The 56285-nt window shown below is 62.8% G+C and carries 54 protein-coding genes (2 of these 54 running past the window's edge); 6 read left to right on the top strand and 48 right to left on the bottom strand.

The window, feature by feature from the left end; translation table 11 throughout:
• The 13 genes from AC0GNR_RS03180 to AC0GNR_RS03120 form a co-directional block, all read right to left on the bottom strand.
• On the bottom strand, positions 1 to 474 hold the 5' end (the start) of the coding sequence (locus AC0GNR_RS03180) for a response regulator (protein WP_472899554.1). It extends 1227 nt beyond the left edge of the window; only the first 474 of its 1701 coding nucleotides appear in the window; it begins with the start codon at positions 472 to 474; the stop codon falls past the left edge of the window.
• 137 nt (positions 475 to 611) lie between these two features.
• Positions 612 to 1442 carry an urease accessory protein UreD gene (locus AC0GNR_RS03175; RefSeq protein ID WP_472899553.1) on the bottom strand — a complete coding sequence of 277 codons (831 nt, stop codon included), beginning with the start codon at positions 1440 to 1442 and terminating at the stop codon, positions 612 to 614.
• A 49-nt stretch (positions 1443 to 1491) separates the two neighbouring features.
• Positions 1492 to 3066, bottom strand: coding sequence for an HDOD domain-containing protein (locus tag AC0GNR_RS03170; protein ID WP_472899552.1), 1575 nt, complete (start codon positions 3064 to 3066; stop codon positions 1492 to 1494).
• Between the two features lie 121 nt (positions 3067 to 3187).
• Positions 3188 to 3664 (bottom strand): nucleoside deaminase, encoded by a 477-nt coding sequence (locus AC0GNR_RS03165; RefSeq protein ID WP_472899551.1) that lies wholly within the window; start codon positions 3662 to 3664, stop codon positions 3188 to 3190.
• Complete coding sequence (locus tag AC0GNR_RS03160) at positions 3661 to 4422, bottom strand: ABC transporter permease (protein ID WP_472899550.1); 762 nt, start codon at positions 4420 to 4422, stop codon at positions 3661 to 3663. Before AC0GNR_RS03160 ends, AC0GNR_RS03165 begins: the two co-directional genes overlap by 4 nt.
• Before the next feature lie 108 nt (positions 4423 to 4530).
• Positions 4531 to 5376, bottom strand: coding sequence for an ABC transporter ATP-binding protein (locus AC0GNR_RS03155; RefSeq protein WP_472899549.1), 846 nt, complete (start codon positions 5374 to 5376; stop codon positions 4531 to 4533).
• Positions 5377 to 5452: 76 nt separating this feature from the next.
• Positions 5453 to 6484 carry an ABC transporter substrate-binding protein gene (locus tag AC0GNR_RS03150; protein ID WP_472899548.1) on the bottom strand — a complete coding sequence of 344 codons (1032 nt, stop codon included), beginning with the start codon at positions 6482 to 6484 and terminating at the stop codon, positions 5453 to 5455.
• A 336-nt stretch (positions 6485 to 6820) separates the two neighbouring features.
• Positions 6821 to 8302, bottom strand: a complete 1482-nt coding sequence (locus AC0GNR_RS03145; RefSeq protein WP_472899547.1) for a nucleobase:cation symporter-2 family protein — start codon at positions 8300 to 8302, stop codon at positions 6821 to 6823.
• A gap of 227 nt (positions 8303 to 8529) precedes the next feature.
• Entirely contained in the window at positions 8530 to 10815 is a 2286-nt protein-coding gene (locus AC0GNR_RS03140; RefSeq protein ID WP_472899546.1) for an NADP-dependent malic enzyme, read from the bottom strand.
• Positions 10816 to 10919: 104 nt separating this feature from the next.
• Positions 10920 to 12170: a M20 family metallopeptidase gene (locus AC0GNR_RS03135; RefSeq protein ID WP_472899626.1), complete on the bottom strand. Its 1251-nt coding sequence runs from the start codon at positions 12168 to 12170 to the stop codon at positions 10920 to 10922.
• A gap of 87 nt (positions 12171 to 12257) precedes the next feature.
• Positions 12258 to 14126, bottom strand: coding sequence for a 2-oxo-4-hydroxy-4-carboxy-5-ureidoimidazoline decarboxylase (gene uraD, locus AC0GNR_RS03130; RefSeq protein ID WP_472899545.1), 1869 nt, complete (start codon positions 14124 to 14126; stop codon positions 12258 to 12260).
• Between the two features lie 10 nt (positions 14127 to 14136).
• Positions 14137 to 15087 carry an allantoinase PuuE gene (gene puuE / locus AC0GNR_RS03125; RefSeq protein ID WP_472899544.1) on the bottom strand — a complete coding sequence of 317 codons (951 nt, stop codon included), beginning with the start codon at positions 15085 to 15087 and terminating at the stop codon, positions 14137 to 14139.
• Positions 15088 to 15298: 211 nt separating this feature from the next.
• On the bottom strand, positions 15299 to 15988 hold the full coding sequence (locus AC0GNR_RS03120) for a GntR family transcriptional regulator (RefSeq protein ID WP_472899543.1): 690 nt from the start codon (positions 15986 to 15988) through the stop codon (positions 15299 to 15301).
• A gap of 71 nt (positions 15989 to 16059) precedes the next feature.
• On the opposite strand from AC0GNR_RS03120, the gene uraH reads away from it, so the two are divergent.
• Positions 16060 to 16413, top strand: coding sequence for a hydroxyisourate hydrolase (gene uraH / locus AC0GNR_RS03115; protein WP_472899542.1), 354 nt, complete (start codon positions 16060 to 16062; stop codon positions 16411 to 16413).
• A gap of 222 nt (positions 16414 to 16635) precedes the next feature.
• Here uraH and AC0GNR_RS03110 read toward each other — a convergent pair whose 3' ends face one another.
• A complete protein-coding gene (locus tag AC0GNR_RS03110) occupies positions 16636 to 17196 on the bottom strand; it encodes a hypothetical protein (protein WP_472899541.1) in 561 nt (186 codons plus the stop codon).
• A 212-nt stretch (positions 17197 to 17408) separates the two neighbouring features.
• Here AC0GNR_RS03110 and xdhC point away from each other — a divergent pair, with 212 nt between their 5' ends.
• The 3 genes from xdhC (at position 17409) to AC0GNR_RS03095 (ending at position 19930) form a co-directional block, all read left to right on the top strand.
• Positions 17409 to 18233: a xanthine dehydrogenase accessory protein XdhC gene (gene xdhC, locus AC0GNR_RS03105; protein WP_472899540.1), complete on the top strand. Its 825-nt coding sequence runs from the start codon at positions 17409 to 17411 to the stop codon at positions 18231 to 18233.
• Positions 18234 to 18419: 186 nt separating this feature from the next.
• Positions 18420 to 19616, top strand: coding sequence for a urate hydroxylase PuuD (locus AC0GNR_RS03100; RefSeq protein ID WP_472899539.1), 1197 nt, complete (start codon positions 18420 to 18422; stop codon positions 19614 to 19616).
• Positions 19617 to 19705: 89 nt separating this feature from the next.
• Complete coding sequence (locus AC0GNR_RS03095) at positions 19706 to 19930, top strand: antitoxin MazE family protein (RefSeq protein WP_472899538.1); 225 nt, start codon at positions 19706 to 19708, stop codon at positions 19928 to 19930.
• 527 nt (positions 19931 to 20457) lie between these two features.
• Here AC0GNR_RS03095 and AC0GNR_RS03090 read toward each other — a convergent pair.
• The 30 genes from AC0GNR_RS03090 to uppS form a co-directional block, all read right to left on the bottom strand.
• A complete protein-coding gene (locus AC0GNR_RS03090) occupies positions 20458 to 21159 on the bottom strand; it encodes an RES family NAD+ phosphorylase (protein WP_472899537.1) in 702 nt (233 codons plus the stop codon).
• Positions 21156 to 21527: an antitoxin Xre/MbcA/ParS toxin-binding domain-containing protein gene (locus AC0GNR_RS03085; RefSeq protein ID WP_472899536.1), complete on the bottom strand. Its 372-nt coding sequence runs from the start codon at positions 21525 to 21527 to the stop codon at positions 21156 to 21158. Before AC0GNR_RS03085 ends, AC0GNR_RS03090 begins: the two co-directional genes overlap by 4 nt.
• 103 nt (positions 21528 to 21630) lie before the next feature.
• Positions 21631 to 22665: a UDP-glucose 4-epimerase GalE gene (gene galE / locus AC0GNR_RS03080; RefSeq protein ID WP_472899535.1), complete on the bottom strand. Its 1035-nt coding sequence runs from the start codon at positions 22663 to 22665 to the stop codon at positions 21631 to 21633.
• Positions 22662 to 23150 (bottom strand): hypothetical protein, encoded by a 489-nt coding sequence (locus tag AC0GNR_RS03075; protein ID WP_472899534.1) that lies wholly within the window; start codon positions 23148 to 23150, stop codon positions 22662 to 22664. The genes galE and AC0GNR_RS03075 overlap by 4 nt, the downstream gene beginning before the upstream one ends.
• Positions 23147 to 23452 carry a hypothetical protein gene (locus tag AC0GNR_RS03070; protein ID WP_472899533.1) on the bottom strand — a complete coding sequence of 102 codons (306 nt, stop codon included), beginning with the start codon at positions 23450 to 23452 and terminating at the stop codon, positions 23147 to 23149. The genes AC0GNR_RS03075 and AC0GNR_RS03070 overlap by 4 nt, the downstream gene beginning before the upstream one ends.
• 235 nt (positions 23453 to 23687) lie before the next feature.
• Complete coding sequence (locus tag AC0GNR_RS03065; RefSeq protein WP_472899532.1) at positions 23688 to 24479, bottom strand: YdcF family protein; 792 nt, start codon at positions 24477 to 24479, stop codon at positions 23688 to 23690.
• A gap of 79 nt (positions 24480 to 24558) precedes the next feature.
• Complete coding sequence (locus AC0GNR_RS03060) at positions 24559 to 25731, bottom strand: glycosyltransferase family 4 protein (RefSeq protein ID WP_472899531.1); 1173 nt, start codon at positions 25729 to 25731, stop codon at positions 24559 to 24561.
• Positions 25728 to 26792 (bottom strand): EpsG family protein, encoded by a 1065-nt coding sequence (locus AC0GNR_RS03055; RefSeq protein ID WP_472899530.1) that lies wholly within the window; start codon positions 26790 to 26792, stop codon positions 25728 to 25730. The genes AC0GNR_RS03060 and AC0GNR_RS03055 overlap by 4 nt, the downstream gene beginning before the upstream one ends.
• 90 nt (positions 26793 to 26882) lie before the next feature.
• On the bottom strand, positions 26883 to 27575 hold the full coding sequence (locus AC0GNR_RS03050) for a hypothetical protein (protein ID WP_472899529.1): 693 nt from the start codon (positions 27573 to 27575) through the stop codon (positions 26883 to 26885).
• 4 nt (positions 27576 to 27579) lie between these two features.
• Positions 27580 to 29688 (bottom strand): asparagine synthase (glutamine-hydrolyzing), encoded by a 2109-nt coding sequence (gene asnB / locus AC0GNR_RS03045; protein WP_472899528.1) that lies wholly within the window; start codon positions 29686 to 29688, stop codon positions 27580 to 27582.
• Positions 29689 to 30771, bottom strand: coding sequence for a glycosyltransferase family 4 protein (locus AC0GNR_RS03040; protein ID WP_472899527.1), 1083 nt, complete (start codon positions 30769 to 30771; stop codon positions 29689 to 29691).
• Positions 30768 to 31979: a glycosyltransferase gene (locus tag AC0GNR_RS03035; protein ID WP_472899526.1), complete on the bottom strand. Its 1212-nt coding sequence runs from the start codon at positions 31977 to 31979 to the stop codon at positions 30768 to 30770. Before AC0GNR_RS03035 ends, AC0GNR_RS03040 begins: the two co-directional genes overlap by 4 nt.
• Positions 31976 to 33325, bottom strand: a complete 1350-nt coding sequence (locus tag AC0GNR_RS03030) for a UDP-glucose dehydrogenase family protein (protein ID WP_472899525.1) — start codon at positions 33323 to 33325, stop codon at positions 31976 to 31978. Before AC0GNR_RS03030 ends, AC0GNR_RS03035 begins: the two co-directional genes overlap by 4 nt.
• Before the next feature lie 10 nt (positions 33326 to 33335).
• Positions 33336 to 34391: an NAD-dependent epimerase gene (locus tag AC0GNR_RS03025; RefSeq protein ID WP_472899524.1), complete on the bottom strand. Its 1056-nt coding sequence runs from the start codon at positions 34389 to 34391 to the stop codon at positions 33336 to 33338.
• A 38-nt stretch (positions 34392 to 34429) separates the two neighbouring features.
• Entirely contained in the window at positions 34430 to 35125 is a 696-nt protein-coding gene (locus AC0GNR_RS03020; RefSeq protein WP_472899523.1) for a glycosyltransferase, read from the bottom strand.
• Positions 35020 to 35517 (bottom strand): glycosyltransferase, encoded by a 498-nt coding sequence (locus AC0GNR_RS03015; protein ID WP_472899522.1) that lies wholly within the window; start codon positions 35515 to 35517, stop codon positions 35020 to 35022. Before AC0GNR_RS03015 ends, AC0GNR_RS03020 begins: the two co-directional genes overlap by 106 nt.
• Positions 35514 to 36560, bottom strand: a complete 1047-nt coding sequence (locus AC0GNR_RS03010) for a glycosyltransferase (protein ID WP_472899521.1) — start codon at positions 36558 to 36560, stop codon at positions 35514 to 35516. The genes AC0GNR_RS03015 and AC0GNR_RS03010 overlap by 4 nt, the downstream gene beginning before the upstream one ends.
• On the bottom strand, positions 36560 to 37633 hold the full coding sequence (locus AC0GNR_RS03005; RefSeq protein ID WP_472899520.1) for a methyltransferase domain-containing protein: 1074 nt from the start codon (positions 37631 to 37633) through the stop codon (positions 36560 to 36562). Before AC0GNR_RS03005 ends, AC0GNR_RS03010 begins: the two co-directional genes overlap by 1 nt.
• Before the next feature lie 11 nt (positions 37634 to 37644).
• The gene (locus AC0GNR_RS03000) at positions 37645 to 39114 is read right to left on the bottom strand and encodes a flippase (protein WP_472899519.1); all 1470 of its coding nucleotides are present in this window, start codon (positions 39112 to 39114) and stop codon (positions 37645 to 37647) included.
• A gap of 115 nt (positions 39115 to 39229) precedes the next feature.
• Entirely contained in the window at positions 39230 to 39760 is a 531-nt protein-coding gene (locus AC0GNR_RS02995) for a hypothetical protein (protein ID WP_472899518.1), read from the bottom strand.
• 10 nt (positions 39761 to 39770) lie between these two features.
• Complete coding sequence (locus tag AC0GNR_RS02990) at positions 39771 to 40574, bottom strand: BRO-N domain-containing protein (protein WP_304839226.1); 804 nt, start codon at positions 40572 to 40574, stop codon at positions 39771 to 39773.
• Between the two features lie 14 nt (positions 40575 to 40588).
• The gene (locus AC0GNR_RS02985) at positions 40589 to 40822 is read right to left on the bottom strand and encodes an AlbA family DNA-binding domain-containing protein (protein ID WP_304839229.1); all 234 of its coding nucleotides are present in this window, start codon (positions 40820 to 40822) and stop codon (positions 40589 to 40591) included.
• A 124-nt stretch (positions 40823 to 40946) separates the two neighbouring features.
• The gene (locus AC0GNR_RS02980) at positions 40947 to 42290 is read right to left on the bottom strand and encodes an ATP-binding protein (protein WP_472899517.1); all 1344 of its coding nucleotides are present in this window, start codon (positions 42288 to 42290) and stop codon (positions 40947 to 40949) included.
• Between the two features lie 6 nt (positions 42291 to 42296).
• Positions 42297 to 42620: a hypothetical protein gene (locus AC0GNR_RS02975; RefSeq protein ID WP_472899516.1), complete on the bottom strand. Its 324-nt coding sequence runs from the start codon at positions 42618 to 42620 to the stop codon at positions 42297 to 42299.
• 48 nt (positions 42621 to 42668) lie between these two features.
• On the bottom strand, positions 42669 to 43745 hold the full coding sequence (locus tag AC0GNR_RS02970; protein WP_472899625.1) for an NAD-dependent epimerase/dehydratase family protein: 1077 nt from the start codon (positions 43743 to 43745) through the stop codon (positions 42669 to 42671).
• A gap of 39 nt (positions 43746 to 43784) precedes the next feature.
• A complete protein-coding gene (gene tviB / locus AC0GNR_RS02965; protein WP_472899515.1) occupies positions 43785 to 45065 on the bottom strand; it encodes a Vi polysaccharide biosynthesis UDP-N-acetylglucosamine C-6 dehydrogenase TviB in 1281 nt (426 codons plus the stop codon).
• A 16-nt stretch (positions 45066 to 45081) separates the two neighbouring features.
• Positions 45082 to 46197, bottom strand: a complete 1116-nt coding sequence (locus tag AC0GNR_RS02960; RefSeq protein ID WP_472899514.1) for an MraY family glycosyltransferase — start codon at positions 46195 to 46197, stop codon at positions 45082 to 45084.
• A gap of 77 nt (positions 46198 to 46274) precedes the next feature.
• Entirely contained in the window at positions 46275 to 47483 is a 1209-nt protein-coding gene (locus AC0GNR_RS02955) for a Wzz/FepE/Etk N-terminal domain-containing protein (RefSeq protein ID WP_472899513.1), read from the bottom strand.
• Between the two features lie 2 nt (positions 47484 to 47485).
• On the bottom strand, positions 47486 to 49810 hold the full coding sequence (locus AC0GNR_RS02950; protein WP_472899512.1) for a polysaccharide biosynthesis/export family protein: 2325 nt from the start codon (positions 49808 to 49810) through the stop codon (positions 47486 to 47488).
• Between the two features lie 90 nt (positions 49811 to 49900).
• On the bottom strand, positions 49901 to 50638 hold the full coding sequence (uppS, locus tag AC0GNR_RS02945) for a polyprenyl diphosphate synthase (protein ID WP_472899511.1): 738 nt from the start codon (positions 50636 to 50638) through the stop codon (positions 49901 to 49903).
• 246 nt (positions 50639 to 50884) lie between these two features.
• Here uppS and galU point away from each other — a divergent pair, with 246 nt between their 5' ends.
• Positions 50885 to 51769 carry a UTP--glucose-1-phosphate uridylyltransferase GalU gene (gene galU / locus AC0GNR_RS02940; protein WP_472899510.1) on the top strand — a complete coding sequence of 295 codons (885 nt, stop codon included), beginning with the start codon at positions 50885 to 50887 and terminating at the stop codon, positions 51767 to 51769.
• Between the two features lie 141 nt (positions 51770 to 51910).
• Here galU and AC0GNR_RS02935 read toward each other — a convergent pair whose 3' ends face one another.
• Complete coding sequence (locus AC0GNR_RS02935) at positions 51911 to 52570, bottom strand: HAD family hydrolase (RefSeq protein WP_472899509.1); 660 nt, start codon at positions 52568 to 52570, stop codon at positions 51911 to 51913.
• A gap of 274 nt (positions 52571 to 52844) precedes the next feature.
• Between AC0GNR_RS02935 and AC0GNR_RS02930 the strand changes: the two genes are divergently transcribed.
• Positions 52845 to 53411, top strand: a complete 567-nt coding sequence (locus AC0GNR_RS02930) for a PEP-CTERM sorting domain-containing protein (RefSeq protein ID WP_472899508.1) — start codon at positions 52845 to 52847, stop codon at positions 53409 to 53411.
• A 115-nt stretch (positions 53412 to 53526) separates the two neighbouring features.
• On the opposite strand, the gene fghA is transcribed toward AC0GNR_RS02930, so the two are convergent.
• The 3 genes from fghA to AC0GNR_RS02915 all read right to left on the bottom strand — a co-directional run.
• Positions 53527 to 54396 carry an S-formylglutathione hydrolase gene (gene fghA / locus AC0GNR_RS02925; protein ID WP_472899507.1) on the bottom strand — a complete coding sequence of 290 codons (870 nt, stop codon included), beginning with the start codon at positions 54394 to 54396 and terminating at the stop codon, positions 53527 to 53529.
• 126 nt (positions 54397 to 54522) lie between these two features.
• Positions 54523 to 55629, bottom strand: coding sequence for an S-(hydroxymethyl)glutathione dehydrogenase/class III alcohol dehydrogenase (locus AC0GNR_RS02920; protein WP_472899506.1), 1107 nt, complete (start codon positions 55627 to 55629; stop codon positions 54523 to 54525).
• 80 nt (positions 55630 to 55709) lie between these two features.
• Positions 55710 to 56285: the 3' portion of an SAM-dependent methyltransferase gene (locus AC0GNR_RS02915; RefSeq protein ID WP_472899505.1), read on the bottom strand. 225 nt of this gene lie beyond the right edge of the window; 576 of the gene's 801 nt are visible here — the last part of the coding sequence; its start codon lies beyond the right edge, outside the window; its stop codon occupies positions 55710 to 55712.

Raw genomic sequence — 56285 nt, 5'->3', positions numbered from 1 at the left:
CTGGCACAGCCGGGTGGCGAGTTCGTAGTCTTGCGCGTCGATGGCGGTGAAGATGTTTTCCAGCGTGCGTTTGCGCAAGCGGGCCAAAAAAATGCGCTCTGCCAGTGCCGATGCTTTGAAGGGTCGGATCACGTAGGCGTCCAGCGCCGACTCTGCCGCTTCGGCCACCATGCCGTAGGTGGCTTCGGACGAAATGAGGATGAACACCGTGTAGAACGGCAGCAGGTGGTTGCGGCGCAGGTCGTCCAGCAGGTCCTGGCCCGTGATCAGCTCGCGTTCAAAGTAGTGCTCGCACACCACCACGTCAAAAGTGCCGATTTCCAGCTTGCGCCGGGCGTCCACCAGGCGGGGGCACTGCGCCACCGTGCCCATGCCGAACTGGCGCAGTTGGGCCACCAGGGTCGAACGCGACTGTGGGCTGCCGTCAATCACCAGCGCGCGGGCGTCACTGAGGTCGGTGGTGGAATCGATCATGCGCGGGCGTGCGAGGGGCTGTGTTGGGTGGGTTCCGTTAGGTTATCCCCATTTTGCGCACCCCAGGCCACCGCCAAACCCGCAAACAACGGGGCAAAGCACCGGCTATTTCGCCCCGGCGTGGCCACCGCGAGGCGTCACACGCGCCAGATGCGCGGCGGTGTGTTGGTCAGGCCCCAGGCGGCGGGCCTGAGTTCGGCCCAGACCTGTTGAAATAGCGCCATCAGCGGCTCGACCAAGGGCGCCACGGCGCGCAACACCAGCATGTTGGGGTTGGGGCAGGTGGCGCCAGCCTGCACCTGGGCGGGTGCGGTGGCGAGCACGCTGCGCACCGTGTCCAGCAGGTGCTCGCGGCGCTCGCGGGTGAGCGCGGTGCCGCAGGCCAGCCACATCGTGCCCAGGCAGCGCTGGCCGTCCAGGCCCAAGGGGGAATTGAGCAACCGGGTGTCGCTCGCGTCCAGCTGGGCTTGTTCCAGCCACAGGCCGGGAACTTCCAGGCGCTGGCTGAAGTGGCCGGTGTCAAAGGGCTGGCCGGCGCTGGGCAGGCCCAGCGCGGTGACGTCCCAGCCCAGCCATTCGGCACCCTCGCCCAGGGTGGCCTGCACGGTGTTGCGGGCCTGGCAGCCGGGGTAGGCAATGGCCTCCAGCGGCAGCCATTCCAGGCGCGCGCCAGTGCCCAGCTGTATGTGCACCTGCTGCGTGGCCACGGCGTTGTCGGTGGCATAAAACCGGGTGGCACCGGGGGTGCTCACCAGCGCGTGGGCGCCGGCTTCGACCCGCAGCGACACGTCCAGCACATCCCCGCCCACCAGCCCACCCGGCGGGTGGATGATCACGTTGTGGCAGATGGCGTCGCCTTCGGGGTAGAGGCTTTTCAAGATGCTCAGCGGCCCGTTGTGCTGGTGGTGCAGCACGGTGCGCTGGGCTTCAAGGCGGTAGTGGAGTTGGAGTTGGGCGTGCCAGGGCATGGCTGGAGTTTACGGGGCCAGGCGGCCCTGCCGCAGCGCTGGGTGGCCCTTATCGCGCTGGCTTGCGGGCTTTGGCCAGCCGGGTGAAGGCCGTGCCAAAGCCGCGCACCAGTTGTTGAAACGCTGCGTAGCGGGCGCCGTCCAGCGCGTGTTCGGCCTCTCCCGTGTCGGCCCACCAGATGCCCATGGGCTGCTGTTCCATGTCGACCGTGCCCAGCGCCACGCCCGAAGCCAGCAACAGCGGCGCCAGCGCGGGGGGCAGTTGCTGGCGGGCAGCAGGTACCTGAGCGGCTGTGACGCACAAGGACGCCGAGCGCTGTTTCAACAGCCTGGCCAGCAGATGGGTGTTGCCCGCGGGCAGGGTCAGACCGCGCGCGGTGAGCGCTGCGCCAAAGCCCTGGGCCACAGGGCAGTTCAGCTGGTCGCTGCCCGCCGCTTTCAGAAACAGGGCGCAGCGCTGCAGCCCCAGCTGCTTTTCCAGCGTGTCCACCGTGTCTTTCATGAGTACGCGAAGGTCGCTGTGTTGCCCTTGTTGGCAGCGCTGTTGGTAGGCGGCTGTGCTTTGCTGTGGTGCCAAGCTTGTGGCGACCTGTGCTTGGGCCTGAACCGCGCGCTGCGCCTTGGGCCAGACTGAACGCGGTGCGGGTGGCGCCCACAGCAGGCGCGCCGCCGGTGCCACCAGCCCCTGGTTGAAGCTGGTTTCATGGCTGGCGTGAAGGGCCAGTTGCACCAGCTCGGCCCGCAAGCGGTCCAGCGGTTGTTGGGTGTGCACGGCTGCCGCTGCCATCAGCGAGCGGGTGTGCCGGCTGTACCAGCTGTCCTGTATCGACTGTGCCAGCCCCAGCGCCAGGCTGCAGGTCACCTCGGGCTGGCGCAATGGGCGTTGCAGGTGGCTGGGCAGCTCGGGTGCCACCGGCCCGCTCCAGTCGAGCCGGGCTGCGTGGGCCAGCAGCTTGGGCGGCACGGCGCGGTGTGCGTGTGGCGCAGCGCCGTCGTCCATACCCAGTGCGCCCAGGTGGGCGCTGCTGAGCGCATCCAGCGTGCAGCCCAATAAGGCCCGTTCGGCCGTGGCGCGGCGTTGCCCGCTGGCCACCCAGCGCTCCAGCTCGGTGGCCACATCGGGTGCGGCCAAGGGCAGCTTCCAGCGCACCACACCGAGCAAGGCGGTGGACCATATCAAGGCTTCGGGATCGCTGCCCGCATGCCATGCCGCCCAGTGGTTGGTGAACAGACAGGCCAGGCGGCTGGTGGCCATGGCTTGGCGAGCCAGCCGGTGTCCGGGTTGTGCAAGGTCGAGGCGGTCGTTTTGCAGTGTGCGCACCCGGCTTTGCACCCGTTCAACCCCCAGCAGATTCACCGCGTGTTGCAAGCCCTGTAGCGGTTTGCCGCTGCGGCGCAGCGAGGTGCTGGCCGCCAGCATCAGGTCCACGGCCAGCGGCAGGTCGGCCTCAACCAGCTCCACCAGATCGCGAACGCTCAGCCGACTGCCGAGCATGCGCTGAATGGCCGGCGGCGAACTGAGCAGCGGCAGGCGCACGTTGGCCAGGCGCTGTTGCCAGGCTTGCAAGGGCTCTGCCGGGGCGGGTGGCGCGGGTTTTGTGAAGAGGCGGTCGGGTGCGTTCATGGGCAAATACCATGCTCTGGGCGCCTGCGCGGCACAGGCGCACCGTGCCAGTGGTTGCCCAATTTTTCGACCCTTGCGCCGCGAACTTGAGCGGGGGCGCGGGTTCCCGCGGCTCACCCCGTCAGCGCGAAACCCAGAAACCCCGGTGCGGCTCCAGCATCTCGCCTTCCAGTTCGGGCACCGGGCCAATCACCTCCACGGCCTTTTGTCCGCGCGCCAGCACCTCGCGGCAGGGCAGAGACAGCGTGGGGTTCTCTTCGTGGCTGCCCGTGAGCGCCAAGAGCGCTTCTTCACTCGCCCCGTAAACGATGCGCCCGATGTTGGCCCAATACACCGTGCCGGTGCACATGGCACAAGGCTCGAAGGTGGTCACCAGCGTGCACTGCGCCAGGTACGCGCCTGGCCAGTTGTCCGCGGCCGTGCGCGCCAGGGTGGACTCGGCGTGGTTCACCGTGTTGATGTTGCCCTGCTCGGCCAGCACCGTCTCGCCGTCGGGCGCCACCAGCAAAGCACCAAACGGGTGCCGGCCCATGCCCGCAGCACGCACCGCCACCTCGTTGGCGCGCCGCAGATGCCGAAAAACCTGATCGGCGTTCATTCGGCTCTTCTGTGTGCCCAGCCCGTGGTGTGCTTTTCAACGAAGCTGAACAGCTCGTACATGGCCATGGCCATGGCACCCACCACCAGCAAGCCGCTGAAGGCCAGGCCCATCTGCATGGAGCTGCCGGCCGAAATCAGCAGGTAGCCAATGCCTTCGTTGGATGCCGTCATTTCCGACACCGTGGTGCCCACAAATGCCAGCGTGATGGCGACCTTGAGCGAGCCGAAGAAGTAGGGCATGGAGCGTGGAAGGCCCACTTTGGTGAGCACGTCCCAGCGCTTGGCGCCCAGCACCCGCAACACGTCTTCCAGCTCCGGTTCCAGCGTGGCCAGGCCGGTGGCAATGTTGACCATGATGGGGAAGAAGCTGATGAGGAAGGCCGTCAAGATGGCCGGGCCCACGCCAATGCCAAACCACACCACCAAAATGGGCACAAACGCGGCCTTGGGCAAGGCGTTGAAGGCCGTCATGAGCGGGTACACGGCGGCATAAGCCAGGCGCGAGCTACCAATCAAAAAGCCCAGCAGCACACCCACCACGATGGCAATGCCAAAGCCTGCCATCGTCACCCAGTAGGTGCGCCAGGCGTGGCCCAGGATGGTGGTCTTGTGCTCCAGCGTCTGTTCCCAGATGCGCGACGGGCTGGGGAAGATGAATTCCGAGACACCAAAGCCGCGGGTGATAACTTCCCAGATCACGATGATCGCGACCAGCAGCAGAAAGGGCGACCAGCGCTCGACTTGTTTTTTGTTCATGGCGAGAGTTCCTTGAGGTATTCAACCGGGAACACCGCGGAACCGGCTTTGCCGGGCCGCTGGTGTTGCCCCCTGGGGGGGGTGACGGCCAAAGGCCGGCGCGGGGGGTCATTGGCTCATTGGCGTGCCGGCTTTTCGCATGGCACCAATATGGCCGCGCAGCTCATGCACGATGTCGGTGAAGTGCGGCGTGTAGGTCACTTCCAGATCGCGCGTGCGTGGAATGTCGATCTCTCGCTTCACCACAAACCGCCCTGGGCTGCGGCTCATGCAATACACCGTGTCGGCCAGAAACACGCTCTCGCGCAGGTCGTGCGTCACCAGAATCACGTTGAATTTTTGCGCTTCCCACAGGTCGCGCAGCGTGCACCACAGCTCTTCGCGCGTGAACGCATCGAGCGCGCCAAACGGCTCGTCCAGCAGCAGCATCTTGGGCTCGTGGATCAGCGCGCGGCAGATGCTGGCGCGCTGCTGCATGCCGCCCGAGAGTTCCCAGGGAAACTTTTTTTCCATGCCGCCCAGGCCCACGCTGGCCAGGAGGCGGCTGGCACGCTCTTCAAACTCCTTGCGGCGGTCTTTGAACTGGCTGCGAAACGGCTCCACAATTTCCAGTGGCAGCAGCACGTTGTCCAGCGTGGTGCGCCAGGGCAGCAGCGAAGGCGCCTGAAAAGCCATGCCCGAAATCTTGAGCGGGCCGGTGACCGGCTGGCCGTCGATGGTGATTTTGCCCATGCTGGGCATCTTCAGGCCGGTGGTGAGCTTCATGAAGGTGGACTTGCCACAGCCCGACGGGCCGACGATGGCGATGAATTCGCCCTGCCGCACCTTGAGGTTGATGTCTTCCACCGCGAAGGTGTTTTTGGCCAGCAGCTCGTCGTTGTAAGCCAGCCAGACCTGGTCGAATTCAACAAAGGGCTTGTCGCTGGCCGCGGCTGCGGTGGGGGTTTCTCGCATGGGAAAAGTCCTGAAAAAAAGACCAGCGCCCGACGAAGGGCCGCTGGCCCAGGCCAGAAAAAAAGCGTTGTGCGTGTTACTTCTTCGCAGCCGGCAAGACGTTGAGCGCAGCGGCCGGCGGCAGCATGGAGCCGTCCCAGATGGCGGCCGGGTTGATGCGGGTCTTGGTGGCGTAGGCGTCAGACACCTGCGAGGCCATCAGCGAAAGGCGGCCCGGGTTGACCTGGCCGAAACCTTCCTTGCGCGCATCGGGGCTGGCCACCACGGAGTCAATGGCCAGTTGCAGGCGGCGGGTTTCCAGCGCCACGTTGATGATGCCGTCGCGCGCTTTCACGGTGGCAATGCTGCCGGCCGGGTCTGCCATCACTTCTTTGGCGCCTTTGGCGAAAGCCGCGAGGAACGCTTTCACCGCCGCCGGGTTTTCCTTGATCAGCTTGGGGCTGGCGATGATGGCGTTGCCGTAGAGCTTCACGCCGTTGTCGGCGTACGGCATCATCACCACATCCTCGGCCTTGACGCCGCGCGCCTCCAGGTTCAGCAGCGAGGTGAAGCCGAAACCGGTGATGGCGTCGATGTCACCGCGCACCAACATGGTTTCGCGCAGCGGTGGGTCCATCGAAGTCCAGGCCACGTTGCTCACGTTGTTGGCCTTCTGGAAGATGGGGAACGCCTTGCGGCCCGCGTCAAACACGGGCGCGCCCAGCTTCTTGCCGCTCAGGTCGGCGGGCTTGGTGATACCGCTTTTCTTCAAGGCCAGCACCGCCGCAGGCGTGTTGTTGTAGACCATCATCACGGCCACGGGTTTGTTGGGCGCGTCCGGGTTGTTGGCGTGGAATTCCATCAGCGCGGCCATGTCGGCAAAACCCAGGTCGTAGGTGCCCGAGGCCACGCGCGTCACCGTGCCGCCCGAGCCGTTGCCGGAATCAATGGTCACGTCCAGCCCGGCGGCCTTGAAATAGCCCTTGGCTGCGGGCTGCAGAAACAAAGCGGCGGGGCCTTCAAAGCGCCAGTCGAGCTGAAACTTCAAGGCGGTTTGGGCATGGGCACCACCAAAAGCGGCAGCGGCGGCCAGTGCGGCGGTGGTTTGCAAGAAGTGGCGCTTGTTCATGGGGTCTCCAGTGGGCTGACGGGGTGGGGTGTGGCAATGCGGCGGTTCCGCGGGTACAAAAACCACAGCAATATCGGTGCCAGCTTTTGGTTCAAGCCAGCGTTTGCTGCGGTGCGCTCCCGCAGTTTGAGCACAGAATGTGTATACACATTGTTCTTCGGCGCCAACCGGTCGTCATCATGGCTAACCCTAGATGGTGCGTTTTTGCACCATGCCGCACCAAACATGTGCGTTTTTTGTCCGTTGCTGTGTGTGCATGCACCATGCAAAAAGGCCCACGAGGGGCCTTTTTAAAAGAGGCAGACCCCGCTGGGGTCTGCGCGCAGGGGCTGGCGCTCAGTGCGCGTCGGCTTGCTTGGCGGCTTCAACCGCAGCCGAGGCATCGCCCTTGCCGCCGTTGAAATACAGGTTGAGCAGCACGGCGCTGAGCGACGCCAGCAAGATGCCCGACTCGATCAGCGGGTGAATGGCGTGTGGCATCCACTGCAGGTACTTGGGTGCAATCAGCGGAATCATGCCCATGCCGATGGAGATGGCGACGATGAACAGGTTGTTGCGGTTGCTCTTGTAGTCCACGGCTGCCAAGATGCGGATGCCGGTGGCGGCCACCATGCCGAACATCACCAGACCCGCGCCGCCCAGCACAAAGGTGGGCAGCGACTCAACCAGCGCCGCCATTTTGGGCAGCAGACCCAGCACGATCAGGATCACGCCACCGGCCACGCACACCCACCGGCTCTTCACACTGGTCACGCCAACCAGACCCACGTTTTGCGAGAAGCTGGTGTAGGGGAAGGTGTTGAAGATGCCGCCGATCAGCGTGCCCAGGCCGTCGGTGCGCAGGCCGGCGGTCAGCATTTTCTGGTCGATCTTTTTGCCGGTCAGGTCGCCCAGCGCGAGGAACATGCCGGTGGACTCGATCATCACCACGATCATGACCAGCGTCATGGTCAAGATCAGGATGGGGTCAAAGATGGGGGCTGCAATCTCGAAGGGCAACACCAGATCGAACCAGCCGGCCTTGGCCACTTTGTCGAAGTTCATCAGGCCGGCGGCCGTGGCCACCACACCGCCCACGATGATGCCGAGCAACACCGAGATGTTGGCAATGAAGCCCTTGGCGTACTTGGCGATCAGCAGGATGGAAGCGAGCACGATGGCGGCGATGCCGATGTGCGACAGCTGGGCGTATTTCGGGTTGGGCACCGTGCCCACGATGTTCATGCCCTGGGGCACCGGTGGCACGGCACCGCTGGCGGAAGCCTGCTTGGCAGCTTCCAGCCAGGCCAGGTGTTCCGGGCTGGGAATGCTGGGGGCGGTGGGGCCGAAGGGGTTGCCAAAGATCCAGTTGATACCGACCCGCATGAGGCTGATACCAATGACCGCAATGATGGTGCCGGTGACCACCGGCGGGAAGAACCGCAGCATGCGGCTGACGATGGGTGCGATGAGTATCGAGATGGCACCCGCACCGATGATGGCGCCAAAGATCAGGCCCGCGCCCTGCGTGCCGGGGTTGTTGTTGGCCATGGCCACCATGGGGGCGACCGACGCAAACGTCACGCCCATCATCACCGGCAGCTTGATGCCGAACCACTGCGTGGCGCCGAGCGACTGGATCAGCGTGACGATGCCGCAGCAAAACAGATCGGCCGAAATCAGCATGGCCACTTGCTCGGGACTGAGCTTGAGCGCGCGGCCCACGATCAGCGGCACCGCAACGGCGCCCGCATACATCACCAGCACATGCTGAAGGCCCAGGGCCGTGAGCTTGCCGGTGGGCAAAACCTCGTCCACAGGATGAACGGTTGTTGTCATGGGAAGTCTCCTCAAGCGACGAAGCGAATGGATGGGCAGTGTTTGCGGTTAACCGTGCAGGATGCAGCGGCTTCGTGTGCAAAACTGTATACAGATGATGTGTACGATTGAATGCGGGGCGCATAGGGAGAAACCCGGCAATCGCACCCTTTTATCGCGACAAGAGGTCAGCAAAAAGTAAAAAAAGGGACGCCGAAGCGTCCCTTGTGGTGCGAGGCTGAAACGACTCAGCGCAGCGCGTTGGCAGCGGCCAGCGCCGTCATGTTCAGCACCCGGCGCACCGTGGCCGCCGGCGTGAGGATGTAAGCCGTGGCGGCCGCACCCATCAGCACCGGGCCCACCGTCACGCCACCGCTGGTGGTGGTTTTCAACACGTTGTACAAAATGTTGGCCGAGTCCAGGTTGGGGCAGATCAGCAGGTTGGCCGAGCCGCTGAGCGTGGTTTCGGCCAGGTAGCTGGTGCGAATTTCTTCTTGCAGCGCGGCGTCGCCATGCAGCTCGCCGTCGCACTCAATTTCAGGGTGCTGGGCGGCAAAAATGTCGCGCGCGGCCCGCATTTTTTTGGCCGACGCCCGCTTGCTCGACCCATAGCTGGAGTGCGACAAAAATGCCACCTTGGGCGGCAGGCCAAAGCGCTGCACTTCCTGCGCGGCCATCCAGGCAATCTCGGCCAGCTGCTCGGCGTTCGGGTCTTCGTTCACATACGTGTCGGCAATGAACAGGGCGCCACGGTCGGTCATGAGCGCATTCACCGCAGCGTAGTTGCTCACGCCCGCCTTCTTGCCCAAGATGCTGTCAATGCGCTCCAGGTGCGTCATGTAGCTGCCCACCAGGCCACAAATAAGCGCGTCAGCTTCACCCAACGACACCATGAGCGAGCCGATGATGGTGTTGGAGCGGCGCACCGCGGCCTTGGCCACTTCGGGCGTGGCGCCGTTGCGGCCCATGAGCTTGTGGTAGTGCTCCCAGTACTGCCGAAAGCGCGGGTCGTCTTCGGGGTTCACGTTCTCCACGTCCACACCCAGGCGCATGCGCAAGCCCGCCTTTTCAATGCGCGCGGCAATCACCGAGGGGCGGCCGATCAAGATCGGGCGGGCCACTTGCTCGTCAATCGCCATTTGCGCGGCGCGCAGCGCGCGCTCGTCTTCACCGTCGGCATAGGCCACGCGCTTGGCTTGGGGCGGCACGGCCTTGGCGGCGTTGAAGATCGGCTGCATCAAGATGCCGGTCTGGTACACAAAACGCGACAGCGTTTGCTTGTACGCGTCCATGTCGGTGATGGGCCGCGTGGCCACACCCGAGTCGGCCGCGGCCTGCGCCACGGCGGGCGCGATGCGCAAAATCAGGCGCGAGTCAAACGGCTTGGGAATCAAATAGTCCGGGCCAAACACCAGGTCTTGCCCGGCGTAGGCGCTGGCCACTTCGTCGCTGGTTTCGCTTTTGGCCAGGTCGGCAATCTGGCGCACGCAGGCCAGCTTCATTTCTTCGGTGATCTTGGTGGCGCCGCAGTCCAGGGCGCCCCGGAAGATGTACGGGAAACACAAGACGTTGTTGACCTGGTTCGGGTAGTCGCTTCGGCCGGTGGCGATGATGCAGTCGGGCCGCACCGCCTTCGCCAGCTCGGGCCGAATCTCGGGCTCGGGGTTGGCCAGCGCCAAAATAATGGGCCTGGGCGCCATGGTTTTCACCATCTCCGCCGTCATCACGCCCGGGGCCGAGCAGCCCAGGAACACGTCGGCGCCGTTCACCGCGTCGGCCAGCGTGCGCTTGTCGGTCTTTTGGGCGTAACGGGCCTTGGACTCGTCGTACCCACCGGGGCGGCCCTCGTAAATCACGCCCTTGGAGTCACACACAAAAATGTTGGCCGGGGCCATGCCCAGGCCCACCATCACGTCCAGGCAAGCCAGCGCCGCCGCGCCTGCGCCAGACACCGCCAGCTTCACCTCGCCAATCGGCTTGTTCACCAGCTCCAGGCCGTTGAGCAGCGCAGCGGCCGAAATGATGGCCGTACCGTGCTGGTCGTCGTGAAACACCGGAATGCCCATGCGCTCGCGCAGCTTCTTCTCAATGTAGAAGCACTCCGGCGCCTTGATGTCTTCCAGATTGATACCGCCCAGCGTGGGTTCCAGCGCGGCAATGATCTCCACCAGTTTGTCCGGATCGCGCTCGTCCAGCTCAATGTCGAACACGTCAATGCCGGCGAACTTCTTGAACAGGCAGCCCTTGCCCTCCATCACCGGCTTGCTTGCCAGCGGGCCAATGTCGCCCAGGCCCAGCACCGCCGTGCCGTTGGTGATCACACCCACCAGGTTGCCCCGGCTGGTGTACTCGGCCGCCAGCGTCGGGTCTTTTTCAATCGCCAGGCAGGGGTAAGCCACCCCCGGCGAATAGGCCAGCGACAGGTCGCGCTGGTTGGACAGCGGCTTGGTCGGGTTGACAGAAATCTTGCCCTTGTTGGGCGAGCGGTGGTAGTCGAGCGCGGCGTCGCGCAAAGCTTGTTCGGCGGGTGTCATGTCGGGTCTCCTTCGGGGAAATCATTTTGACATGGCACCTGCACCCTCAGGCCTGAACAAGGCCAAGCCGGGCTGCCAGCGCCATGAAGGTTTCAGTCTGCCGTTCAGGCGGGCGTCAACAAGTCCAGCAGCGTGCGCGCCACCACCTTGGTCGCCCGGCGCAGGTCTTGCAGGTCCAGGTTTTCGTCGGCGCGTTTGGCGTTGGATTCGCGCACCGTGCGCGGGCCGGCGCCGTAGATCACGCCCGGGATGCCGTGTTCGCCGTAGATGCGCACGTCGGTGTAGAGCGGCGTGCCCACGGCCGGAATGGTTTCGCCGAACACGGCCTGACCGTGCTTCTGGATCGCTTCGACCAGCGGCCGGTTGCCGGGCAGGGGCTTGAGCGCGCGTGCCAGCAGGATGCGCTTCACGTCCACGCTGATCGCGTTGCCACCTCGCGGCGGCTGGAAGCTCGCGGCGGCTTCGGCGATGGTGCGGCGCAGGGCCGCTTCCACCTCGGCCGGGTCTTCCTCGGGGATCATGCGGCGGTCCACCTTGAGCACCACCTTGCCGGGGATCACGTTGGTGTTGGTGCCGCCGCTGATCTGGCCCACGTTGAGGTAGGGGTGGGTGATGCCTTCGACGCTCGACGTGATCTTCAGGTAGTCGGCATTGAGTGCGTACAGCGCGTTGAGGATGTGCACCGCGCCCTGCAGCGCGTCGGTGCCGCTGTCGGGAATGGCGGCGTGCGCCATGTCACCGTGCACGGTCACTTCCAGCTGCAGGCAGCCGTTGTGGGCCACCACCACCTGGTAGCTGAAGCCGGCGGCAATCATCAGGTCGGGCTTGGTCAGGCCTTTTTTCAGCAGCCAGTCGGGGCCCACTTCGCCGCCGTATTCCTCGTCGTAGGTCACGTGCAGTTCCACGCCGCCGTTGAGCGGGGCGCCCAGCGATTCAAGCGCGCGAATAGCGAAGGTGAAGTTGGCGATGTCGCACTTGCTCACCGCCGTGGCGCGGCCGTAGATCTTGCCGTCCACAATCTCGCCGCCGTAGGGGTCGTGCGTCCAGCCTTCGCCGGGCGGCACCACGTCGCCGTGTGCGTTCAGGGCAATGGTTTTGCCGGTGCCGTAGGGGCGGCGCACGATCAGGTTGGTGATGGTTTCCAGCCCGGCGGCTTTCACCTCGGCTTCGGGCACCGCGTGTTTTTCGGCTTGCAGCCCCATGCCCGCCAGCAGCTCGGCCGTACGCTCGGCGTGCGGTGCGTTGTTGCCGGGCGGCGTGTCGGTGGGCACGCGCACCAGTTCCTGCAAAAACGCCACTTCTTCGTCAAAGTGCGCGTCAATCCATTGGTCGAGTTGTTCGTAGTGGGTGGTCATGGTGGTCATGGTGGTGTGGTGGTGAGGGCTTCGACAGGCTCAGCCCGAACGGTGAAAAATGGCTTAGCCCGAACGGTGAAAAGGGGCTCAGTGGCCGGCGGCAAGTTGTTCCAGCAGGTGCGAGAAAGCCCGCACGCACAGGTCCATGTCTTCGCTGGTGGTGGCTTCCAGCGGGTTGTGGCTGATGCCGCTGTTGAGGCCGCGCACAAACAGCATGGCTTGCGGCATCACCTCGTGCAGCTTCATGGCGTCGTGGCCGGCGCCGCTGGGCATGCGGTGCAGTGGCACGCCCAGGGCACTCACAGCGGCTTCCCAGCGGGCTTGCCACGCAGGGGCGCTGGGCGCTGCGGCGGCGCGCATGGTTTCTTCGGTCGCAAAGCGCACGCCGCGGCGCTCGCAAATGATGCGCAGCTGCGCCAGGATGTCGCGCTCCAGCGCGTCGCGCTGCGCGTTGCTGGGCGCCCGCAGGTCCAGCGAAAACAGGCAGCGTCCGGGCACCACATTGATGGAGCCACCGGGCACCTGCAGCATGCCCACGGTGGCCACCGTGTCGCCATCGGCCCCGGCGCGCTGCTCGGCGTACAAGGCCAGCTCGGCCACGGCGCAGGCCGCGTCGCGGCGGCGGTCCATGGGCGTGGTGCCGGCGTGGCAGGCCATGCCCACCACCTCGCACTGGTAGCGCACGCTGGCGTTGATGGAGGTCACCACACCCAGCGGCAGGTCCAGTTCGTTCAGCACCGGGCCTTGCTCAATGTGCACCTCAACAAAGCCGAGGTACTGGGCCGGGTCGCGTTGCAGCGCTGCAATGGCTTCCAGCGTGCCCGGCAGGCCGGCGTGTTGCATGGCGGCGCGCATGGTGACGCCGTCGGCGTCTTGCTGGTCGAGCCAGGCCGGGTTGAAGTGGCCGGTGAGCGCGCCCGAGCCCAAAAAGGTGGCCTTGTAGCGCTGGCCTTCTTCTTCGGCAAAGCCCACCACTTCAATGGCAAACGGCAGGCGCCGCTGTTGCTGGTGCAGTTGCTGCACGCAGGCCATGGGCACAAAAATGCCCAGGCGCCCGTCGTACTTGCCGCCGTTGCGCACGGTGTCAAAGTGGCTGCCGGTGAGCAGTGTCTTGGCTGGCTCGTGTGCGCTGGCCGAGCCCGTGCGCTCCGTTCGGGCTGAGCCTGTCGAAGCCCTTGCGAGCCCTTCGTCAGGCTCAGGGCGAACGGCATTTTGGTCGGCGTGATAAACACCCACCACGTTGCCCACGGCGTCGATGTGCACCTCGTCAAACCCGCAAGCCAGCATGCCGCGCTGCAGGTCGGCCGCGCAGGCGCGGTGTGCGTCGGTCAGGTAGGTCACGGTCAGCTGGCCGTTTTCTGCAAACCCCGGATCGCTGTGGCGGGCCAGGTCTTCGTGCCAGTCCCACACGGTGTTGCCCAGCGCGGGCTCCAGGCCCAGCTTGTCGTTCAGCCGAATCTCGGCAATGCGGTGGATGTTGCGCAGGCACTCGGCGCGCTCAAAGTCCACCGGGTTGTGCAGGCGGCGTTCAAAGGTGCTGATGATCTCGCGCTTGCTCAAGCCCGTGCCGCGCGGCCCGCGCACCGCCAGGATGAACGGGAAACCGAAGCGGGCGTTGTAGTCGGCGTTGAGCAGCTGAATGTGCGCAAACTCTTCGGGCGTGCAGTGCGTCAGGCCTGCCTTGGTTTGCTCGTTGGTGGACTCGGCGGTGAGCGTGTTGCTCACCATCGCCTTGCCCGCCAGCTCCGGGTGGGCGCGAATCAGTGCCAGCTGCGGCTCGGTGCCGGCATCGTTGAGCACGCGCACCATGGCGTGTTTCAGCGCGGCGGGCGAGGCAAAGGGCCGCTGCAGCAGCGCCTGTTCGGCAATCCAGGGCGAGTGCTCGTACAAGCCGTCCAGCATGTGCGCGGCGTCTGCCGGTGCAGCGGTGTTGATGTGGTCCAGGGTGATGGGCATGGCAGATCTTTTAAAGAGAAACAGGGTGGGTGGCTTTCCAGTGGCGCGCAATGTCCAGGCGGCGCGCCACCCATACGTGGTCAAACGACTGCACATGGTCCAGAAAACGCTGCAGCGCAGTGATGCGACCGGGGCGCCCCAGCAGCCGGCAGTGCATGCCCACGCTCATCATCTTGGGCCGGTCCAGCCCGTTCGGGTCGCCCTCGGCATACAGCGCGTCAAACGTGTCTTTCAGGTATTGGAAGAACGGGTCGGCGTGCGAATAACCCTGGGGCAGGGCAAAGCGCATGTCGTTGCAGTCCAGCGTGTAGGGCACGATCAACTGGTGTGCGTCGCTGCCGTCGGTCTTCTTCACTTTCATCCAGAACGGCAGGTCGTCGCCGTAGTAGTCGCTGTCGTATTCAAACCCACCAAAGTCCGCCACCAGCCGGCGCGTGTTGGGGCTGTCGCGGCCGGTGTACCAGCCCAGGGCGCGCTCTCCGGTGATGCGCTCGATGATCGCCATGGCCTCGGCCATGTGCGCGCGCTCGGTGGCCTCATCGATGTTTTGGTAGTGGATCCATTTCAGGCCGTGGCAGGCCATGTCGTGCCCCAGCTCCTGGAAAGCGGCCGTCACGTCAGCGTGCTTTTCCAGCGCCGTGGCCACGCCAAACACCGTGAGCGGCAGGCCGCGTTTTTCAAACTCACGCAAGATGCGCCACACCCCCGCCCGCGAGCCGTATTCGTAAATGCCTTCCATGCTGATGTGGCGGTCGGCAAAGGCGGGTGGGTTGAACATTTCAGACAAAAACTGCTCCGACCCCGCGTCGCCGTGCAGCACCGAGTTTTCGCCGCCTTCTTCGTAGTTCAGCACAAACTGCACCGCCACCCGGGCGCCGCCCGGCCAGCGCGCATGCGGCGCGTCGCGGCCATAGCCGATCAGGTCGCGGGGGTAGGGGGCGGTGGTGTCGTAAATCGTCATGGGTCAACGGCCAGGAGGCGGGCAGCGGGTTGAATGGCAGGGGCTTCGACAGGCTCAGCCTGAACGGTGGGTGTGTCGGGCGAATGGCCGAGCGGGCTCCAGCGCGAAGTGCCCCACCCAGAACGCCGCGCAACCGGCTCTGCCGGGGCGCTGGTGTTGCCCCCTTGAGGGGGGAGGCGGCCACACGCAGTGGGCAAGCAACGGGGGTGGGTCATGACAACGCCATCGAGATATCGTTTGTGGGCACCTTGCGGTCAAAGGTCAGGTTTTCTTCCACATGCATCAGGTGCTCGTTCATCAATTGCACCGCCAGCGCTTCGTCTTTGGCGGCCAGCGCTTTCACAATTTCGGCGTGCTCTTCGTTCGAATGCTCGGCCGCGTGCGCGCTCTGGTACATGAGCGTGATGAGGGCGCAGCGCGAAATCAGCTCGCGCAGCAACTCGGCCAGCACCTGGTTGCCCATCAGCTCGGCCATGCGCACATGAAAGTCACCCAGCAGCTCGGTGCGGCCCGGCACGTCCTGGTTGCTCACGGCCAGTTTTTCTTGCGCCACATGCTCGCGCAGCGCCTTGATCTTGCCGGGCGTCACGACCTGCACAAAGGCGCGCGTCATTTCGGCTTCCAGCATGCGGCGCACCGCAAACACCTGCTTGGCCTCTTCCACCGAAGGCGCCGCCACAAAAGCCCCCCGCGCGGGTTCCAGCCGGATCAACCGGTTTTGCGACAGCTGAAACAGCGCCTGGCGCACCAGCGTGCGCGACACGCCGAAGTGGTCGGCGAGTTTTTGCTCGGCCAGCTTGGTGCCCGGGTGCAAGCGGTGTTCCACGATGGCGCGGGTCAGCGACTCGACAATGTGGTTGGTGCTGGATGTGGTGCTGGTTGCAGTGCTTGAGGTTTCCATGGATTCATCATATCCAGAAAAACAAAAAGTGTATACACTTTCGGTCGACCATTCATTTTTGAAAGAACCCCATGGGACTGAGTACACACGTTCTGGACACCATGCACGGCTGCCCCGCTGCGGGCATGGCGGTCGAGCTTTACACCACCGAGGGCGATGCCGCCACGTTGGTCAAGCGCTTCACGCTCAACAGCGACGGCCGCAACCCCGACGGCCCGCTCTACGACAACGCCAGCCTGAAAGCCGGCACCTACCGCCTGGTGTTTGACGTGAAAGGCTATTTCGCCAGCCGCGGCGTGGCCCTGCCCGAGCCCAATTTCTTGAACCGCGTGGCGCTCGACTTTGGCGTGGCGCACACCCACGAGCACTACCACGTGCCGCTGCTGGTGAGCCCCTGGAGCTATTCCACCTACCGGGGGAGTTGAGCTGGCATCCCCCCGCGCCGCCTGCGGCGTCACACCCCTGGGGGCGATGCGTGTGGCCCGCCGGTTCCACCGCATCCTGGGTGGATGCACGTGGTGCCATCGGCGTTGAAAGAGCCCTCACCCCAACCCACGCAGGCGGGAGAGGGGGTAAGAAATAGATGGCGCTGGCCCATGAAAAAAGCCCGCTGCAAGCGGGCTTTTTTCATGGGCTGGCTCGCATGTTCAGCGCAAGCGTTGGCCTTCGGTGAGCGTGTCCAGCTGGAAGTTACCGCTCTTGTCCCACAGCCACACCTCGGTGTAGGTCACTGCGCCCAAGCGCACCGGCGCTGGAAACGGGGCCGCGGCGTGCACCGTGCGCTCAATCTCGCGCATCACGTCGGGCGCGTGCGAGGGCGCACGCATCCAGTTCAGTTTGCGCACATTGCCGCGGCCGTCCAGGTCCACCTGCAACACGCCCACCGCGTGCATCAGCGGAGGCAGTTGGCCTTTGTGGATGCGGTGGCCGTTGTGTTTGTAGATGTGCCTGGCGCCGTCCTGGCGGTAGTCGCGAGGCGTGGAGGCGTGTGAAATCAGCGAGGGGGCGGGCGCCACTGCGGCGGGCGGTGGCGCGGGCGCGGGTGCTGGCGGGGGTGGTGGCGCGGGCGCAGGTGCGGGTGGCAGCGGTGTGGCGCAGGCGGCCAGCAAGGCGGCGGTGGCCACACCCAGCCAGGCCCAGCGCTGGCTGCGGGGCTCGGTCTGGTTGGTGGGGGCGCTGGCCAAAGCCGGTTGAGGAGCGGGGGTCATGTCTCTCATGGTGTTTGCCTGTGTTGCGCTGCAAGGGCCGTTTGGCCTTGCGTGGGGCGGCCATACGGACGAACGGATCGAGTGTATTGTGATTCGGGAAGCCCGATTTGCACAGCTGCCCCGATACTGGTGGCTCTTTACCGCGTTTACGTTTTTACACACATTTCTTGGTGTGTTAGCCACAACCCAACGCCCTTTTTCTCATCATTTTCATGGCGCACCCCTTGAACGCGTTTTTGGCCCAGCTGAGCCGCGAGCCTGCCGTGCTGGTGACGGTACTGCACACCCAGGGCTCGGTGCCGCGCGAGGTTGGCGCGTGGATGGCGGTGTTTGCCGCCGGTCAGTTTGGCACCATTGGCGGCGGCCACCTGGAATGGGACGCGCTGCGCCAGGCCCGCGAGCACCTGGCTGGCGCCACCAGCGCCCCCAATCCGTGGACGCAGCGCACCGTGCTCGGCCCCCGGCTGGGCCAGTGTTGTGGTGGTGCGCTCGAGCTGCGGTTTGAACCCGTCAGCGCTGAACACATCGAACCGCTGGCCCAGCGCCTGCAACCGCGCCTGACCCCGCTGGCCCTGTTTGGTGGCGGGCATGTGGGTCACGCCATCGTGCAGGCGCTGGCACCGCTGCCCTTTGCTGTGCACTGGGTCGACAGCCGCGACGACGTGTTTGCCCCCGACACGCCGTTTCAGGTAAGCACCGAGCATTCCGACCCGGTACACGCCGCCGTGCGCCACCTGGTGCCCGGCTCGCGCGTGCTGGTCATGAGCTTTTCGCATGCCGAAGATCTGGACGTGGTGGCCGCCTGCCTGCAGCGCCAGCGCGAGCGCGGCGACCTGCCGTTTGTGGGGCTCATTGGCAGCCGCACCAAATGGGCCACCTTTGGGCACCGCTTGCTGGCGCGCGGGTTCAGCCCGCAAGAGCTGGCCCACGTCACCTGTCCCATCGGCCTGCCCGGCATCACCGACAAAGCGCCCGCCGTCATTGCCGCATCGGTTGTGGCGCAGTTGTTGCTTCATACCGCAGCAGGGCCTGATTGACCGGTGCCGGCGGCATACGGGTTTGCCCGGTGTCAAGTGTTTGCAGAAACTGTATACACTTTGTTTGTACCGGTCGCAGCGGAGCGGGTGTGAAGCCTCACACTCAATCGCGGCCCTCAGCCGACTCAGAGCGCCCGCGGTGGTGAGTCGAAAACCCTGACGGGCTTCCCGTTGTGTTGAGGTGCCATGGAAACCTATTTGCTGGATTGGGCTAACCTGCTGTTGCGCTGGTTGCACGTCATCGTCGCCATCGCCTGGATCGGCTCTTCGTTCTACTTCGTCTTTCTCGACAGCAGCCTCACGCCGCCTGAAGACGAGCAACTCAAAAAAGACGGCGTCAGCGGCGAGCTCTGGGCCGTGCACGGCGGCGGCTTTTACCACCCCGTCAAATTTGCCGGCGCTCCGCCCAAGCTGCCCGGCCACCTGCACTGGTTTTACTGGGAAAGCTATTCCACCTGGCTCTCCGGCTTTGCGCTGTTCTTCATCTCCTACCTCTGGAGCCCCAGCGTCTATTTGATCGCCCCCAACGTGATGGCCTGGAGCCCCGCCGGCGCCATTGCCGCCGCGCTCGCCTTTTTGGTGGTGTTCTGGTTGCTGTACGACGCCATTTGCCGCACCCTGGGCCAAAGCAAAAATGGCGACGCCAAGGTGGGCGCGCTGGTGCTCGTGCTGGTGTGCATAGCCGCCTACGCCGCCACACAAATGTTTGCCGGCCGCGCCGCTTTTCTCATTGTGGGCGCCATGATCGCCACCGCCATGAGCGCCAACGTGTTCTTCTGGATCATCCCCGGCCAGCGCACCGTGGTGGCCGACATCAAGGCCGGTCGCCCGGTGGACCCCATCCACGGCAAGCGCGGCAAACAGCGCAGCGTGCACAACACCTACTTCACGCTGCCGGTGCTGTTTTCCATGCTGAGCAACCACTACAGCTTCACCTACAGCCACGAACACAACTGGGCCATCCTCATCGGCATGATGTTCGCCGGCGCCGCCATCCGCCAGTTTTTCGTGCTGCGCCACGGCTTCAAGCTCGGCCGCAACAGCCACCCCTGGCCCTACGCCGCGGTCGGCGTGTTCGTGCTGCTGGCCCTCATCGTCTGGCTGCGGCCAGCGCCCGTGCAAGCCGTGGCCGTGCCCGACACCGTGAGCTACGCCCAGCTCAAACCCGTCATCGAACAGCGCTGCGTCATGTGCCACGGCGAAGCGCTGGCGTCCAAAAACGTGCGGCTCGACTCACCCGAGGCTGTGAAGCAACACGCCCAGACCGTCTACCAGCAAGTCGTGGTCACCAAGCTCATGCCCATGAACAACGCCACCGGCCTCACCGAAGAGGAGCGCGCCCTGTTTGCGCAGTGGTTCAAGGGCGGCGCCAAGGTGGACTGAAACAGCCTTCAGGCATGAACTTCCGCACACGTTGCATGTAACGCTGTCGATGCGTATGGTGTTGCATGTCACCCAACAGGAAGATTCAGATGGCAACCACACACGTCAATGCGCGGGTGCAAAAGTACCGCGACACCACGCGCATGGCGGGCCTGCGCCCGGTGCAAATCTGGGTGCCCGATACCCGGCGCCCAGACTTCGCTGAAGAATGCCGCCGCCAGTGCCGCATAGCCGCCCAGGCCGACATGGCCGACACCGACATGCAGCGCTTCATGGACGAGGCGCTGGCTGATGTGGACGGCTGGAACGCCTGATGCAAGGCGATTTTGTGACCGTTGCCATGCAAGGTGGCTTTGGAAGACCCCGGCCCGCCTTGGTTATCCAGGCCGATCCGTTGCAGCCGATGCGCTTCTGCCGCGCAGGCTCCTATAGATCCAGCCCGGTTTTGTCTTCACTCCCTCTCCCGCATGCGGGAGAGGGTTGGGGTGAGGGGCATTCAAACTTCACCGGGCCGGATCAATAGGTCCCGCTTTTGGTCGCATCGACCCCAATGCCATGGTGGAGGTTGAGCGCTGCTTGGTCGTCTTCTTGGGCATTGCCAAATATTGATACGATCCCATGAAGTAGAAACCGTTCGGGCTGAGCCTGTCTTTCGACAAGCTCAGGATGATCGGAATTCAGGGCTTCGACAGGCTCAGCCCGAACGGAAAAAAATGGCTCAGCCCGAACGGAAATGAAGACTTCACCGGGCCGGATCAATAAGCACCTGTAGCGACACAAAAGCCAGCAGCGGCATCTTGTTCGGCCAACGCAGTGGCCTTGCCCGTTGATCGGGTTCCGTTCAAAAATCCCAAGCCCATCGGTGTGGCCCGCTGGTGAACATGACGCGTGTGCGGGTTGCCTTGCAGTGCCAGGTTTGCTTGGTGCACTCCAGACCCACTGCGGGTTCCGAGAGGCTGTCCGGGTCGAACACCACGGCACACTTCTGGCCAGGTGCCCGCACCGACTCGTACGCCAGCCACTGAACGCCGTAGTTTTGCGCCTCAGCCGCAACCGCATGTGTGTCCGTGTAGTTGGCGCCATCCGTCCACGCGGCGCGAGCCGTAGCCCACGGGGGTGCCATCAAGTCGATGGCGCGCCCCGATAGGGCACCCTGGAAAAACGTGTGTTCGGTCAACAGTTCCTGTGCGACCAGGCCAGCGCTTTCCAAAATGAACCGGTGGCGCCAATAAGCCACCTCAGCGCACGCCGCTTCCAGCTCTTGGGCGCCATACCACTGGCCCCTGGCATGGGCTGGCCTGAAACGGCTGGCGTGTGCTGGGCGGTATCTGAACGGTGTTGCCAGCAAATAGTGCTTGGGTTGTTGTGTGAACGGCAGTTCAGGCTTGCTGCCCTCAAGCAGCTGTTCGAGCAACGCCTGTTCATCTGGTGTGTCCACCAAGCGCATGGTGGACACCACGTGCTGGGCTTCCACACCGCGCCAAGCCAGCTGTTGGCTGTGTTGGATCGAGCCCTTAAACCATGCCTTGGTCCACCCATTCATGACGGTGCGCGCATGCCGTCCAGGTAGTTGAGCGTGGCCACCAGACCCGCTGCGGTTTGCACCAGGCGCTGCGGCACACCGCCCAGCGCTCTGTTGTGCGTGGTCATCCAGGCCATGCGCTTCTGGTCATCGGTGCCCACCAGCGCGTCCAAAGAGCGAAACACGCGCACCAGCAGCATGGCCAGTTCACCTTCCTTGCTGTCGGGTGCCAGTGGCTTGTCGCCATGCACCAGCCGCGAGATGGTGGGCTCGCTCAGACCGAGCGTGCGAGCCAGAGACGCACCAGAAAGGCCAAGCATCTTGCTGGCCCGCGTGGTGGCCTTGGCCAGCACCATGCCTGTATCGGGTTTGACGACCACTTGCCCCATTTGCGTTCTCCCATTGAAAAGCGGTTTCCTAGGCTTTTTAGGTTTCTTAGGAAAGAATATAGCCTTAAAAGTAAAAAATGCAATGTGGGTTGATGGGGCAGCCTCACCCCCGGTAGCCGTTCGGGTTCCCGCTCTGCCAGCGCCAGGCGTCGGCACACATTTCATTCAGCGTGTGCCGTGCTTCCCAGCCCAGCAGCTTTTTCGCCAGCGTCGCGTCCGCGTAGCACTGCGCCACGTCGCCCGAGCGCCGGGGGGCAAACGCATACGGCACCGGCCGCTCGCTGGCCGCTTCAAACGCTTTCACTACCTCCAGCACGCTGTTGCCCCGGCCCGTGCCCAGGTTCACCGTGAAGCTTTCGCCCTGGCCCCGCAGCGCCTGCAGCGCTGCCACATGGCCCGCGGCCAGGTCTTGCACGTGTATGTAGTCGCGCACCCCCGTGCCGTCGGGCGTGGGGTAGTCGTTGCCGTACACATTCAGGCACGGCCGCTGGCCCACCGCCACCTGCGCCACATAGGGCATGAGGTTGTTGGGTATGCCGGCCGGGTTTTCGCCGATGAGCCCGCTGGGGTGCGCGCCCACCGGGTTGAAATAGCGCAACACCCCCACCCGCCACACCGGGCTGGCTGTGCGCAGCGCCGCCAGCATGTCTTCAATCACCAGCTTGCTGTGGCCATATGGGTTGGTGTGGCTGCGCGGAAAGTCTTCGGTGATGGGCACCGAAGCCGGGTCGCCATACACCGTGGCACTGCTGGAAAACACCAGCGTGGGCGCCGCCGGGGCCGTGCCGTCGGCATGCACCGCCGCCATGGCGCGCAGCAGGCTCACCGCGCCGCCTATGTTGTTGTGAAAGTACTTCAGCGGCTGCGCCACGCTTTCGCCCACCGCCTTGTCGCCCGCAAAGTGCACCACGCCCACCGGCTGGTGGCGGCGCAGCACCGTTTCCACCCAAGGCGTGTCCAGCACATCGCCGCGCTCCAGCAGCACCGGCTGGCCGGTTATGCGCTCCAGCCGCTCCAACACCGCCGGGTGGCTGTTGGCAAAGTTGTCCAAAATGACAGGCTCAAACCCCGCCGCGCGCAGCGCCACAAACGTGTGGCTGCCGATGTAACCGGCACCGCCGGTGAGCAAAATTTTCATGTTGATCTGGTGGGGTTGAGCTGCGCTGAAACCAGGGGTTCAAAGCGTTGCAGAAGGGTGCTTAGCAGTGCAACAGCGCCAGCTGCTTCATTCAAATACGCAGCCTTCAGGGCGTCGTCTTCCGGGTAGTCATGGGCGAAACGGTTGCGAATAACGCGCAAACCATGCCACTGCTCAACGTCATCTAGGTAGCCCAGCTTTTCCAAACGGTGCAGCTTGTCGATCATGGGGCGGTCTTCAAACGGCTCTTGCAACACATCAAGGGCTGCGGGGAACAGCCGTGTGCCCATGGCGTCTTGAAGTTTGGTGAAACGCAGAATCAATTGATCCCAGTCCTGTACAGACTCATCGTCCATTGCCTTCAAGCTGTGTGCCGTCATTGGCAGCAACGGTTCAATGGCACCCAGCGCGTGCCGCAAGTGGTGAACATGACGCTCGCATTGTTGCCATGCGTCGCGCAGGCGCAAAGCGGGTAAATCGCTCACAAAAGCACTCCTTCGCGTTTGGCCACCTCAAAAATCGCGGGTCGCTGTTGACGACTGGGGTAGTCCATCAAGACGTCCACCTTTTGCTCGCCCAGTCGCGCGTAGACCATCGCCAAGAAACGCGTGTGCGCTGCGGCAATTCGAGCGGGATCGCTCCATTGGGTTTCTATCAGCAAGTCAATGTCCCCACCCCTGCGGCTGTCGTCTACCCGCGAGCCAAACAAGCGCACCAGTACACCCGGCTCAAAGCTGGACTGGGCTGCTTGCTTCAAGGTGTCGCGTTCGAATGGTGTCAGTCTCATACAGGGCGAGTGGATGGAATCGATAAATGGATGTTAACGGACAGGTCGCCCAACAGCGCCGTTCCTTTCCTAACGCAAGCGGCCCACCTGAACCAATCGTCAACGGGCTGTAAAAGCCTTCAGCCTTTCGACTCAGCCCGGTGAGCAATCAACCGTTCGTCCCGCCCTTTTATGACCCCCTCTCCCGCTTGCGGGAGAGGGTAGAGGTGAGGGCATTCGAACCCATGGCACGGCATCAGCCCAACCGCGCCCAGCCCGCCACCCAGTAAGCCAGCAACCCCAGGCCCTCATGCAGCAACAGCTGCCACTGCTGCACACCCACGCCCAGCGAATAAGCCGTCCAGTCCACCTCGGTGCTGCTGCGAAAGTCGGCCGGCCAGGGCGTCACGTTCCAGCCCTGCGCCCGAAAAGCCGCCACCGCACGCGGCATGTGCCAGGCCGACGTGAGCAGCAGCCAAGGCTGCGAAGCGTCCAGCCCCGGCAAGCGCGCCGTCAACAGCGCGTTTTCATGCGTGGTGCGCGCAGCCGCTTCAAATCGCACCCGCTGTGGCGGCAAGCCCATGCTGGCAAAAAAGCGCTGCGCCAGCGCCGCCTCTGCCAGGCAGCCGCTGCCCGTGTCCACACAGCCGCCGGTGAACACCACCGGCAGCGCCGGGTGGGCCAGCGCCAGCGCCACCGCTTCGGTCAGGCGGTCGGCGCTGGCTTTTAGCTGGGGCTGGGCGCGGCCTTGCTGCAGGCCCGTCGCCTCAAACGAACCGCCCAGCACCACCACCCCCGCATAAGCCGCCACACCCGCGCTGCGCTCGGCGGGTGCGTGCAGCGTTTCCAGCGCATGCACCAGCCTGTTGGGCAGCGGCAGCCAGCCCAGCAGCAGCAAGCCCAGCAGCGCCACCGCCACCCAGCGCCGCCCCGCCGCCAGGCGCCCGCGCCACAGCAGCAACGCGCCCACCGCCAACAGCAGCGCCAGCCAGGCCAGTGGCTGGGTAGCGAAAGCGGTTAGCAGTTTGTAGGCTTCAAAGGGTGACAAAAATGAACTCCCTTTCGGTGAGGCTTACCAGCGTCATGTCTGGAATCCATTTGGCTCACCCGCGCTGCGTTCGAGGCCCTCACCGTAGGAGCCCGTTATCAACCTGGGGCAAACTTTCGCTATTTTTTGGCATGAGCAACTCGGCGTAAACCGCCAGCGTCCTCTCAATCACGAGGCGTTCGTCAAACTCTGCGAGTGCCTTATTTCTAGCCGCTTCTCCTAGCCTTTTCCTCAATGCCGCGTCGCCAACCAATCGTTCAATGGCCTGAGCCAAAGCCTGTGCGTCTTTCACTGGCACGAGCAGCCCATCTACCTCATGGGTCACCACTTCGCGGCATCCTGGCACATCGGTTGTGATGAGCGCCAAGCCACACGCGCCCGCTTCAATGAGGCCTTTGGGTAAGCCCTCCCTGTAGCTGGGTAACACCACCGCGTCAATCGAGCTAAACAAGGCTGGCATGTCATCCACATGGCCTAGGCAAGTCAGCAGTCCCTCGCCCTCCCATGCCTCTAATGCTTCTTTCGGCACTGCGGCAGGGTTTCCATTGTCTGGCTCGCCCGCCAGCAAAAAGTCAACAGACACGCCTTTGGCCTTCAGCAGCCTGGCCGCGCCCGCAAACTCAGCAATACCTTTGTCCCACAAAAGCCTAGCGGGCAGCGCAACCTGAATCCGCTCCGAAGGGGCGCGGTGGTTCGTGGGCGCGAAGCGCTCGCAGTCCACACCTGAGCCCGGTATCAGCCGCACCTGGGCTCCGCTAACCAAGCGCGCCACCTTGAACAGCTCTACGTCGTCTGGGTTTTGCAAAATCAAACGGGCGCCCTTGCCGCCCAACGCCAGGCGCATCAGCGCACGCACCACTGGCCGGAGCAAACGGGCCTTAGCGTCCACGCTGCTAAACACATAACCCATGCCCGCCACCGCATTGACCCGAGCAGGCACGCCAGCCAGCCGTGCGGCCAAAGATCCATACACCGCGCATTTGATGGTGAAGCCATGGACAAGGTCAGCGCGCTCAGTGCGCAGCAACTGCCTGAGCCACCATAGCAACGCCAGTTCACGCAAGGGGTTCAGGCTGCGGCGTTCCATAGGTGCTCGCACCCACCGGAAACCCAAAGCCTCCAGCTTGGGGCCATAAGGCCCGGGCGGTGAAACCAGCAATACGTCATAGCCGGTTTCGCGCAGCGCGATGGCGAGCGAGCGACGAAAGTTGTAGAGGTACCAGTCGGTATTGGCAAACAAAACAATCTTCAAAAGAGTCCTTCAAAGGGATAGAAGCGGTAAGGTAACCAATACTGAGCGTGCGATGCAAAGTTGATCCATACAAACTGCACCGTAGCGTAAAAAACCACCACGCTAATGACCCACACGCGGCGGCCACCCGCACGGCCCAGCAAGTCTGGCAAGCGCGAAAACAAATACAACTGCAAAGGAATCAGGTACAGAGCGACACGGTCAACCGCCGTTGAGGATGGCGAAAGCACCAGAGCAACAACCGCCAAGAGCGCAGCTATTGCCAGCATCGTCCATAGGTTGCGCTCGGCAGGCTCCCAAACAAAACGCTTTCGCAGCAGCAGCAACACAGCAGCGGGCAGCGCGTTCATGGCAAGGCGCACCGCAGCACCCTCTGACTGGTATTCGGCCTCCACATAATTGACCAGCAATGCATCAATGCTTTCGGCCAGCAACACCCAAAACAAAGTGATTGCCGTGATGCCCACCCACGCGAGCGACCACAAGCGACCCTTGGGGGAAGCCAACACCGCCAACGGAATCATCAACACGGCAGACTTGTGAAACGAAGCCGCTAACGCCACCCACAGCACAAAGCCCAGCGTGTCGTGCCTGGGCAACCGTGTCAGCCCCAACATCACCAGCCCCAGCGCCACACCCTGCCGGCTGTAGCCCATGGCCACCACAGTCACCATGTAAGGCACGGCCACAGCCAGCGCCAGCCAGGGGCGAGGCTGCTGGCGGCAAAACGCCACCAGCCCCCAGCTGAACAGCACGCCAAACACCGTGTTGATCAGGTACACGCCGCCATTGACTTGTGTGGAAAGCCAGATGAGCAGGTAGTAACCGGGATCGTTCCTCTCCAGTGCCTCCTGCAGCGGGGCACCCACCATGTTGAAGTAGTGGCCTTCGTAATTGAACCAATCACCCCCCACCTGGTGCCGCAACCCGATCAGCAGCGCCAGCCCGAGGCCCACCACCAGCCATGACAACTCCAGCCGCGGGCCCGCCGGGCGCGGCCGGGTGGGCGCCATCACGCTGGCCCATACAGGCACCAGAAACATCAACCAATACACCCACATAATTTAATTTTCGCCGCTCTTAATTTAAAAACCATGCCAAAGCCCAATAGGGCAATCGCATATTTTTCTGCCATCACGCAGCATCAAAAACTAAAAATTGAATGAGAGAAAATCTTTGTAATTAATTTCTGGCGACGGCATGTTTGGGCCATGAAACATCCCATGCCTAGAATACAGACCGTAAATGGCGAGCACTCTATTTTCGTAAAAAGACATCGGCACCACCCGGTCTTTTATTGAATCAATTTTTTCAAACAACTCAGAATAAATAACGGGATTTCCCGAGTCCGTCAACAAAACGAACAATTCGTTCGAATCCACACCCATCCAACCGCGTGCGGTTTTGACTTCAAGAGTGGCATGGCTGGGCACGCCGGGTACAAAAATTGCAAATGCACCATATTTGCTCTTGTCATACAGCGCCACGTGCCTGGACTCAAGACCGTAATGCAAAAAAACCTTTTCCAACAGACGTGCTCGATCATAGCAGCATCCATATTTTCGAGCCATAAAGGCCTCTGGCTCTATTGCAACTCCACGATCGGCGCATTTCATATCAGGGATCAATTTTTTTAACCCCAACTGGACACTCTTGATACAGCTGACTTGCGCTCCGAATTCGCTTGTGTCTGCACAGTCAAACTCTGCTTTCATACCATCAATAACCTTGACATCGCTTAACGTCAACTCCTTGGACACGGGTGAAGCAATCGAAAAGTAGGCACCCAAAGCAATGAGCGTCGCCAATACAGAAAAAGTTATTTTTTTTGACATTTCAATCATTAAATTAAATTGTGTGTTTTTCCACCCAAGCCTGAAACATCAGCACCGCCCACAGGCTGGTGGTGTGGTCTCTCTGGCCGCTCAGGTGCTCGGCCCAGCGGGTACGAATGGGTGCGGGGTGAAAGTAGCCCTCGGCCTGCAGGCGCTGCGCGCTCAAAAGGCTTTCGGCCCAGTCGCGCAGCGGCCCGCGCAGCCACTGTCCCACCGGAATGCCAAAGCCCGCCTTGGGCCGCTCGATCAGCTCGCGCGGCACATGCTGGTACAGCACCTGGCGCAGCGCCCACTTGCCTTCGTTGCCACGGATCTTCATGTGCAGCGGCAGGCGCCAGGCGAGTTCGGCCACCCGGTGGTCCAGGAAGGGCACGCGCGTTTCCAGGCTGGTGGCCATGGCGGCGCGGTCCACCTTGCACAAAATGTCGTCGGGCAGGTAGGTCAGGCTGTCACGGAACATCATGCGCAGCGGCCCCGCGTCAGCGCCCAGCGCCGGCAGCGGGTCGGCCAGCGCGCTGGGCGGCTCCACCACAGCCGCTCCGCCCGACCCTTTCACCACGGCGGCCGGGTCCTGCCATTCGGACACCAGGCTCAGGTACAGGTCGTCCAGGTTGCGCACACCGCGCAGCCGCGCAGCCAGCTTGTGCGCCTTGTCACCCACGCGCGCAATGCCGCGCGTGCCCGGCAGCAGCGCGTTGAGCGGCGCACCCAGCGCATCCCACGCGCCCACCGGCAGCTGGCCGATAGCCTGGCCCAGCGCCTGCCGCACCGGGTAGGGCAGCCAGGCCAGCCGGTTCCAGATGCGCGGCCCCCAGAAATAGCGGTTGTAGCCGCCAAACAGCTCGTCGCCCGCGTCGCCCGAGAGCGCCACCGTCACATGCTGGCGCGCCGCGTGGCACACCAGGTGGGTGGGAATCTGCGACGAATCGGCAAACGGCTCGTCGTACATGACGGGCAGGCGCGGAATAACGCCCTGCGCCTCGGCCACCGTGACGAACAGCTCGGTGTGCTCGGTGCCCAGGTGCTGCGCCACGGCGCGCGCGTGGGGCGACTCGTCGAACGCGGCCTCCTCGAAGCCGATGGTGAAGGTCTTGACCGGCTGGGTGGCCTGCTGCTGCATCAGCGCCACGATGGCCGACGAGTCCACCCCGCCCGATAGAAAGGCCCCCAGCGGCACATCGGCCAGCGACTGCGCTTTCACGGCCTGCGACAGCTGCGCCTCCAGCGCCTGCAGCGCCTCGGTTTCATCGGTGATGGGGTTCGCCGCACCGGCCTGCACCACGTCGGCCAGCGACCACCAGCGGCGCACCGACAGGCTTTCATGCACGGCGCCCGGCCGCAAGGGCAGCGCCGGCGCGGCTGCGGGCGGCGCACCCCGCACCGTGAGCAGGCAACCCGGCTCCAGCTTGTAAATGCCCTGGTAGATGCTGCGCGGCGCCGGCACCACCATGAAGCGCATGTACTGCGCCAGCGCCTCGCGGCACACCGGGTTGTCAAAGCCGGGGTAGGCCCGCAGCGCCTTCAGCTCCGAGCCAAACACGAAGGCGCGCGCGCCACCCGGCCCGGCCCAGCCGTAGTACAGCGGTTTCTCGCCAAAGCGGTCGCGCGCCAGCGTCAGCACCCGGTCTTGTCGGTCCCACAGGGCGATGGCAAACATGCCCACGGTCTTCTGCAAGGTAGCCTCAATGCCCCAGGCCTCAAACCCCGCCAGCAAAGTTTCGGTGTCCGAATGCCCGCGCCAAGGTATTACCCCCTCTCCCCCGGGGTGTCTTGCCCCCTCTCCCGCTTGCGGGAGAGGGCAGGGGTGAGGGCTCCCCGCCCCCGCCCCCGCTCTCACCCCCGCCTCCAGCTCCCCCCGCAACTCCAGGTGGTTGTAAATCTCGCCATTGAAGGCGATCACGTAGCGGCCACCGGCCGACACCATGGGCTGGTGACCGGCGGGCGAGAGGTCGATGATGCTCAGACGCCGATGCCCGAACGCCACGCCCGCCTGCGCATCGGCCCAGGCGCCCGCGTCGTCCGGGCCGCGGTGCGCAATGGCATCGGCCATGCGCGTGGCCACGGCTTCCAGGCCATCCAGTGAAGCGCTTTCGAATGTCAAGAAACCTGCAAATCCGCACATTTATTGCGTCTCCATGTCGGCTGTTTGGGTGGCATCTTTTAGCAGTCCCGCCAACCTAGGCCCGGTGACCTGCAGGCAAAACCGCTGCTCCACCTTGTGCCGGCCGGCCTGCCCCATGCGCTGGCGCAGGCCGGCGTCGGCCAATAGCGTCTTCAGCGCCACCGCCCACTGCTGCGGCGTTTCCGCCAGAAAGCCGTTCACACCATGCTCCACGATCTGGCGGTTGACCCCCACGGGCGAAGCCACCACCGGCAGGCCGCAGGCCATGTATTGAATGAGCTTGTAGCCGCACTTGCCGCGCTCAAATGGCTCGTCCACCAGCGGCATGATGCCGATGTCAAAGCCGCAGATGCTCGCCACCTCGGTGTCTTCGGCCCAGGGGATGGAAGCCATGGGCAGCCCCAGACTGGCAGCGTCAATGCCCACGGCGGTGAACCGGGCACTACCCTCACTAGCCAGCCGCTGGAAGGTGGGGGCCAGGGGCGCCAGAAACGAAGCCGTGGCACGCTGCCCGATCCAGCCGACCGTGGGCAAGGCACCCGCCCGCGCATCGCAACCGGGCGCGGGATAGCGAGCCAGGTCAATCACCGTGGGCACCGCCTCCACCCGCGCCGCGCCGGCCGCGCGGGCAAAGTCCGCCAGGTAGTCGTTGCCCGCCACCACCAGCGCCGCACGGCGCATGAGCGCGGGGTGCTTACCCGCCAGCCACTGGCGCACCCAGGCGCTTCGGTGCTGGTCGTAGCCGTGGAAGACGGCGTCGTCGTAGTCCAGCACAAAGGGCACGCGGCCCGACATCAAGGCCAGCTCCAGCCCGACCGGCAGCCAGGGCAGGGCTTCTTTCTCGATCCACAGCAGGTCAAAACCAGCCACCCGACGCAAGGCACCCACGCGCCCGGCGTAGGCGCGCAAGACCTCCCACGGGTTGCGCCGGCCCTGCTGCAGGCCGCGCACATAGCCGTCTGAAAACAGCGGGGCCATGTCCACCCGGATGCCTTCGGCTTCCAGCGCCGGCAGGTACTGGTGGAAACGCATGCGGCTGCTGGCGCCCGTGCGCCCATAGCGTGTGAGGGCCAGCACCCTCACGCAGAAGGCTCCAGCTGCGCATAAATGCCGGCATAACGGCGCACGCCTTCGTCCAGCGAAAAGTGCTTTTGCGCCGTGGCCACGCAACGCGCGCGGGTGCCAGGGTCTGCCACGAGGGCCTGCAACTGCTCCAGACCGGCGGCCACCGATGCTGCGTCAAACGCCTTCAGCGCCACGCCCACCTGCTCAGCTTCGAGCACCTGCGCCATGTCGCCCACGCCGGCATTGCCCAGGCAGGGGATGCCGCAACCCAGGAACTCGCCCAGCTTGGTGGGGGCGGACGCCTGCTTGGAGAACACCGGCTTGATGAAGAAGACGCCGGCATCCATGCGCCCCATGAGGCGAGGCACCTCGGCGTGGGTGGCGCTGGTCAGCTCCACGGCGCTGTCTGGCACGCCGGCAGCGGCCAGACGGTCACGGATATAGGCGTGTTCGCCCCGGTTGACGATGAGGAAGCGCACATCGGGCCGCAGGCGCAGCAGCTGCGCGAAGCAGGCCGCCACTTCGTCGAACAGGTACCAGGTGCCGGCCGACCCCACATAGCCCAGCACGAAGCCGCGTGCGCCCTCCACGCCCATGCTCTCGCGCGGCTGTGGCGCAAAGCGGGCCAGATCGGCACAGGTGGGAATGACGGTGACCGGCGGCATGCGCCCTTGCAGGTAGTCAAAGCGCTGCATCTCGCGCACGGCGGCGTGGGTCAGCGACACCACGTGGTCAGCACCCAGCAGAAAGCGCCGCTCAAACCCCTTGGCCACCCGAAACATGCGCCCCTGGCGCGGCCAGAGGCCGCCATCGACCCGCTCGTCGGCCCAGAAGCCGCGCATGTCAAACACATATTTCGCCCCCGCAAGGTGCTTGAGCGCCAGCGCCATGACCGACGCAACGTAGCTGCGCGCATGCACGATGCGCAGGCGGTGCCGCAGCACCAGCCACAGCCCGACGGCGGTGCCCTGGGCAATGTCCCAGGCCGTGGCCAGGGCGGACGGACGCTTGTGGTAGCGCAGCGGGTGCCAGGTGATGCCTGCCGCCTGGATCTGCTGCGCCAGTCGCTCGCGCTCGGCCACATGGGCCCAGTCTTCGGGCTTTTCAAAACTGATCAGGTGAATGCACCGGCCAGCAGCCAGGCGCTGCAAATAACCCAGCACCTGAGACTGCCCCAGCGGCTCCAGCATGCCGTCGTAGGAAATGTAGAGAACGCCTGGTGTCATGCTGTGGCGCGCCCCACCGAAAGGTAAGCCCAACCTTCGGACTGCAATTTTTGTGGCTGGTACAGGTTGCGCCCATCCACGATGACTTTGCCGCGCATGCGTATCTCCATTTCGGCAAAGTCGGGCGCACGAAACTGCTGCCATTCGGTACAAATTACCAGCGCATCGGCGTTTTGCAATGCCGTGTATTTGTCGGGGCACAGGCTCAAGCCGGCGTGCTGGCCGTAAATGCGCGCAGCCTCTTGCATGGCGACGGGGTCAAACGCTTGTACTGTGGCGCCGGCTTGCCACAGGGCTTCCATCACGGTGCGGCTCGGGGCTGCACGCATGTCGTCGGTATTGGGTTTGAATGCCAAGCCCCATAGGGCAATGGTTTTGCCTTGTAACTTCGTTGCACCCCCGAAGTGGTGGGCGAGCTTGGCAAACAAGCTTGCTTTCTGGCGGTTGTTCACCGCCTCCACGGCCTGCAACAGCTGGGCGTCATAACCCATTTGCTGTGCGGTGTGCGCCAGCGCCTGCACGTCTTTGGGGAAGCAACTGCCGCCGTAACCACAGCCAGGGTAGATGAACTGGTAACCAATGCGCGGGTCGGCGCCAATGCCTTTGCGCACCTGCTCAATGTCGGCGTCCAGGCGCTCTGCCATGTTGGCCATTTCGTTCATGAAGCTGATCTTGGTGGCCAGCATCGCGTTGGCCGCGTACTTGGTTAGCTCGGCGCTGCGCACATCCATGAAGATGGTGCGGTCATGGTTGCGGTTAAACGGCTCGTACAACTCTCGCATCAAGGCCAAAGCCCGGTCGCTTTCTGTGCCGATGATGATTCGGTCGGGCTTGAGGAAGTCGTTAACCGCTGCGCCCTCTTTCAGAAACTCGGGGTTCGAAACCACGTCGAACGACGGTTGTTGGGTCGTGGCTTGCGGGGGGGTGCCCGCCATGACGGCGGCGACGGTAGCCCGCACTTGGTCGGCGGTGCCCACGGGTACGGTCGATTTGTTGACGATGACCTTGTAACCCGACATATGGGTGGCAATGGTTTTTGCTACAGCCAACACGTATTGCATGTCCGCGCTGCCGTCTTCGTCTGGCGGCGTACCCACCGCGATGAACTGCACCAAGCCGTGCTGCACGGCCTGTGCCGCATCAGTGGTGAAGTGCAAGCGACCTTCCTTGACGTTGCGCTCGACCAACGCGGCCAAACCCGGCTCCCAGATGGGTATGGTGCCAGCATTGAGCTGCTCAATCTTCACAGGGTCAACGTCCATGCACACCACGTGGTGCCCCACTTCGGCCAGGCAGGCGCCGCTGACCAGGCCGACATAGCCGGTACCAAAAATAGAGAGTTTCATAGGAATTGTTTCACGCCTTGTAATAGTTGCGGTACCAGTCCGCAAACCGGGCAACACCTTGCTGCACACCGGTCTGGGGCTTAAAGCCGACCCAGGCTTCCAGTTCGGCCGTGTTGGCAGCGGTGGCGGGCACATCGCCCGGCTGCATGGGCAGGTAGTTCTTTTTGGCCGTGAGGCCCAACGCCTTTTCAAGCGCCACGATGTAGTCCATCAGTGGCGTGGGCTCGCTGTTGCCAATGTTGAACACACGGTAAGGCGCGGTGCTGCTGGCAGGGTCCGGTTGAGCGGGGTCGAAGGCAACATTGGCGGTGGCAGGCTTGTCTGCCACACGAATCGTGGCCTCAACGATGTCATCAACAAAGGTGAAGTCGCGCACCATATGGCCATGGTTAAAGATGTCAATTGGCTGGCCAGCCAGGATGGCTTTGGTGAACAGAAACAACGCCATGTCCGGTCGCCCCCAGGGGCCATAGACGGTAAAGAACCGCAACCCGGTGGTTGGCAGGCCAAACAGATGGCTGTAGGTGTGGGCCATGAGCTCGTTGGCTTTTTTGGTGGCGGCATACAGGCTGACGGGATGGTCAACGCTGTGGTGCTCGCTGAACGGCATCACAGTGTTGCCCCCATAAACGCTGGAACTGCTGGCATAAACCAGGTGCTGCACACCGTGGTTGCGGCACCCTTCAAGGATGTTGATGAAGCCCTGAATATTGGAGTCGATGTAGGCGTGCGGGTTGGTGATGGAGTAGCGCACACCCGCCTGTGCCGCAAGGTGGATGACACGCTGAGGCTTGTCATGTGCGAACACTTGCTCGATGCCATCCCGATCGGCCACGTCGAGAGGGTGAAAGCTGAAGCCCGCGTGGTTCTGCAACTGCGCCAGGCGCGCCTGCTTTAGCGACACATCGTAGTAATCGTTCAGGTTGTCCAGCCCAATGACGCGGTCGCCACGCGCCAACAGGCGCAAGCTGGTGTGCATGCCAATAAATCCAGCAGCCCCCGTGACCAGCCAGGTGGTGCGGTTTGCGGGCTGACCAGCCGGCGGGTTTTCAGATATTTTTTGCATTTAGCTGTTGATTTCAATTGCGGTGAGAATGCCTGGGGTCATGCCAGCAACTCCAAATACCGGGCCGCCGCTATCTCTGGTGCAAAGTCCATCGCCCGCTGGCGCAGGCGTTCCGGGTCGTGCTTATTGGATAGGGCAGCCTCTATAGCCTTGGCCAGCGCTTGCTCATCACCCACGGGCACCAAGGTGCCGTAGCGACCGCCTTCAAGAATTTCCGATGGCCCGGATGGGCAATCGGTGCTGACCACGGGTGTACCACAGGCCAACGCCTCAACGATCACATTGCCGAACCCTTCATAGTCCGAAGACAGGACAAACAGGTCAGCCGTACGATAAAAAGGCGTCGGGTCAGGGTGAAAACCGGCAAATATCACCCTGTCAGCGATGCCAAGTTCATCGGCAAGAGCACGCAAAGCGTCCTCACCCGCACCGGCCCCCAAAAACATCAGCCGCGCACTGGGCAACTGAGCAAGCCGGGCGAAGGATCGCAGCAGCAAGGGATGGTTCTTTTGTGCCTTGAAGCTACCGACCGTCAGAACGCGAGCGCTGGGAGGAACACTCCAAAGCGCTTGCGCAACCACCAATGCCTGGCTATCGGGTTCGTGGCGGCGTGCAACCGGGTTGTGGATCACATCGAATTGATCGTCGGGTATCCACGCCAATTGCGCAATGTCGTGCGCCACACCGGCCGACACGCCCACCCGCGCATCGGCCATACGATAGCCGAGCGCCATACTGCTTCGCATAAACAAGTTATGCACCCCCCCCATGTGGAATATTGAGTAGACAGCATGCAGTGCTCGGATACCAACAGTTTGCATCGATGGCCCGACAAAGCACGGCCAATTGGAGCCAATACCGTCAACGGCCACATTGCGGCCAGTAAGGCATCGGGACGCTTGCGGTGCAAATAGCGGGCGAGGGCCAGCGGCACCTGCCGCGCGCGCGCGGCCCCCAGATCAACAACCGAAAAGGCGGCTTGCGCCTCACCCAGCAATTCACCCTCAACACGCATCAGCAGGAATTCGACCTGATGGCCTTGTCGGGCGAATTCATGGGCAAGCACGAGGCGAATACGTTCAACGCCACCACCGCGCAGGTCAGGGAGAAGGATGGCAATTTTCATTCCGTACCCCCCTGTCTCAAACGCACGAGACCTAATGTGAAACCTAAATCCTTGGCCGCGCTTTTCCACCCCATGGCAACAAGCGCTGGTCCGATATATCCGCCATCTATCAGCACAGCCAAGAAAAACTTAACACGAGCGAAAAAGGACGTCGCGCGATATAGGTTGGCGCGGTTTGTCTGAATCCGGGCAATGCGCTCAAAGCCAACAGCCGATTTTTCCAACTTGGTTCGCCAGTCCGACCGGCGGCATGTTTCGGCCATCTGCAACAGGTATAGGGCTGTGGACTTCGCGACCCTGGCCAAAAAGGCGTAGTGTTCAGCACCGACTGAGGTGGCCTTCACGATCCGCTCGGACGCGGACTGCGCACGATATTCGCCCGTCAGCGCCTTGTCATGACGCCGGTAAAGCGCGGCTGGCTCCCTCAGAACGGCGATACCCCCAATGGCATTCGCAACCATACATGTCCATTTGTCATGCGACTGGACGCCGTGACCGGGAAAGTAGTTCAGCGGGCGCCGGCTACTTTCGATATCCTGCAAAAGATCTGCTTTTATGGTCTTTAGGAAGCCCGGCCAAACCCAAAAACCATATTGTGAACACTCTTGATGTCGCCCTGGGTTGATCTTGTCAGGAAAAAGCCGTCCTCGCTGCATAAGGTCTGCATTGCAAAGATGGGCATTTTGTAAGATCAATGAGACGTCAGCATACCGTTCGATAGCGCGTGCGGCATTAGCCAGCTTATTAGGCAGCCAGACATCGTCCTGATCACAAAAGGCGACCCAATCCCCGCTGCAAAGCTTTGCAGCCTTTAGAAAATTGTTGCTGTAACCAAGATTGTTTTCGTTTTCATAGATGCGGACGGGAAACGGCGCCGTTTCTGCAAATGCACGCAATAGCAATACGGTTGCATCGCTGGACCCGTCATCAGTAACAACGAGTTCAAAGGGAAAAAAACTCTGGCATGAAAGACTTTCCAGCTGCATTTGGATAAATTTTTCGCCGTTATAGGTGGCCATGGCGATAGAGATTCGCATGGTCATCACATTACTTTGCGGGCTGAAACAGTCAGAAATTCTCGACGTGCCGGCAGAATCAACCCGGCAAGTTCTGCGAGCGCTGCTTGCAGTTTCAGTAATTTAGATGTTGGGAACGCAGCATAGGGGGACTGGCCATGCTCTATAGCGAAACTTTTTATAAACATTTCTGTACTTAAACGGGGTTGGTTCTTCGATACGCGAAAACCCGCACTCACAAAGGCTTGGCTCAAAGAGTTCTGGTTGAAAAGAACTAAGTGTCGTGGCGTCTCCAAGCCGCGCCAGTTCTGTTGAAACCGCGCGTGGCCAAAGCTATCAATATTGGGTGTCTCCACCCAGAGTTGCCCACCGGGCTTGAGCAGGGCATGGCAGGCTTCGAGAACCTTGATCGGGTCGTATACGTGTTCAATGACGTGATTCAAGGTGATGACGTCAAACTGATTGGTTTGGCCGGCGAAATACTCAATACCACCTTCATGGACGGTCAAGCCCTGCCTTGCCGCATTGGCAGCGGCCTTGGGATCTGGGTCAAGTCCAACCACCTCCCAGCCACAAGTGCGGGCTAGCGCGAGAAATGAACCGTCACCGCAGCCCAAATCCAGCAATTTTCCCCCGCCCTTGGGCAGTCTGGGCAGGTGGCGGTATTGGCGGTCCAAGCGTTTTTTCAGTCTTGGCATGGCAAAGGCTGTCAACACGCCAAATTGGCTTGCTGGCTGGAAGTTTGTTGAGTAGCGCCAGTTGGTGTAGCCGTTGACCAAACGGCGGCGCAGTTTGCGCAAGGCGCTCAGGGATGAGTAGTCATCTCTGCCTGCGACCTCCTGATGGGTGTAGTAGTTGGCATAGGCCCTGTGGATCGTGTCTGCGCTGGGGCGCGGGTCTAGATAAGCTCCGCCACAATGGGTGCAGCCATGCAATGCCCACTTCCCCGGCGCTGCAAAAAATACGTTATCGACCAGTTGCTCGTGCAGCACCGAGCGTTCAGCACTGCCACAGATGGGGCAGGCTTGCACTCTCTCCAGTTCGTCAACGGGCCAAGGCTGGTTCCACGGCGGATCAGAAGTAAAGGGCAACTTACTCATGGGGTTTGCAATCACCTGAATTTTTCTCGTTGATCTGGGCTCAGTTTGTTCACCATGCGCTTGGCGAGGCTGCGGACTTCAAGGGGGGCGTTGCGCCATGACAACCACAGAGTAAGTGAGAGCAGCCCCGATCCTGCCAACCACCACAGCACACTACCGAAGGGTAGACTTGCCGCCACGCCCAAGCCAGCCAAAAGCAGCAGTGCAGGCACGCGGAGTGCTCTGAAACCAACTGCCAAATTGCCGGCAAACCAGAGCAGCAAGGCGCAATCGGCTAGGGTTCGCAGCCCGAAGGCCAGCGCGGCACCGGGCAGGCCCCAAAAATGGAGGCCGATATACAACAGAAGAAAGTACGGTATCACTTCGCCCAAGTGACACCGGGCCACCACACCTGGCAGTCCGGCCGCCTGTAACTGCGTATAGGGAACGCGCGCGAATGCGTTGATCCAGAAACCGAGCAACAGGATTTGAGCCGTCAGGCCCGCCTGCGCGCCAAATTCAGGGTTCAACCACCACTGCAGGAAGGGCTCGATCAGCAACAGGCCGACCAGCACCACCGGCGTCATCACCACCGCCAGCGAGCTGATAGCCATGGAAGCTAGGCGCTTGGCATCTTCGGTGCCCACCGATGCCAACCGCGGGAAAAGTGCCGATGCCAGTGCCCTAGGCAAAACGGAAGAACGCTCGGCCAACTGAAACGGCACTGTGTAATAGGTTACGGCCTTGGCACCGAGCGCCGCACCGATGACAAAGCGGTCCAAGATCACCATCATGGGCCCCACCAGAGACGTCACCGTCACCCAACCGCCAAACTGCAAAAGACCCTTGGCCAACGTGCGTGAAACCTTGGGTGCGAAGCTTTGGAATACATGAACCCGACAGCGGAAAAAGAGGGAGGTCAATGTGACCACCCTGGCCAGTATCACCGCCGGGAGCAGCCACGCCAGATCAGGGACATGAAACCAGGCCACGGCTAGCGGTAACAACTGGATCAACACCGAACTGGAGACGGAAATCAGGTTCAGCTCCAGAAACTTCGCGCGTCCTTGGAGCGCACCCGTCAAAACGCCCGACAGCGTGGCCAATGGCACCGCCAGTACCAACCATGGAATGGCGGCCGCAAGCTCCGGCCGCAAAGCGGCATCGACACTGAAAACGTGCCCAAAAAAGTAGACAGCAACGGGCCAGATGACCAAACCGCCGATGGCCCCCAGGCTGACATTCATGGCCAGGGCGGTCCAGAAGGTGGCGGCCGTTTGCTCCGGTGACGAATCCCCCAGCGCAGCGACACGCTGCGCCGTAGCCGCGCCCAGCCCCAGGTCGAACAAACCGAAATAGCCTAACAACAGCCATGCGATAGCCAGCACGCCGTAGCGTGCCTCACCGATCACACCGATGTAGATCGGGATGGTGACCAGGGACAAGCCCATGGGGAGCACGGCCCCCAGCAGGTTGTAGGCCGTGTGTTTTTGGATGCTCACAGATCAGCAGCGCTTGTGTTGCGCCTCGCGATGACGGAAGGCAGCGTCGCAGCGGCGGTGACCAGGGGTTGATCCATTGGCATCGCGTTGCAGATTCTGCAGGGGTTGGCCTTGCTCATTGGTCTTTGGGGTGGTAACCACCGGTTTTGGGAGCGCCGCGAAACTCGATGCGCTGGCTGTCTTTGAGTTGCTTGAGCCAGCGTTCGATGGTGCGTCGTGGTTTGCCTGTTTGGCTCACAAGTTCAGCCGTTTTGAGCCCGGGCCTCGACTGGATCAGCTGCAGCAGATGCGATGCTTCGACGTTTACTCCGCCACCTACTCCGCCAGTTACTCCGCCATTTACTCCGCCACTTGCTCCCTCACGTGGGGACTCTGGCTGCGTGCGGCTGAACGTGGCCATGACGCCGCCGAACTTCTCTTCGATGTCGAACTGCACTTCCGGGTAGTCCTGGAGCGCGCGGCGGATGCGGATGAAGCCGCTGCCGTATTTTTCGATCGCGTTGACGAGGTAGAAGCCTTCGGCCAGGTGCGCACGCACAGCACGCAGCTCTGCCCCGTCTCCGCAGCGACGGAGGGTGGAACCGGGGTTGTTCACCAGGCGCAGGATCGGCACAGGCGTTGACGAGAAAGGGAGCACTTGGGGCACGAGGCAACTCTCATTTGAGTCGTTTGGTATTTTTTGCGCTCACGATGGGTTTGCCGGTTTTTAGCTCGATTTCTTTGCGGGTGTTACCGGCAATGGTGCCGCCTTGTCGGGCAATTTTCCGGTTTTGCTCAAATCCTTCAGGCAACTTTTCCTTGGAAATTTCGGTGGTGGTGGCTTCGGCCAGCATATTGAGCACCAGCTCGAGGTTGGTCATGTTGTCGCGCAGGCCTTCTTTCTTGAGCCCTTTGACTTGTTTGTATTCACGCGTGCTCAAGCCGCTCCAGGCTTTGGTGATCTCGTCCGTGAGGATGGCAAATTCTTGCCCTTTTTGTACGCCCCGTTTTTCCCATTCGTCGGTGAGGTCCTTGCGGACTTCGATGCTTTTGAGGCGCTGGTTGATCCATTCTTTGGAGTAGCCTTTTTTGAGGTAGGTCTCCATGGCGCGGTCAAAGGCCAGCTCGGGGTCGTCAGTTTCTTCAATGCGCTCGTAACCGACGCGGGCCAGCCACTGCTTGAAGGGCTCCGCCTTGGGGGATGGGATGGACTGGATCAGGCGCAGCAGTTGCTCGGTGTCGGCTACGTCGGTGAGGTAGTTTTTACCGTCCGCCGACTTCATTTTCAGTTGACTACAGTTTGTAGCCAACTCGCTGCCTTCTTTTTTGAGCCGGTTCTTGAGCACGCTCCAGTAGGTGCGGGGGTTGGGGCTGTCGGTGAGCACCGCGACCACATCCACGATGCTGAAGAACCAGGCTTCTTTCTCGTGGTCCCACAGGGAGCGGACTTCCCTGGTTTCAAACAGCTTGATGGTGCTCATGGGGGGCGTCGATATCAATCAGTGTCTTGAGGTGCCACCAGGGCCATTCTCTCCGCACGGTGGAGAGCATTGGCCCGACTGGGAAGTATCGTTGAAATGGATGGGCCGTCTGACACCAGCACCGTGCCGCCCTGCGTGTTGGCAAAGGCCACCAGGGATTCTATGCTGGCTTTGTCAAACGAGGCTTTGAATTCCAGCGTTTGCGATTCGCCAGCGGCGATGCGGTTCGGAAGGTCGGCGGGCGTCATGGGCGAAATGCGTTAAGCGTTTGGATTGCTTCGGGCTTTTTCGAGATGGCTGTGCGCTCGGCCAGCAGGAGGTTGGGCGCCGCGTCCACAGGGGCAGTGCTCGCCCGGGGCATGCGATTGTCGTTCATGTTTGTGACGATCCATGGGTTGGGCCGTCTGACAGCAGCCAGTCTGCGGCGCGGTGCAGGTGCACACCGGCGGGCAGTGGCAGGCCGGGCGACAGGTCCAGCGCAATCAGGTGCAGGCTGGCGTGTGGTGACGCGGTGGCGGCGTCTTGCAGCGCGCGCACTTCGCGTGCCAGGGTGGCGGGGTCGTCCAGTTCGGCGCAGACCTGGATCAGGGCTTCGTCCCCGGCGGGGCTTCGGGCGGAAAAGTCCACCTCAAAACCGGCCGCCGTTCGCACGTAGGCCGTCTCATGGCCACGGCGCTGCAGCTCGTGCCACACCACGGTCTCGAGCGCATGCCCGGTGTTGGCCTTGCCCGAGCGGTCAAAAACCGCCATCAGGCCGGTGTCCACCGGGTAGACCTTGCGGGGGTTGACCTGGCGGCGGCGCACCGAGTCGCTGGCGACGGCGGCGCTGGACAGGAGAAAGGCGTCTTCCAGGTGGGCCAGCAGGCTGTGCAGGGTGTCTTTGCTGACCGCCACGCCGCGTGACTTGAGGTCGCCGTGGAACTTGTTGATGCTGAAGGCCCCCGCTGCGTTGCCCAGCAGTTGCTGCACCATCCAGCGCAGCACCTGCGGCTGGCTGAGGTTGTGGCGCTCGATCACATCGCGCAGCAGCACCACGTCCACGTAGCCGCGCAGCAGCTCGGTGCGGTTGCGGCTGTCCAGGCCTTGTGCCTCCGGGAAGCCACCGCAGGCGAGGTAGTCGGTCAGGGCGCGGCCCAGCAGGGAGCGTTCGGCCTTGGTCAGCCGGTCCGCTGGCGTGGCGGGTTCATGGCCCGCGTGGCGCAGGGCTTCGCGGAAGCTGTACGGCGTGACCACCGCCTCCATGGCCCGACCGCGCATGCTGGTGGCCACTTCGCGCGAGAGCATGCGGGCGGAGGAGCCAGAAATCACGAGTTCGATGTTCTCGCTGTCGAGGATGCGCCGGGCAAACAGCTCCCAGCCGGGCACGAGCTGGATTTCATCCAGAAAAAAGCAGGCGCGGCGGGCGTCGCGCCAGCCGGGATGCAGGCTGTAGAAGGCTTCCACCAGCAGGTCCAGGTCGGCCAGCTGCATGCCGGCCAGGCGCTCGTCTTCAAAACTGAAGTAGAGCAAGCCGTCACGTTCCATGCCGGCGGCGTGGCGGTCGGCCAGCATCTGCCACAGCAGGCTGGTCTTGCCGGAGCGTCGAATGCCGATGACGGCGGTGGCCTTGCCTTTGACCGCAGGCAGCCAGACATCGCGACGCGTCAAGGCGGGCAGCGGTGCCGCTTGCGAGTCGATGATTTTCTGACGGATGACGGTTCTGAATTGACTTTCCACGATGATCTATTTTGTCTTTAATTGTCTTTTTAATAAAGACAAATTGGCGGGGCGCTCGCGGCAAAGGCGCCGCGATACGCGATGCTCTGGCTGTAAACGGGCCCGACGGACGGAGACCGCTATGTCTGACAGGTCAGCGGTGCTGGCGCCTTCGAGGCCCTGCGCCAGGCTGGGGGGAAATGCAAACGACGCGCCATTGGCCAGTTCGATCACCACCACCTTTTTGCGCGCGTCGTAACGCGCCGCAGTGGCCCGAGGCTGCGCGCGCGCCACTTCGCCCCGCTTGGCCTGTGCGATGGATTCGCGCACATCGGCGGCAAAGGCCTTCATTTCTTCGTCCACTTTGGCTTCAGGCATGGCGGGCATCCTTCGCGGATCTCATGGCTGTTGCCCCACATACCAGGGCATGGCCTCGGCCACGCCGTCGGCCAGGCGGTGGGTGGGCGCGTAGCCGAGCAGGCGCCGGGCTTTGGATATGTCGGCCTGGCTGTGGCGCACGTCGCCGGCGCGGTAATCGCGGTACACCGGCTGCACGGCGGGGCTGACGCCGTGGGCGGCAAGGTGGTCGCGCAGCAGGCAAAACAGGGTGTTGAGGGTGGTGCGGTCGCCGACGGCGACGTTGTAGATTTGGTTGAGGGGGGATTCGGGGAGGCCCTCACCCCTGCCCTCTCCCGCAAGCGGGAGAGGGGGTAAAACCCCTGCGGTGGCGGCGAGCAGGTTGGCTTGCACGGCGTTGGCAACAAAGCAGAAGTCGCGGCTGGTTTCGCCGTCGCCGTTGATGTAGACCGTGTCGCCTTGCAGCAGGGCGGCGGTCCATTTGGGCACCACGGCGGCGTAGGCGCCGTTGGGGTTTTGGCGGGGGCCAAACACGTTGAAGTAGCGCAGGCCTATGGTGTTAAGGCCGTAGCAGCGGGCAAACACGTCCGCATAGAGCTCGTTCACATATTTGGTGACGGCGTAGGGGCTGAGGGGTTTGCCGATCACGGCTTCGACCTTGGGCAGGCCCGGGTGGTCGCCATAGGTGGAGCTGGAAGCGGCATAGGTGAAACTTTTGACGCCGGCATCCCTTGCAGCCACCAGCATGTTCAAGTAGCCGTCAATGTTGGTGCTGTTGGTTGTAATGGGGTCGTTGATGGATCTGGGCACCGAGCCCAGCGCGGCCTGGTGCAACACGTAGTCCACCCCACGGCAGGCTTGGTGGCAGGTTTCCAGTTGGCGTATGTCGCCTTCCATGAACTGGAAGTTGGCCCATTGTTGGGCGGTTACCAGCGTTTGCACTTCGTCCAGGTTGCGCTGGTACCCGGTGGCGAAGTTGTCTAAGCCGACCACGCGTTGGTCCAGTTTGAGCAGGGTTTCCAGCAGGTTGCTGCCAATGAAGCCTGCAACACCTGTGACAAGCCAGGTTTTGGGTTGTTCCTGCAGTTGTCGCTGAATGCGGTCGTAGGCGGTGGGCATGGTGTTCACGGTTTCATGTGGGGCAAGTTGTGGCCGGGTTTAAAGGCGAAGATCAGCCTCTTGCGCGGACAAGATGTATTTCAGGTCAAACAGCACATGCTCTGGCTTGCCCAGCGCGCGGATGTTTTGGGCACCCATGGCTTTGAATTCGCGGTGCGCCACGGCCACGACGATGGCGTCGTAGGCGCCTGCTATCGGTTGCTGCACGGGGCTGATGCCGTATTCGTGCTGGGCTTCTTCGCTGCTGACCCATGGGTCGTAAACGTCGGCTCGCACGTCGTATTCGGCTAGCTCACGCACGATGTCCACCACCCGGGTGTTGCGCAGGTCTGGGCAGTTTTCTTTAAAGGCCAAGCCCATGACGAGCACACGCGCCCCTTGCACGTGTATGCGTTTTTGGGTCATGGTTTTGACGAGCTGCGTCACCACATAGGCGCCCATGCTGTCGTTCAGGCGCCGCCCTGCCAAGATGATTTCAGGGTGGTAGCCAATGGCTTGGGCCTTGTGCGTGAGGTAGTAGGGGTCAACGCCTATGCAGTGGCCACCCACCAGCCCGGGTCGAAACGGCAAAAAGTTCCATTTAGTACCCGCTGCTTGCAACACGGCTTCGGTGTCTATGCCCATGCGGTTGAAGATCAGCGCCAGCTCGTTGATGAGCGCAATGTTCACGTCGCGCTGGGTGTTTTCAATCACCTTGGCCGCTTCGGCCACGCGAATGCTGGGCGCTTTGTGCGTGCCCGCGGTGATGATTTCGCGGTAAAGGGCATCTACCAGCTCGGCCACTTCGGGGGTGGAGCCACTGGTCACTTTTTTGATGGTGGTGACGCGGTGTTGTTTGTCGCCGGGGTTGATGCGCTCGGGACTGTAGCCAGCGAAAAAGTCCACGTTGAACGCCAGCCCTGAATGTTTTGCAAGCACGGGCACACAGTCTTCTTCGGTAGCGCCGGGGTACACCGTGGATTCGTAAATGACGACGTCACCACGCTTGAGCACCTTGCCAATGGTTTCGCTGGCCTTGATGAGTGGTGTCAGGTCGGGTTGTTTGTGTTCGTCAATGGGGGTGGGCACCGTGACGATGTAAACATTGCAGCTGGCAAGCTCGGCCGGGTTGGCGCTGAAGCTCAGGTGCCGTGCTGTGGCCAGCTCTTCAGGGCTAACTTCAAGGGTATGGTCTTGGCCACTTTGCAGTTCGGCAACGCGGCGGGTGTTGATGTCAAAACCGAGTACTGAGCGGCTTTTGCCGAACTCGACCGCCAGTGGAAGGCCTACATAGCCGAGGCCAATGACTGCAACGCGTAAAGATGTGGGTTGGGGGAGCATGGGGAAAAGCATGAATTCAGACGCTTGTGGTGTCTTTGTTGAGGGCGATATGGGACACAAGTAGCTCACTTGCAGCCATTGACGACGCTGCAAATTGCTGTAACAGGCGCTGGTAAATCAAGTGGTACACCAGCACGCAAGCGGCCAGCGCGCCAACCACCCAAGGCACCGGCGCTTCAGCCAGCCACACGGCCAGCGTGGCGGGCAGGGCGGCATACAGCCACACCAGCGGTGACACGGCTGCGTTGCGCATGCGCGCGGGCCAGTGGCCAAAGCGCGGCAAGATCACCTGGGTTTTCACCAAGCTGTGCAGGTGCAGGCTGTCTGGCGCGCCGGTGGGCTGCTTTTGGCGGCGGCGGCGCCACACGCTGTAAAGCACTTCGGTGACGGGGTAGGCGCAGGCCAGCAGCACCACCCAGGGGGACACAGCCGCGTTGCGCATGAGCAGCAACACGCTGAGCCAGGCCAGCGCAAAGCCCACAAAATAGGCCCCGCCGTCGCCCAAGAACAGCTTGCCCAGTGGAAAGTTAACAAGCCAGAAGCCCGCCACGGCCGCGCCCAGCAGGGCGCAGGTGGTGGCCAGGGCGGCGTCGCCCTGCAGGCCAGCTATGCTGCCCAAGGCCGCCAAAATGATCAGTGCCGAACCGCTGGACAAGCCGTTAAAGCCGTCAATGATGTTGATGGCGTTGGCCACACCGGCCACGGCAAAGGCGGTAAACAGCACGGCGGCTGGGGCGTAGGCCAGCAGGTCGTCTACCAGCCATATGTCCACCCGGTTCAGCGCAATGCCGGTAAGCCAGCAGGCCAGTGCGCCGCTCACCATGGTGGCCAGCAGGCGGGCGGCCACGCCCACTTTTTTGGTCACGTCTTCCAGCAGGCCGGCGGCAAAGGCGGGCACGCTGGCCAGCAGCAGGGGGCCCAGCAGGGCTTGCACGGCCGGCGTGGCCTGGCTCCAGGCGGCCACCATGCCGGCCACAATGGCCACGCCACCAATGCGGGGGGTGGGCTTGGTGTGAAACTTTTGCACCCCGGCGGTGTGGTCCATGCTGAAGCGGCCGTGCCAGTGCTTGGTAAACACCAGCAGCAGGCTGACCAGCAGGGAAGCGCCCAGGGGGATGAGTAAGGCGGTCATGGGCGGGGCTCCTGGGGCGGGGTGCGCGGGTGGCGTGGGCTGTTGCGGCGGCTTGGGCTGGGGGCGTGGGGCTGGGGTCAGCCCCGGCCCAGTGCTTTGCGCCAGGCGTGGCGCAGCTGGGCGAGCTTGGCGGCTGACTCGGCGTCTTGCCCGGCGTTGCGCAGGGCTTGGCGCACAAACACAAACAGCAGCAGCGCAAAGCCGGTGGCCAGGGTGGTGAGCACGGCAATTTGCGCTTTCTTGGGGCCACTCTTCACTTCGGGGGGCGTGGCTGTGTCAAGGACCTGGATGACTGCACTCTCACGGCTCTCATCGACTTTCGCAATTTCATACTGCTTGGCGAAGAGTTCAAACATTGTCTCTTGGTACTTGAAGTCTCGGAATTTGGTGGTGTAGTCAGCCTCACTGCCCGCGGCCTTGGGCAACTGGCGTTCACTTTTTTCCACTTGGCTGCGCAGGGCGGCCAGTTCGGTTTGTGCTTGTTTGAATTCAGGCGCAGACGTTGTGAGGTAGCCGCGCATGCTGGCGAGCTTGACTTCTTGAACCGCGATACTGGCTTCCAGTTGGGCCAGCCCGGTCAAGGCAGTTTGTGGGTCTTTTTTTAGGGTATCGCTTGAAATTCCGCTGGCCTTTAAAGCGCTTTCTGCGATGGCCAAGTTGTCTTTGGTGTTGGCGAGCTGCCTTTCGAAAAACGCCCGCCGCTGCTGAGCTTCCGTTAGTGCCAAGTTGTGAAGCAAGTTCCCTAGCTGCTCTACGTGCGCGTTGGCCAGCCGCGCTGCAAATTCGGGATTTTTGTCTGTCACAGCAATGGTGATGAGGCCGTCTCTGCCTATGGCAATGGCGGTGCTGGCAGCTAAGGCAGACCGAACCCCCGTCAGTTGATTTCCACCGTAGTGAGCTTTCAAGTTCAGCTGCTCAATGAGTGCATCTTGGATGCGCCTACTTTTCAGGAAGGTCACGAACTGTTCGTTAGGATTTTTAATCCCGGAAGCCGCACCAGCAAGTCCTCCTAAGGAACCTAGCGACTGCAGCATGCTCGCGGCGGCGCTTTGTTGTTGCTGTGGAGGCAAAAATTGGGTGCTTGCTGTGAAGTTCGGCGGGATGGTGTAGCTGTAGCCCAGCGCCAGCAAACCGGCAGCTACAGGAGTCAGCACCAGAAGGCGCAGGTTGTCCACCACGGTGTGCAACAGGTCGAGCACACTGATCTCGTCGTCTTCAGGCGCTGCCGCGTGGGGGCTGAGTTCGGGGTTGTCGGTCATGGCATGGGGCTGGTTCATGGCGCTCATGCTCAGTTAATGGACTTGAAGGCCCGCACACCCAGGCCAAAGTTGGCAAAGATCTGGGTCCAGTCTTTCAGGGCGCGGGTGACGAAGTTGTAGCGGCTTTCGCGGTCAATCTGGGCGGGCACCACCAGGGTGTCGCCAGGCATCACGCGCAACGACTCGAAGCCACCGCCAAAGAAGCCGCTGCGGTCTCGGCGGGCCACAATGCTGCCGTCGGCCCGCAGCACAAAGGCCTGGCTGGGTTCGGCGTCTTCGGTGAGCCCGGCCGACTTGATCACGTCACCCACTGTTTTGCCGGGTTTGTAGATAAACACGTTTTCGTTGTTGACCGAGCCAAAGACCGACACAAAGCCGGGGGTGGCGGGCACCAAAATGTGGTCGCCGTCTTCCAGGGGCAGCGCGGGCAGGGCGGCCAGGTCTTGGCCTTGGGGGTCGAGTTCAAGGGCCAGGCGGCCGTTGCTTTGAAAGCTCTTGAGCCGCTCAATTTGGCTGCGCAGCTGGGCTTGCTGTTGCTGCTGCACCTGAGCCGCTGAGTCAGAGCCCAGGTTGGCCACCACGGTGCTCACCTGGGCTTGCAGCTGGCCTTCAAGCCGGCGCACCAGCTGGGCCAGGTTGTCTTGCTGGCGCGCCCGCACCGACGTGCGGCTGAGCTCGGTGCCAAACACATAGGCCTGCGGCGTGAGCCCGCCCACACGCTGCAGCAGCTGGGGCAGGGTTTCGCCGGGCAGCGACTGGTAAAGACCCGGCGCGCCCACTTCGCCTTCCACCCGCACCAGGCGGCTTTGGCGGTCTTGCGGCAGGCGCAGGTCGTTGTGGCTCAAGATGGTGACCACGTCGCCCGGCTGCAGGGGCAGGTTGTTGGCGGGGTCTTTTTGCAGCACGGCCTTGCCCAGGTTGAACGGCACGAGTTCGGTGCTGAGGGTGTTGCGGTTCAGCCGTTCAATGACGGCGTATTCCCAGTTGATCTGGTCAGACAGGCTGCGCACGCGGTTGCTCACGCCTGCGCCGGCGCCTTGGGCCACGTCAGCGTTTTGCACCAGCAGGTTTTTGCGGCGGTAGTAGTCGGCGGTAATGAGCGCGTCGCGTTCGGGGATCAGGTCAAGAATGCGCATGCCTTCAAACCAGCCGTAGCGCAGCGGGGCGGCCACGGTGCCTTGCAGCGTGACGGCGTTGCCAAACGCGGGGCTGATGCCGAGCAGGGTGAGCACGTCGCCGTCGCGCAGGGGTTGGCGCAGGCCTTCGGCGTCGAGCGTGATGTCTTGCACCTGGCGGGGTGGGTTTTTCTCGGGCGCAATACGCTCCAGCAGGGCTTTGCGGGTGCTGGTGAGCGCGGGCAGGCCGCCACTCAGGCCCAAGATGTCACCGGCAGTGGTGGCGCCGGGCTTCAGTTCGTAAATGGCGGCGTGGTCAAACGCACCAGTAACGGCCACGCGTGGGCCGGCGGGTGGGATGACGATCACGTCGCCAGACTGCAGGGGCACGTCGCGGGTTTTGTCGCCTTTGGCAATGAAGTCGTAGAGGTCGAGCGTGGTCACGGTGCGGCCGCCGCGCTTGAGCTGGATGTTGCGCATGGAGCCGTGAGAAGAAGGGCCACCGCTGGCAAACAAGGCGTTGACGAGCGTGCTGAGGCTGGACACTTTGTGGGCGCCGGGCTGCTGGGCCTGGCCCACCACATACACCTGAATGCTGCGCAGGCGGCCCAGGCCGGCGTTGAGTTCGAAGTTGGTGAACACTTTGCCGAGCTGGCTGCGCAGCACGGCTTCGAGGTTGCGCACGGGCACGCCGGCCAGCGGCACCACGCCCACTTTGGGCAGCGTGACCTGGCCATTGCGGTCCAGCGTGTAGCTGCCGTTCAGGTCAATGGCGCCCCACACTTGCATGCGCACTTCGTCGCCAGGGCCCAACACGTAGTCGCCGGGCGGGGGCAAGGAGGCGTCGGCCGAATAGGGGGCCGAGTCAAACAGGTCGTGCCCATAAAAGGGCAGCTGCCGCCCGGTGGCTTCCAGCACAAACTGCTGAAACTGGCTGGGCGCGCGCGCCTTGCGCAGGCTGGAGGCGGGCTCTACCGGGGCCGGGGTGTTGCCGGCTTCGGCGTCTGCGGTGCCGCTGGCGTTGCTTGCGCTGTCTGCCTGCGCTTGCGTTTGCGCGGCGCAGGCCGCTGGGGCTTGCTGGGCACCGGTGGCGGGTGCCACCACCAGCTGCCCGGGCAACGCGGCGGGCGCTGCAACAGCAGCCGCAGCCGAGACGCACACACTCTCCTGGGCGTGGCCAGCCATGGACAGGCTGACCAACAGCAAAGACAGGAGTCGTTTCAATGGAATCTGGTGCATGAGCGGGGCAAAGAAGGGTGAAAACGTTAGGTGCCCAATGGGCGGCGCCCTGTGGGTGGTTCAGAGCATGCGGGCTGGGTGGTGGCCGCGTCAGGTGACGGTGCGTTGGCTCATGCCACCAAAGCGGCGGTCGCGTTCGCTGTACCAGGCAAGGGCTTCATCCAGCATCTTTTCATCAAAGTCTGGCCACAGGGCGGGTGAGAAAAAGAGCTCGGTGTAGGCGGTTTGCCACAGCATGAAATTGCTGATGCGCGACTCGCCGCCGGTGCGGATGAGCAGTTCGGGGTCGGGTGCATAGGCCATGCTCAGGTAGCTGCGCAGGCTGTCTTCGTCCAGGCCGTCCAGCGACTGCCCAGGGTGGTTTTCTAGCCACGCCCGGGCGGCCTGCAGCATGTCCCAGCGGCCACCGTAGTTGGCGGCAATGGTCAGGGTGATGCGCTTGTTGCCGGCGGTTTTTTCTTGTGACTCGCGCATGAGCCGTTGCAGCCGGGCGTCAAAGCGGCGGGTGTCGCCCACCACTTTCAGGCGCACGCCGGTGGCGTTCATGTCGTCTACCTCTTTTTCAAGGTAGTGCACCAGCAGCCCCATGAGGCTTGAAACCTCTTCGGGCGGGCGTTGCCAGTTTTCAGTGCTGAAGGCAAACAGGGTGAGGTAACGCACGCCGTGGTCGGCACAGGCTTGCACAATGCTGCGCACCCTTTGGGCGCCACGGGCGTGCCCCAGCGCTTTGGGCATGGCGCGCTTGTGTGCCCAACGGCGATTGCCGTCCATGATGATGGCGATATGCTGGGGAATGGTTCTCCCCAACGGAAACTGTAAAACAGCCATTTACTGATGCTTTCCCGCTAGGAGCGCGATGAAATATTGCCCTGACAACGCCCTCCCGGGGTCGCAAATTCGAGCGCCGCTGGTGCGAGACAATGTGTTGTCTTCTGTGGCGCGGGGCGTCCTTATGTGCTGTGACGTACCAAAAACTGCCGGTATTGTACTGGCTAGCAGGTATTGACCGGGAAGAAAACCGGTGACTGCGCAGCAATGTTAAATTTCTTACACAAACAGGGGATAAAAACCGAAATGAATATAAAGAAAGCAGTGTTTCCAGTAGGGGGCATGGGCACCCGCTTTTTGCCAGCCACCAAGGCCATACCCAAAGAGATGCTGCCGGTGGTGGACAAACCGCTCATTCAGTACGCGGTGGAAGAGGCTTACGCAGCCGGCATTCGCGAGATGATTTTTGTAACCGGACGTCACAAGCGGGCCATTGAAGACCACTTTGACACGGCCTACGAGCTGGAAGCCGAGCTGGAAGCGGGCAACAAGCGCGCGCTGCTGGAGCTGGTGCATTCCATCAAGCCGGACGACATGGACTGTGTGTATGTGCGCCAGCCGCGCGCGCTGGGCCTGGGCCATGCGGTGCTGTGTGCCGAGCGGTTGGTGGGCAACGAGCCGTTTGCGGTGTTGCTGGCCGATGATCTGATGATGGGCCACAACCAGGCCGCGGGCGGTGCCACGGTGTTGCAGCAAATGGTGCAGGCCTATGAGCGCAGCCCGGGCACGGTGCTGGCGGTGCAAGACGTGCCGCGCGCCGACACGCGACGCTATGGCGTGGTGGACGTGCGCGGTGTGGGCACGCAGCTGGCCGAGGTGTTTGGCATGGTGGAAAAGCCGGCGCCTGAGGTGGCGCCGTCCACCCTGGCGGTGGCGGGGCGCTACATCTTGACACCGGCGGTGTTTGAAAGCATTCGCCGCCAGCCGCGCGGCGCCGGTGGCGAGATTCAGCTGACCGACGGCATTGCCGCGCTGATTGGCACAGAGAAAGTGCAAGCTTTCCGCTATGAAGGCATGCGATACGACTGCGGCAGCAAAGAGGGTTTCCTGGAAGCCACGATTGACCTGGCCCTGGCCAACCCGGAACTGCGCAACGCGGTGATGGCGCACATCAAGCGCGTGGCGGGCTGAGCAACAGCCTGCATCGGCTTAGGTCTTAACCCCCTCTCCCGCCTGCGGGAGAGGGCAGGGGTGAGGGTCTTCAACCAGCTTGCTGCCCCGGTTTCTTGCAGCTCAGCAGGCTCGGCAAGTTTTCAACCACAGCCCCAAACCTCAAGCGTTGGCGCTGAGCCAGGCGTGCAGCTCTTTCACCGAGTGCGCCACGTGCAGCGGCTTCAGCGCATGAAAAGCATCGTGCTCATGGGCACCGTAGCTCACTCCCACGCTGGCACAGCCGGCATTAAGGGCCATTTGCAGGTCGTGGGTGGTGTCGCCAATCATCAAGGTGCGCTCGGGTTCCACACCAAATTCGGCCATCAGCTCTTCCAGCATGAGCGGGCTGGGCTTGCCGGCGGTTTCGTCGGCGGTGCGCGACGCGTCAAACATGCCCTGCAGCTCGACCGTGCGCAGCACCTCGTTGAGCCCCGTGCGGCTTTTGCCGGTGGCCACGGTGAGCCAGTGCTGCCGGCCCTTGAGCTCGGCCAGCAAGGGCAGCACGCCGTCAAACAGGCTGATGTCGTGCTGGCGGGCGGTGTAGTGGTGGCGGTAGCGCGCGCCCAGCTCGGGGTATTTGTCTTGCGGCACATCGGGCGCCGCATGGGCCAGCGCCTGCATGAGCCCCATGCCAATGACGTAGCTGGCCGATTGGTCAGAAGGCACGGTGCCGCCCACATCGGCCACAGCCGCCTGGATGGCGCGGGTGATGATGGCCGTGGAGTCAAACAGGGTGCCGTCCCAGTCGAAGGCGATGAGGTCGAATTGGCGGGGGCGCATGGGGAAAGCGGTAGTCAAAAATGGATTATCGGCGCCAAGTTCAAAGCCCTTTGCCGCGATGGGAGCCAGACGGGGAGCAAGCCCCGAGCCGCTTGGGTGGTCTAGCGTATCAAAAGTGTCGAAAAACTTGACACGAGGTAGGCTTTTGGGAGGTGGTGGAGACCGTAAGTGATTGAAAATAAACAAGATTCATGGGTTGGCACGGAGTCTGCTTAATAGGTTGCGCCGCGATCAATTCCAGACCCATGTGTCAAATTTCTTTTAAGGATTAGTCATGAAATATGTAAAAACACTGATGGTGGCTGCGGCCTTGGCTATGTCTGGTGCGGCCAGTGCTGTCGTTGTGGACTTCCGGTATGCCGGGAATGTCATGGCAACCATGACTACTACCGGTAGCACCAACTTCACCCTAGATTTTTTGACAGCGCCAGATTCTGGAGCCTTCATCAATGACTTGTTCCTTGTTGGTCCTGCTGGCACGTTCAGTCACAGCAATGCCAGCACGACCATATCTGCCAGTTACAGCGCGACAGGGCTGGGCGATGGCAACCAATTTAATTGGAAGCTAGATTTTCCACAGCCCAATAATGCCAATCGGTTTACTGTTGGAGAGAGTGCCAGCTGGAGTATTGTCACAACAGACATTAATGCGTGGGATTTCAGCATGCTGCACATCAATGCGTTTCTAAATGGTGAGTCGATCAAGATCGATGGCTGCACGAGCGGCACTGCAAACTGCGGTGGCGGCGAGGTGCCTGAGCCAGCCTCTTTGGCCCTGCTGGGCCTGGGCTTGCTGGGCATGGGCGCAGCCCGCCGCTTTCGCAAGGCCGACAAAGCCTGAATGGCTTGATCCCGTGTGCGGTGCGTGAAGCGCCGCACCCAAAAAAAAGCCACTGCAAGCAGTGGCTTTTTTCATGGGCTGTACGAAGCAGCGCCCGGCTTGACCCAGGGCTAGATCAGCCTGCCAAGTGCTGCGCGTGGTGGCGCAAATGGTCGTCCATAAAGCTGGCGATGAAGTAATAGCCGTGGTCGTAGCCGGCATGGCGGCGCAGGGTGAGCGGCTGGCCGGCTTGGGCGCAGGCGGCTTCAAAGGCTTCGGGGTGCAGTTGCTCGGCCAGAAATTTGTCGGCCAGGCCTTGGTCAACCAAGATGCCGCCGGGGTAGGGCGCGCTGGCTTGCCCGGCCATGAGCCGGCTGGCGTCGTGCGCCGCCCAGGTGGATTCGTCTTGCCCCAGGTACCCGGTAAAGGCTTTGCGGCCCCATGGGCATTGGGCGGGGGCGCAAATGGGTGCAAAGGCTGACACGCTGCGAAACACGCCGGGGTGGCGCAGCGCCAGGGTGAGCGCGCCGTGGCCGCCCATGGAATGGCCAAACAGGCCTTGCTGCTCGGCGTTGAGCTTGAAGTCAGCCACCACACCCGGTAGCAACTCTTTCAGCAGGTAGCTTTCCATGCGCCAGTGGCCCGACCAGGGGGCTTGGGTGGCGTCCAGGTAAAAGCCGGCGCCCACGCCAAAGTCCCAGTGGTGGTCTTCGCTGTCTACGCCCGCGCCGCGGGGGCTGGTGTCGGGCGTGAGCAGGGCCAGGCCCAGCTGGGCGGCGGTGCGCTGGGCGCCGGCCTTGGTGGCAAAGGTTTCTTCGGTGCAGGTAAGCCCAGCCAGAAAGGTGAGCAGCGGCACGCTGTGTCCGGCCAACGCCTGGGGCGGCAAAAACAGCCCAAACCGCATGGGCAAGCCGGTTTCACGCGAGGCGTGTTTGTAAAACCGCTGCACACCGCCAAAGCAGCCGTGTTCGCTCAGAAGTTCGAGTCGGTCAAATGACGAGTCCATTGGTGGTTCCAGCCTGAATCGAGGTGAGAAGGAAAATTAAACCCAGAACGCCGCGGAACCGGCTGTGCCGGGCCGCCAGCGTTGCCCCTTGAGGGGCGGAGCGAAGCGACGGGGGTGGGCCAAATCCTAAAATTCAATGACGCTGCGAATGGACTCGCCCCGCTTCATCAGCTCAAAGCCTTCGTTGATGTCTTCGAGCTTGAGCTTGTGGGTGATGAGGTCGTCGATGTTGATCTTGCCGTCCATGTACCAGTCGACGATCTTGGGCACGTCGGTGCGGCCACGGGCGCCGCCAAAGGCCGAGCCTTCCCACTTGCGGCCGGTGACCAGCTGGAATGGGCGGGTGCTGATCTCGGCGCCGGCTTCGGCCACGCCAATGATGATGCTGCGGCCCCAGCCTTTGTGGGTGCATTCCAGCGCGTCGCGCATCACCTTGGTGTTGCCGATGCATTCAAAGCTGTAGTCGGCGCCGCCGTCGGTCAGCTGCACGATGGCGTCAACCACGTTGGCGTGGTCTTTGGGGTTGATGAAGTGCGTCATGCCGAACTTGCGGGCCATGGCTTCACGCTCGGGGTTCAGGTCCACGCCAATGATCTTGTCGGCGCCCACCATTTTGGCGCCCTGGATCACGTTGAGGCCAATGCCGCCCAGGCCAAACACGACCACGTTGGCGCCGGCTTCTACCTTGGCGGTGAAGATGACGGCGCCAATGCCGGTGGTGACGCCGCAGCCGATGTAGCAAACCTTGTCAAAAGGCGCGTCTTCACGGATTTTGGCGAGCGAAATTTCAGCGGCCACGGTGTAGTTGCTGAAGGTGCTGGTGCCCATGTAGTGAAAGATGGGCTGGCCGTCGAGGCTGAAGCGGCTGGTGGCGTCGGGCATGAGGCCTTTGCCTTGCGTGCCGCGAATGAGCTGGCAGAGGTTGGTTTTGCGGCTCAGGCAAAACTTGCACTGGCGGCATTCGGGCGTGTAGAGCGGGATGACGTGGTCGCCCTTTTTGAGCGAGGTCACGCCGGGGCCCACGTCCACCACAATGCCGGCGCCTTCGTGGCCCAGGATGGCGGGGAAGATGCCTTCCGGGTCGGCGCCGCTGAGGGTGTAGTAGTCGGTGTGGCAGATGCCGGTGGCTTTGATTTCAACCAGCACTTCACCGAACTTGGGGCCTTGCAGGTCAACGGTTTCAATGGTCAGGGGCTGGCCTGCTTTCCAGGCGACGGCGGCTTTGGTTTTCATGGTGCGTTCAGTGGTTTTTTAAGAGCGATTCGAAGGTTACCGCACATTGCCGGGCGCATGGGGTGTAGGGTGATAGCAGCTCAGCGGCCCAGCAAAAACACCGCGGGTGCGTCCAGCGGCAAACCGGCCAGCGCGTCTTTGCCGCGCTTCCAGTCGGTTACCAGCGCGCTGCGCACGGTTTGGCCGGGCAGGGTGAGGGCGCAACACACCGCCAGGCGGGTGTGCGGGTGCAGGGTTTGCAGCAGCGCCTGCAGCAGGGCGGTGTTGCGGTAAGGCGTTTCAATAAAAATTTGCGTTTGCCCGGTTTTCAGGGCCAGGGCTTCCAGCTCGCGCAGGCGTTTGCTGCGCTCGGTGGCTTCTTGCGGCACATAGCCCACAAACGCGAAGTTTTGGCCGTTCAAGCCGCTGGCGGCCAGCGCCAGCATGAGCGAGACCGGGCCGGTGAGCGGCACCACGCGCAAGCCCATGGCGTGGGCGGCGCGCACGATGGAGCTGCCGGGGTCGGCGATCGCCGGCATGCCGGCTTCGCTCACCAGGCCCATGTCGTGCCCCTGCAGCGCGGGCGCCAGCAGGGCGCGGGCTTGCGCATCGCCCTGGGCTTCGGGGGCGTGGTCGCCTTTTTTGTGGGCGGCGCGCGGCAGTTCCGTGATGTGCTG

Source organism: Hydrogenophaga sp. LT287, assembly GCF_055702805.1.
This window is presented reverse-complemented; position numbering and strand designations above follow the sequence as displayed.

Excerpts from the sequence above, each read along its gene's own strand:
- AC0GNR_RS03175 (WP_472899553.1), bottom strand. The coding sequence starts at position 1,442 with ATGCCCTGGCACGCCCAACTCCAACTCCACTACCGCCTTGAAGCCCAG.
- AC0GNR_RS03170 (WP_472899552.1), bottom strand. The coding sequence starts at position 3,066 with ATGAACGCACCCGACCGCCTCTTCACAAAACCCGCGCCACCCGCCCCG.
- AC0GNR_RS03165 (WP_472899551.1), bottom strand. The coding sequence starts at position 3,664 with ATGAACGCCGATCAGGTTTTTCGGCATCTGCGGCGCGCCAACGAGGTG.
- AC0GNR_RS03160 (WP_472899550.1), bottom strand. The coding sequence starts at position 4,422 with ATGAACAAAAAACAAGTCGAGCGCTGGTCGCCCTTTCTGCTGCTGGTC.
- AC0GNR_RS03155 (WP_472899549.1), bottom strand. The coding sequence starts at position 5,376 with ATGCGAGAAACCCCCACCGCAGCCGCGGCCAGCGACAAGCCCTTTGTT.
- AC0GNR_RS03150 (WP_472899548.1), bottom strand. The coding sequence starts at position 6,484 with ATGAACAAGCGCCACTTCTTGCAAACCACCGCCGCACTGGCCGCCGCT.
- AC0GNR_RS03145 (WP_472899547.1), bottom strand. The coding sequence starts at position 8,302 with ATGACAACAACCGTTCATCCTGTGGACGAGGTTTTGCCCACCGGCAAG.
- AC0GNR_RS03140 (WP_472899546.1), bottom strand. The coding sequence starts at position 10,815 with ATGACACCCGCCGAACAAGCTTTGCGCGACGCCGCGCTCGACTACCAC.
- AC0GNR_RS03135 (WP_472899626.1), bottom strand. The coding sequence starts at position 12,170 with ATGACCACCCACTACGAACAACTCGACCAATGGATTGACGCGCACTTT.
- uraD (WP_472899545.1), bottom strand. The coding sequence starts at position 14,126 with ATGCCCATCACCCTGGACCACATCAACACCGCTGCACCGGCAGACGCC.
- puuE (WP_472899544.1), bottom strand. The coding sequence starts at position 15,087 with ATGACGATTTACGACACCACCGCCCCCTACCCCCGCGACCTGATCGGC.
- AC0GNR_RS03120 (WP_472899543.1), bottom strand. The coding sequence starts at position 15,988 with ATGGAAACCTCAAGCACTGCAACCAGCACCACATCCAGCACCAACCAC.
- uraH (WP_472899542.1), top strand. The coding sequence starts at position 16,060 with ATGGGACTGAGTACACACGTTCTGGACACCATGCACGGCTGCCCCGCT.
- AC0GNR_RS03110 (WP_472899541.1), bottom strand. The coding sequence starts at position 17,196 with ATGACCCCCGCTCCTCAACCGGCTTTGGCCAGCGCCCCCACCAACCAG.
- xdhC (WP_472899540.1), top strand. The coding sequence starts at position 17,409 with ATGGCGCACCCCTTGAACGCGTTTTTGGCCCAGCTGAGCCGCGAGCCT.
- AC0GNR_RS03100 (WP_472899539.1), top strand. The coding sequence starts at position 18,420 with ATGGAAACCTATTTGCTGGATTGGGCTAACCTGCTGTTGCGCTGGTTG.
- AC0GNR_RS03095 (WP_472899538.1), top strand. The coding sequence starts at position 19,706 with ATGGCAACCACACACGTCAATGCGCGGGTGCAAAAGTACCGCGACACC.
- AC0GNR_RS03090 (WP_472899537.1), bottom strand. The coding sequence starts at position 21,159 with ATGAATGGGTGGACCAAGGCATGGTTTAAGGGCTCGATCCAACACAGC.
- AC0GNR_RS03085 (WP_472899536.1), bottom strand. The coding sequence starts at position 21,527 with ATGGGGCAAGTGGTCGTCAAACCCGATACAGGCATGGTGCTGGCCAAG.
- galE (WP_472899535.1), bottom strand. The coding sequence starts at position 22,665 with ATGAAAATTTTGCTCACCGGCGGTGCCGGTTACATCGGCAGCCACACG.
- AC0GNR_RS03070 (WP_472899533.1), bottom strand. The coding sequence starts at position 23,452 with ATGAGACTGACACCATTCGAACGCGACACCTTGAAGCAAGCAGCCCAG.
- AC0GNR_RS03055 (WP_472899530.1), bottom strand. The coding sequence starts at position 26,792 with ATGTGGGTGTATTGGTTGATGTTTCTGGTGCCTGTATGGGCCAGCGTG.
- AC0GNR_RS03050 (WP_472899529.1), bottom strand. The coding sequence starts at position 27,575 with ATGATTGAAATGTCAAAAAAAATAACTTTTTCTGTATTGGCGACGCTC.
- asnB (WP_472899528.1), bottom strand. The coding sequence starts at position 29,688 with ATGTGCGGATTTGCAGGTTTCTTGACATTCGAAAGCGCTTCACTGGAT.
- AC0GNR_RS03035 (WP_472899526.1), bottom strand. The coding sequence starts at position 31,979 with ATGACACCAGGCGTTCTCTACATTTCCTACGACGGCATGCTGGAGCCG.
- AC0GNR_RS03030 (WP_472899525.1), bottom strand. The coding sequence starts at position 33,325 with ATGAAACTCTCTATTTTTGGTACCGGCTATGTCGGCCTGGTCAGCGGC.
- AC0GNR_RS03025 (WP_472899524.1), bottom strand. The coding sequence starts at position 34,391 with ATGCAAAAAATATCTGAAAACCCGCCGGCTGGTCAGCCCGCAAACCGC.
- AC0GNR_RS03020 (WP_472899523.1), bottom strand. The coding sequence starts at position 35,125 with ATGGCGCTCGGCTATCGTATGGCCGATGCGCGGGTGGGCGTGTCGGCC.
- AC0GNR_RS03015 (WP_472899522.1), bottom strand. The coding sequence starts at position 35,517 with ATGAAAATTGCCATCCTTCTCCCTGACCTGCGCGGTGGTGGCGTTGAA.
- AC0GNR_RS03010 (WP_472899521.1), bottom strand. The coding sequence starts at position 36,560 with ATGACCATGCGAATCTCTATCGCCATGGCCACCTATAACGGCGAAAAA.
- AC0GNR_RS03005 (WP_472899520.1), bottom strand. The coding sequence starts at position 37,633 with ATGAGTAAGTTGCCCTTTACTTCTGATCCGCCGTGGAACCAGCCTTGG.
- AC0GNR_RS02990 (WP_304839226.1), bottom strand. The coding sequence starts at position 40,574 with ATGAGCACCATCAAGCTGTTTGAAACCAGGGAAGTCCGCTCCCTGTGG.
- AC0GNR_RS02985 (WP_304839229.1), bottom strand. The coding sequence starts at position 40,822 with ATGACGCCCGCCGACCTTCCGAACCGCATCGCCGCTGGCGAATCGCAA.
- AC0GNR_RS02975 (WP_472899516.1), bottom strand. The coding sequence starts at position 42,620 with ATGAAGGCCTTTGCCGCCGATGTGCGCGAATCCATCGCACAGGCCAAG.
- AC0GNR_RS02970 (WP_472899625.1), bottom strand. The coding sequence starts at position 43,745 with ATGCCCACCGCCTACGACCGCATTCAGCGACAACTGCAGGAACAACCC.
- tviB (WP_472899515.1), bottom strand. The coding sequence starts at position 45,065 with ATGCTCCCCCAACCCACATCTTTACGCGTTGCAGTCATTGGCCTCGGC.
- AC0GNR_RS02960 (WP_472899514.1), bottom strand. The coding sequence starts at position 46,197 with ATGACCGCCTTACTCATCCCCCTGGGCGCTTCCCTGCTGGTCAGCCTG.
- AC0GNR_RS02955 (WP_472899513.1), bottom strand. The coding sequence starts at position 47,483 with ATGAGCGCCATGAACCAGCCCCATGCCATGACCGACAACCCCGAACTC.
- AC0GNR_RS02950 (WP_472899512.1), bottom strand. The coding sequence starts at position 49,810 with ATGCACCAGATTCCATTGAAACGACTCCTGTCTTTGCTGTTGGTCAGC.
- uppS (WP_472899511.1), bottom strand. The coding sequence starts at position 50,638 with ATGGCTGTTTTACAGTTTCCGTTGGGGAGAACCATTCCCCAGCATATC.
- galU (WP_472899510.1), top strand. The coding sequence starts at position 50,885 with ATGAATATAAAGAAAGCAGTGTTTCCAGTAGGGGGCATGGGCACCCGC.
- AC0GNR_RS02935 (WP_472899509.1), bottom strand. The coding sequence starts at position 52,570 with ATGCGCCCCCGCCAATTCGACCTCATCGCCTTCGACTGGGACGGCACC.
- AC0GNR_RS02930 (WP_472899508.1), top strand. The coding sequence starts at position 52,845 with ATGAAATATGTAAAAACACTGATGGTGGCTGCGGCCTTGGCTATGTCT.
- fghA (WP_472899507.1), bottom strand. The coding sequence starts at position 54,396 with ATGGACTCGTCATTTGACCGACTCGAACTTCTGAGCGAACACGGCTGC.
- AC0GNR_RS02920 (WP_472899506.1), bottom strand. The coding sequence starts at position 55,629 with ATGAAAACCAAAGCCGCCGTCGCCTGGAAAGCAGGCCAGCCCCTGACC.